The sequence below is a fragment of the Kitasatospora sp. NPDC048194 genome, assembly GCF_043202455.1.
Classification (GTDB): domain Bacteria; phylum Actinomycetota; class Actinomycetes; order Streptomycetales; family Streptomycetaceae; genus Kitasatospora.
Genome location: NZ_JBIDAK010000007.1, coordinates 190,566 through 247,332 on the forward strand (window position 1 = coordinate 190,566; position 56,767 = coordinate 247,332).

The following is a 56,767-nucleotide window of genomic DNA, read 5'->3' on the forward strand; positions in this document are numbered from 1 at the left end:
AAGCCGTGTCGCCCGCGGCGGACGCCTCCGCGACCAGCCGGGTCAGCAGCCCTTCCAGGTCCGCGTAGCCGTCCCGCAGGCCGGCCGCCAAGGCCGGGTCGACGGCCGCGGCGGCGAGGAAGGCGAGCCAGGTCCGGGCCTGCGCCCGGTGCTCCTCCCGCAGCAGCGCGACCTCGCCGACGACGTGTCCGACGGTGCTCGCCGCCGACTGCGCCGGAGCGGCGAGCAGCCGCGCGCGGGCCCGCTCGGTGACCTGCTCGCCGATGTGGGCGAGCGCGAAGCGGAGCATCTCGTCCTTGCTGCGGAAGCAGCGCTGGACGGCCCCCATCGAGACCTCGGCCCGGGCGGCGACGTCCCGCAGGGTGACGCCTTCCAGCCCCTGGGCGTCGATCAGCGCGCACACCGCCTCGGCGATGTGGCGACGGCGTTCCTCGTGGTCCACCTGCCTGGGCACCCGCGCCCACCCCCTCCTCTTCCTCGGCGGATCCGCCGCCCGCTTAATCCGATGCAAGCGTATCGGACCCGGACTATCGTTCCGATGCAACCGCATCAGAACCCTGGAGGCCCCCCGTGTGGAAGCTCCCCGCCACCGCCATCGCCGCCGCCGTCCGCGCCGGCGAACTGTCCGCCCTGGAGGTGGTGGACGGCCACCTCGCCCGGATCGCCGAGGTCAACCCGCACGCCAACGCCGTCACCCAGCTGCTCGCCGACCGCGCCCGCGCCGCCGCCCGCGACCTCGACCGCCGGCGCGCCGCGGGAGAGGCCCTCGGCCCGCTCGCCGGCGTGCCGTTCACCGTCAAGGAGTGCACCCGCATCGAGGGCGTCCCGACCACCTTCGGCACCCCGCGCTTCCGCGGCCTGACCGCCCCGGCCGACGCCGTCCCGGTGGCCAGGCTGCGCGCCGCCGGGGCGGTCCCGATCGGCCACAGCAACATGCCGACCCTGGTCCTGGCGGGCATGCACACCCGCAGCGAGCTGTACGGGGACACCCGCAACCCCTGGGATCCGACCCGCACCCCCGGCGGCACCAGCGGCGGCGACGCCGTGGCGGTGGCCACCGGCATGGCCGCGCTCGGGCTGGGCAACGACTCCGGCGGCTCGGTCCGCATCCCCGCCGCCTTCTGCGGCGTCGCCGCGCTCAAGCCCACCACCGGGCGGTTCGCCGCCGACCAGCGCGCGTTGGGCCCGGACGACCCCGGCCCCGCCTCCCAACTCCTCGTCACCGACGGACCGTTGGCGCGCACCGTGGCCGACCTCCGGCTCGCCTACGAGACCCTGGCCGGCCCCGACCCCCGGGATCCGCGCGCCGTCCCCGCGCCGTTGTACGGCGACCCGCTCGACGGCCCGCTCACCGTCGCCGTCGTCGCCGACCCGGGCGGCCACGGCGTCCACCCCACCGTCCGCCGCGTCGTCGAGGCCGCCGCCGAAGCGCTGCACGAGGCCGGGTACGACGTCCGCGAGGTTCCCGACGTGCCCCGGCTGGACGAGGCCCTGGACGCCTACCACCGGCTCGCCGTCACCGAGTTCGCGCCCACCTGGCCCGCCGTCCGGCAGCTGCTGGGCGAGGGCGGCGACCGCTACATCGAGCTGACCATGCGCAGCGCCCCGCCCGCCGACGCCGCCGGGCTGATCGCCCTGATGGGCACCTGGATGAACATCCGCCGCTCCTGGACGGAGTTCCTCGACCGGTACCCGCTGCTCCTCGGCCCGGTCTTCACCGAACCGCCCGTCGAACCCGGCCTGGAGTCGCGGGACCAGGCGGGCCGCGACCGCGTCGCCTCCGCCATGCGGCTCTGCTCGGTCACCAGCTTCGTCGGCGTCCCCGCCGTGGCCGTCCCCACGGGCCCGGCCGAGGACGGCCTGCCCACCGGCGTCCAACTGGTCGGGCGCCCCTTCCGCGAGGACCTCTGCCTGGCCGCCGCCCAGCACCTCGAGGACCGCCTGGGCACCCTGACCCCGATCGACCCGCGGCCGTAGCCCTCCCGGCTGGCCCGCTGCGCTGGTCGCCGCCGGTCCGCAGGCGGACTCCTCGGCGCGCTGCCGGAGTCGACCGCGCCGACCGTCCGGTCCGCAGGCGACTCCTCGGTCCGCAGGCGGACTCCTCGGCCCGGCCGCCGACGTCGGCAGCGCCGGCCGCGCCCGCCACCCGGACGTCGCGCCGAGGGCCCGCCCGGGGACGGACGAGCCCTCGGTCACCGGGTCAGCGCAGGACGCCGAGGTCCTTCGGGTCGGTGACGCCGCTGAAGGTCAGCAGGTGCCGGTCGGCGGTGACGGCGTACAGGTCGGGCTTCCCGTCGCCGTCGCCGTCGCCCGAGCTGCCGAGCGTCGGGTACTCGGCGACCGGGAAGGTGCCGATCACCGTGCCCGCCGCCGGGTCGGCCAGGGCGGCGAAGTCGTACGTGCCGTCGGCGCGCTTGGCGATCGGGTACGTGCGCAGCTCTCCGGTGGCCCGGTTGCGCGACCAGAGCGCGAGCGAGCCGTCGGCCGCCTTGCCCGGGGCGACGAGGTCGTACCCGGCCCAGGCACCCGAGGTGGAGAGCCGCACGAAGGTGTTGTAGTCGTACAGGGGAGCCGGATCGGTGAACAGCCAGAGGTTGCCGTCCTCGACCGTGAGGATCGAGGTCCGCTGGTCCGCGCCGAGCGCGCCCAGCGGCACCAGCTGGGTGGCCTTCGACCAGTCGGCGTTGAAGCCCTCCGGGAGCACCGGCGGGTCGAACGGGTTCACGTCCCGTCCGAACGAGATCACGCCGCGGGCGAAGCCGCCCATGTCGAAGTTGCGGTAGAGGCTGAGGTTCGCGCCGCCGGGCTGGTGGGCGATCAGGTCGTCCACGGGTGCGTGGGCCCGGTCCCAGCCGCGGTGCAGCAGCTGCACGCCGTTCCACCCCGCGCCACCCGGCGCCCGGACGGCGGCGACGGTCGAGGTCGGCGCGGTGGTGGTGGCGTCCGCGCTGATGATCTGGAGGTTGCCGGCGGCGTCGGGCAGCAGGATGTCCGGGACGCCGTCGCCGTTGACGTCGCCGGGGGCGACCGGCGGGTTGGGGTTCGAGGGTGCGAAGAAGGTGTAGCTGACCGGCGGGGTGGTGTTGCCCGCCTTGTCGACGGCCTGCACGGTGAGGACGTTGGTGCCCCACTGGGTCGGCCTCAGCCGGAGCGTCGCGGTGCCGTCGGCGCCGGCAGCCACGGTGCCCGCGCCCTGGCACGGCGAGCCGACGCTCATCGTGCCGTTCAGGACGTACTGGTAGCAGGCCACGCCCGAGCCCTGGTCGGTGCCCTTGAGGGTGAAGGTTCCGGTCTGGCCGGCGTACTTCAGCGGGGTCGCCCCGCTGCCGGACGCCGGGAAGTCGGTGGACTCGACGGTGAACTGCGGAGCGGTGGCGTCGATCCCGAAGTGGCAGGCCGCCGTCGGCTTCCCGCCGCCCGGGCCGTAGTCGGGCCAGACCTGCCAGGAGTAGCCGGCACCCTCGGCGAGGCCCGTGGGCCGGACCTGGACGGTGCCGTCGCCGGCCGTCTGCGCGGTGTGGTCGAAGACCTTGTCGCCGGCTGCGTTCCACACCTTGAAGCGCGCGCCCGGCGCGGTGGTGCGCGCGGTGAGCGTGGGCTCGCCGGTGGTGATCCAGCCCGGCGCCGTGGTGTCGTCGCAGGCGTCGGTGGACCCGCCGGTGGCGAGCGAGCCCGGGCTCGGGACGGCCTTGGGGTCGGTCACGGCCGACTGCCCGCCGTCGGCGGTGGCCGTGGGCACACCGATGGTCATCAGGACGACGGCGGCGGCGCCGAGCGTGGCGGCCAGACGCCCGCCCATGGTCGCTGACATGCAGTTTCCCCCCGTGTTCGAACGCGTTCGGTCTTGTGGCGGGAGCACTCTGTCAGTGGGCAGCACCGGCGTCAAACGCATTGCGGGAGGGGTACCGGGCGGGCAGCGGTTACCCTCGGCCCAGGTCGCCGCCAGGCCCCCCGGCCGCCCTCAGGAGTCACAGGAGTCCCCATGGCACAGTCCACCACCGCACGCGCCGGAGACCGGGCGGCCGCATGAAGCTGCTCGTCACCGGGGGTGCCGGGTTCATCGGCTCGCACTTCGTCCGCACCCTCCTCGACGGGGGCTACCCGGGGCACGAGGAGTCCCGGGTGACCGTCCTCGACAAGCTCACCTACGCCGGGAACCGCGCCAACCTGCCCGCGGCGCACCCCCGGCTGGAGTTCGTCCGCGGCGACGTGTGCGACGGCAGGCTGCTGGCCGGGCTGCTGCCCGGACACGACGCGGTGGTGCACCTGGCCGCGGAGTCGCACGTGGACCGCTCCGTGCTCTCCGCGGCCGAGTTCGTCCGCACCAACGTGCTGGGCACCCAGACCCTGCTGGACGCCTGCCTCGCGGCGGCCGTGCCGCGCTTCGTCCACGTCTCCACCGACGAGGTCTACGGTTCGATCGCGGAGGGCGCGTGGACCGAGGAGTGGCCGCTGCTGCCGAACTCCCCGTACGCCGCCTCCAAGGCCTCCTCCGACCTGATCGTCCGCTCGTACCACCGCACCCACGGCCTGGACGTGTCGATCACCCGCTGCGCCAACAACTACGGCCCGTACCAGCACCCGGAGAAGCTGATCCCGCTGTTCGTCACCAACCTGCTGGAGGGCCGGAGCGTCCCGCTGTACGGCGACGGCCGCAACGTCCGCGAGTGGCTGCACGTCGACGACCACTGCCGGGCGATCGCCCTGGTGCTCGACCGGGGCCGGGCGGGCGAGGTCTACAACGTCGGCGGCGGCGACGAGCGGACCAACCTGGCCGTCACGGAGCGGCTGCTCGACCTGTGCGGCGCCGACCGGTCGAGCGTGCGGCGGGTGGCCGACCGCAAGGGCCACGACCTGCGCTACGCCCTGGACGGGACGAAGATCCGCGAGGAGCTGGGCTACTCCCCGCGGATCCCGTTCGAGCAGGGCCTCGCCGACACCGTCGCCTGGTACCGCGACAACCCCGGCTGGTGGAAGCCCGCCAAGGCCGGCCGCCCCGCCGAGTCGGCCCGCCCCGGGCCCGGCAGCGGCAGGACCGGCAGCGACAGGACCGGCAGCGGTCGAACCGGCAACGGCCGAACCGGCAGCGGGGCCGCTCAGCCGTCGTAGGGGCGGGCGGCGCGCCCCTCGCGCAGGGTCAGGCCCCACCAGGCCAGCTGGTCGAGCAGGACGGTGGCGGCCTTGGCGACGCCGTCGGCGTCGTCGGGGCGGCCCTGCTCGTCGAACTTCTCCCAGGCCATGTGGAAGCTGACGGTGTCCCGCAGGGTGACGGCGTGCAGCTCGGCGAAGACCTGGCGCAGCTGCTCGACGGCCCGCTGGCCGCCGACCATGCCGCCGTAGGAGACGAAGCCGACCGGCTTGGCCCGCCACTCGCTGTAGACGTAGTCGATGGCGAGCTTGAGGGAGGCCGGGTAGCCGTGGTTGTACTCGGGGGTGATGACGACGAACCCGTCGAGGCCCGCGATCCGCTGGGCGAGGGTCAGCGCACCCGGCTGCGGCTCGTGGGCGTCCAGGGTGAGCTTCAGCTCCTCGACCAGCGCGGGCTCTGACAGGTCGATGACGTGGACCTCCATGTCGTCCCGCCCACCGATCTGGGAGAGGAACCACCGGGCGACCTTGTCCGCGAAGCGGCCGGTGCGGACGCTGCCGATGATGACGCCGATCTTCAGTGGGGCGGCGGTGGCGGCAGAAGTGGCGGTGCTGGTCATGTGTACTCCGTGAGGTGTCGGTCGACTGGACGTGCGGACAACGGGGGTGGCTCAGCCGGTGATCAGGACGATCTTTCCGCGGCCGTGGCCGGTCTCCAGCTCGCGGTGGGCCTCGGCGGCCCGGGCGAGCGGGAGGGTCCTGCGGATGTGGATGGTGAGCTTGCCGGCGGCGGCCAGGGCGGCCAGCTCGGCGAGCCGCTGCGGGGAGCGCCGGCTGCCGATCCACCGGACGCCCAGCTCCTGGTAGACGTCGAAGGCGAAGATGGTGCCGACCCGGTCCTTGTCCTTGACCAGCTCGGCGGCGACCCGGAGGCCGTCGGCGCTGGCGGTGTCCAGGGCGGCGTCCACGCCGTCGGGGGCCGCGGCGCGGACCCGGTCGATCAGGCCCTCCCCGTAGGTGACGGGGACGGCGCCGAGCTCCCGCAGGTAGGCGTGGTTCTCCTCACGGGCGGTCGCGATCACCTTGGCACCGCGGGCGACCGCGAGCTGGACGGCGACGGTGCCGACGCCGCCGGCGGCGCCGTTGATCAGCACGGTCTCGCCCGGGGCGACGCCCAGGAGCTCGATCGCGGTGTGAGCGGTCTGACCGGAGGCGGACAGGCAGCCGGCGACCTCCCACGGCAGCGCTCCGGGCTTGGGCACGATCTGGTCGGCGGGGGCGACGACGTACTCCGCGTAGGTGAGCTGGGTGCGGTAGCCGAGCACCTCATCGCCGACCGCGAGGCCGGTGACGCCCTCGCCGAGCGCGTCCACCACGCCGGCGAAGTCGCCGCCGGTGACGTGCGGGAAGGTGATGGTGAACCCGGGCGGGTTCCAGCCCTGGCGGACGGCGCAGTCGGTCGGCTGGGCCCCGGCCGCCTTCACCTTGACCCGCACCTCGCCCGGGCCCGGCCGGGGTGTCGGCAGCTCCATCAGCTCCAGGACCTCGGGCCCGCCGAACGCGCGGAACGCGACGGCCTTCATGGTGGATCCCCCTCCGTGTCGATGCAGTTGGCCCCGGGCGTCCCCTTCGCCCGGGTGCAGAGCGACGATAGAGTCTCAAGTCGACTTGAGGTCAAGGAGGCCTGGCCGGGGCCGTTCCCGGCGCCGTCCCGCCGGCCACCCGGTGCGTGTTTGCGCAGGTCAGTGCCGGATACTGCTGCCATGGCCCGGGCACTGGTGATCGATGACGACTCCGAACGCGGTTTCGGCTACCGTTGCGGACCGCTGTGACGATCGCCCCCGCTCCCCCGACCGAGCGCCCCGCTCCCCAGCCGGACCCGCACCCGCCCCGCCTGGTCCGGCTGCGCCGCGCCGTCGGCGGGCTGCGCCCCCGGCTGGTGGTCGCGTTCGTCGCCGTCGCCGCCCTGAGCGCGCTGGCCACGGCCGTGCTCACCTACCGGGCCGCGACCACCTCCACGCTCGACCTGACCAAGGACACCGCCCTCGACGAGCTGCGCCGCCGCATCGACGTCCTGGCCCCGGCGCTGCCCTTCCCGCCGACCAGGAGTGAACTGGACCGCCTGGCAGGCCAGTTGTCCGGCACCGACGGGTTCCGCGACTGGCACGTGCTGGCCTCGTACGACACCGGCGCCGGCAGCGGCACCGGCACCGGCACCGGCACCGAGCGTTCCCAGTGGACCCAGCCGGTGGCCGTCCCGCCCACCCTGGAGGCGACCGTCGGCCGGGGCCGGGCCGCCTTCCAGCGCTTCACCTCACCGGACGGCCACCCCTGGCTCGCCGTCGGCGTCCCCGTGACCTACGCCGCCACCGCCCCCGCCGGCCAGGCCGGCACGCCCTCCGGGCTGACCGTCTACGCCGCCCTGCCGCTCGACCGCGAGCAGAGCGCCGCCGACGCGCTGCTCGCCGGCGCCGCCGGGGCCGGCGTGCTCGTCGCCGTCCTCGCCGCCGGGCTGGGCCTGCTGGCCGCCCGCCAGGTGCTGCGGCCGGTCCGGGCCCTGGGCGACGCCGCCCACGCCCTCGCCCGGGGCCGGCTGGACACCCGGCTCACCGTCACCGGGCACGACGAACTCGCCCAGCTCTCCAAGACCTTCAACCACACCGCGCGCACCCTCCAGGGCACCATCGAGGAACTGCGCGCCGTCGAGTCCCAGGGCCGCCGCTTCGCCGCGGACGTCTCCCACGAGCTGCGCACCCCGCTGGCCGCGATGCTCGCCGTCACCGACATCCTCGACGAGGACGCCGAGCACCTCCCCGCCGACACCGCCACCGCCCTGCGCATGATCAGCAACGAGACCACCCGCCTCAGCCGCCTCGTCAACGACCTGATCGAGATCTCCCGCCTGGACGCCGGCGCCGCCCCGCTGCGCGCCGAGCCCGTCGACGCCGCCACCGCCGTCCGCGAGACCCTCGACCTGCGCGGCTGGAACGACCGGGTCGAGCTGGACCTGCCCGCCGCGCTGCCCGTCCGGCTGGACCCGCGCCGCTTCGACGTCATCGTGGCCAACCTGGCCGGCAACGCCCTGCGGCACGGCCGGCCGCCCGTCCGGGTCGCCCTGCGGGGCTCCCGGGACGGCCTCGTGCTCACCGTCACGGACCACGGGCCTGGCATTCCGCCCGCCGAACTGCCGCACCTCTTCGACCGGTTCTACAAGGCCGACCGGGCCCGGGCCCGCTCCGAGGGCAGCGGCCTCGGCCTGGCCATCGCCCAGGAGAACGCCCGGCTGCACGGCGGCCTGATCGAGGCCGCCAACTCCCCGGACGGCGGCGCGGTGTTCACCCTCGTCCTGCCCCGCGGCCTCGACCCGGAGGAGGACCGGTGAACATCCCCGGGCGCCTGGCCGCCGTCGTCGCCGCCCTGCTGCTGGCCTGCGGCTGCTCGATCTCCACCACCGGCCCGGTGCGCAGCGGGCAGCCGGCCACCGGCATCGAGCCGGGCATCCGGCTGTACTTCCTGGACCAGCACGGCATCCGCCTGGCCATCCGCCCCGGCACCCGCCGCGAGGACCTCCAGCAGACCCTGAACACCCTGGTCAGCGGGCCGGACCAGGGCGAGAAGCGCTCCGGCCTGTACAGCGACCTGCCGGCGGGCGGCCGCGTCCAGGCCACCGTCACGCCCGGCGCGGTGACCCTGCGCCTGTCCTGGTCCGCCGCCTCGCTGTCCTCCCCCGCCGTCCAGCAGCTCGTCTGCACCGCCGAGGACGCCCCGACGACCGGCCCCGTGCCGAGGATCGCGATCGTCAGCAGTGACGCCCCCTCCGCCATCCAGCAGGAGTGCGACCTCCACCGCACCGGCTGAACGCCGGCCGGAGGACGACCGGAGGCCGCCCGAGGCCCCGGGGAGGGAGGAGGAACGAAAAGAAGCGGCCGGCCGACCCGAAGGTCGACCGGCCGCTCTCTGTGCGCGAGGGGGGAGTTGAACCCCCACGCCCTTTCGGGCACTGGAACCTGAATCCAGCGCGTCTGCCTATTCCGCCACCCGCGCATCTGGGTGATGGGTTAAGCATAGACCATCCCCAGGGGTGCCTCTGACCACCGCCTGGTGGCGACGAGACGCCCCGGAGGAAGCCGGCACGGCAGGACGGCGCCAGGACACCGGGACACCGGGGCACCGGGACGCCGGGGCACCAGGGCACCAGGGCACCAGGGCACCAGGGCACCGACGACGCTGCCACCCGCGCCCGCCCCCGGGCCAGCGCTGCTGACCGATTGGAGTGACCGGCCCCGCGCCGGGCCCCGGCCCTGCTCGTTTCGGGCGTAGCTCGCCGCGCCGCCCGCCGCAGCCCTGTGCACGCTTGACCGGGGTCCGGAAGCCGAGCCCGGCGTCGGCTCCAGCGGTCCACCGCCCCAGGGCCCACCACCGCACCGACGGGAGCGCAGCATGACCAGGACCCCCGAACCCTTCGACGACGCCGCCGGGCCGCCGCCCCTGCCGGGCTGTGCCGAGGACCCGGCCGGTGCCCTGAAGCGGATGTTCGTGGACCTGACCCAGGGCGCCCGGACGGCCCGCGGCCAGGACCCGGTCAAGCGGCCGGTGTTCCTCAAGCCGCACGGCGTCGCCCGAGGCACGCTCACCGGCGCCGAGGACCTGCCGGCGGACCTGCGCGTCGGCTTCCTGGAAGCCGCCCGCACCCGGCCGGGCGGCCTGGACGCGTGGGTGCGGTTCTCCAGCGACACGGTGCCGGGCAGCCCCGACCTGAGGACCACCCTCGGCATCGGCGTCAAGCTGTTCGGCGTGCCCGGCCAAAAGCTGCTGGAGGGGTACGCCGAGGCCGGCACCCAGGACCTGCTGCTGCAGAACCACGACGTCTTCTTCGTCGACACCGCCCAGGACATGTGCGAGTTCACCCGGGCCGGTGTCGTCGACGGCGATGTCGACCGGTACCTGGCGGCCCACCCCGTCACCGCCGAGATCCTGGCCGCGATGGCCGCGTTCGAGGCGAGCGCGCTGACCGCCGCGTACTGGAGCGTGCTGCCGTACGCCTTCGGGCCGGACCGCTTCGTCAAGTACAAGCTGGTTCCCGCCGGTTGTGAGCCCGCCGACCCGGGCGCGACCCCGCCCGACGAGGACCCGGGCTACCTCGCCGCCGACCTCGCCCACCGGCTCGCGGCCGGCCCGGCCGCGTTCGACCTGATGCTCCAGTTCCGCACCGACGACGAGGCGATGCCGCTGGACCGGGCGACGGTGCGGTGGGAGGAGTCCGCGAGCCCGCCCGTCCGGGTCGCCCGGCTGACCCTCCCGCAGCAGGACGTCTCCGCCCGGGGCCAGGCCGCGTACGGCGAGAACCTCGCCTTCAACCCCTGGCACTGCCTGGCCGAACACCGCCCGGTCGGCAGCATCTCCGACGCCCGCCGCACGGTCTACCTGGCCTCGGCCGAGCAGCGCCGCGACGTCAACGGCGTTCCCACGGCCGAGCCCGGCCCGGCCCGCCCGCAGCTCACCCCGCCGCCGGCCCGCGACACCCGGATCGTCCGGGCCGCCGTGCACCCGGCGATCGGCATCGCCCGGGTCGGCGACAGCACCATGGACGACTTCGTGCTCGCCCCCGAGGTCGACGACCCGCCGCCGCTGCCCGTCGGCAGCTACAAGGACGTCACCGGCGCCCTGAGGCGGCAGGCCGTGCGGTTCCGGGTGTACGGCTACAACGCCGCCGGCGAGCCGGTCGCCGAACTGACCGCCGACAACGCCGACCTGCGCTGGAAGGTGCACGTCGTCAACTCCAAGGCCGCCTGGTACCAGTTCCAGATCGCCCTGGACATCCCGGAGGCGGCCCAGGCCGACCCCAGCAACCTACGCAACCCCACCGTCCCCGCCGACCGGCGCAAGGACCTCCTGGTCATCGACCCCGGCCCCCGCTGGGTGCGCGGCCGCAACCGCTCCGGCCGGCCCGAGTACGCCTTCGACACCGGAACCTTCATGGGCGAGCCGGTCTACCTCGGCGAGCTGCGCACCGACGACAGCGGCCGGCTGGTCTTCCTCGGCGGCCGTGGCGCCTCCGCCTCGGCGGACGGCAAGCCCGCCGACACCTTCGCCAACAACGACGGCTGGCACGACGACGTCTCGGACGGCCCCGTCACCGCCGAAGTGAGCATCGGCGGACGCCCGATCCCGGTCGAACCCGCCTGGGTGGTCACCGCCCCGCCCAGCTACGCGCCCGAACTCACCTCCGTGCGCACCATGTACGACCTCGTCCGGGACGCCTTCGTCACCGAAGGCCGCCTCCCCGAGCCCGCCAAGGTGTCGTTCACCAGGGACGTCCTGCCGGTGCTACGTGCACTGTGCGAGCTGCAGTGGGTCAACAAGGGCCTGGCCGTCCAGTTCGGATTCGACGGGCGCGAGGACCTGCTCGCCCGACTCGACGACCTGTCGGATCCGTCCCCGGCGCGGCGGGAGTTGCGCCGCCAGGCCTGGCTGGCCGTCCGCGACTACGACCGCGACGGCATGTCCCCCGTGCCCTGGCCGGCGGTGTACGGCGACGCGATGAACATCCCGCCCCAGTCCGTGCGGCAGCACGTGACGCTCTCCGCACTCCAGCGCCGGCTGCTCCAGCGGTGGGCCGACGGGGACTTCACCGACGACTACGACCCGCACGCGACGCCACCCGCCACCCTGGACGACGTCCCGTTCGCCGACCGGCCCGCGACCCTCGACCGGGCGGCCCTGTCGTTCTGCCTCGCCGACGCCTTCCACCCCGGCTGCGAACTCACCTGGCCGATGCGGCACACCACGATGTACAGCGCCCCCTTCCGGATCCGCCCCCGCGACCCGGACAAGCCCGACCCCTCCTACGGCCCGACGCTCACCCCGGAACTGGCGCTCTCCTTCGACGGCCCGCTGTACGGCCAGGCGCCCGGCGACCTGACCCGGTGGATGGCGGTGCCGTGGCAGACCGACACCGCCAGCTGCCGGGCCGGTTACGAGTACGGCTCCGGTCTCGGCCCGTACGACCCGTACCTGCCCACCTTCTGGCCCGCGCGGGTGCCCAACCACGTGCTCGCGGAGGAGGACTACGAAGTGGTGCTGGACACCGCGCGGCCGCTCGCGGACCGCCTGGTGGCGTTCGGGAGGCGTCGGACCTGGCTGCGCTGGCTGCCCGCGCCGTACCTGGAGAACATCAACGCGATGGTGCGGGACTTCGGCAAGCTCGGCGTGGTCGAGCGCCGTCCGGGCCCCACGGACGATCCCCGGCTCCCGTCGGAGGTCCTGGTGGAGTCGGAGGTGACGTTCCCGCGCGAGCCCGCCCCGCCCGCCGGGCGCAGCCTGGTCACCGTGCACGTGGACGCCGGAGCCGACCCCGCCCTCGGAGCCGCTGCGCTGGCGAGCGCGGCCACCTTGGCGGAGGCCCCGGACGAGGAGGTCTCGGTCGGGTTCATCGACAAGGTCAAGCGCCTGCGGCCGCCCGGTCGGTAGAACGGGTGTCGGCCGTCAGTCGAGCGGGAACTCGCCGGCCTGCACACCGGAGAGGAAGGACTCCCAGGCCGAGGCGGGGAAGACCAGGACCGGGCCGTGGGGGTCCTTGGAGTCACGCACCGGGACGGCGCCGGGCAGGGATTCGAGGGCTACCTCGATGCAGTTGCCGCCGTTGGTGCCGCTGTAGCTGCTCTTCCACCAGACGGCTGTGCCGAGCTCGTTGCTCATCATCTTTGAACCCCTCCAATGCCTCGGCAATCAGCCGTAGCGACTCACCCTCTGACAGGCATTCGCCACGAAGCCGATCATAGCGACGCTGATGCCTGACGACGGTGGTGGAATCATCGCTCAAGTGACCTCGGTCGAGGCTCTCCGAGTACACCAATCGCTGCCCGTCCGGCAGCTCCAGCAACACCATAGCCGTGTCAATGACAGTGCGCCGAGTCGAAAACGGCGCCACGTGGATGACGATGTTCCGGAGCTGGGCCACCTTCAGGAGGTGTTCCATCTGGCACCGCATCACGCTCGGTCCGCCCACCACCGTCCGGATCGCACTTTCGTCGAGGATGACGAGCAGCAACGGCCCGTCAGGCACGAGGAAGCGGCTCTGTCGACTGATTCGGGCTCTGGTGAGTTCCTCGACTTCCTTCGAGTCGCCCGCCGCATCGCCGGCCGCGAAGACTGCACGCGCGTACTGCGGGCACTGCAACAGGCCGTACATCACGCTGTCCTGGTACGCCCGCACCCCGATGGCGATCGCTTCCTGGTCCACGTACTCCTCGAACCAGTCCGGGTGCTCGATCGACGCGTTCCAGTCGACCCGGCCGTACAACCGCTTCAACAGGTCGCCGGTGTTGAACAGCCGGTCGAGCGCCTCGACTTCCTCGAGGGACGGCTTGCGCCGACCGCTCTCGATCCGCGAGATCACCGTCCGGTCGCAGTGGAAGAGCTTGCCCACCTCTCCCTGCGTGAAGCCCGCCGCCTCACGCGCGTAGCGAATCTCCTCGCCGAACATGATCGCGGAGCTCGCCGTGGTCCCCCGCTTGCTCTTCCGGTGTGCCATCACTGCCCCCAGTTGTGCGCCACGCGTCCCGCACGCCGATTTGGCGTCACGCTACCTCTCCAGCCCCGATGATTGACGCCAGAACGCAATCATCTGCATGCACAGCGTGATTGCGCGCGCCTGTCGCGCTCCCTTATCCGCCCCCCGAGGAACTACGCCATGCTCACAACCCACCGCCCCCGCACGTTCGCCGCGCGCCTCGACTCCCGCACCGAGTCCACCCCCCCTCGCCCGGCACCTCCTGCGCGCCTACCTCTCCGCCCTCCCCGCCGGCCACCGCTACGCGGACATCGCCGAACTCCTCCTCGGCGAACTCTTCGCCAACGCCGTCCAGCACTCCGACGCCCCCACGGACCGCCTCATCGAAATCCGCTTCGCCCTCGTCGACGACCGCCTCCGACTCGAAGTCCACGACGCCGGCACCGGCCGCCCCGCCCTCCGCCCCACCACCCCCACCGACGAGCACGGCCGCGGCCTTCTCCTCGTCAACGAACTCGCCGAACGCTGGGGCTGCTGCCCCCGCGCCGGTGGCGTCGGCAAGTTCGTCTGGGCCCTCGTCGCCCCCGCCCACCCCCTCCTCGCCGCGTGAAAGCACCCCCGATGAACCCGCACCTCGACACCCTCGCCCGCCGCGCACTCGCCCACGGCTCCACCCCCGCCCAGGCCTACACCCTCCTCGCCCGCCGCACCGGCCGCCCGCTGCCCGCCGCCCGCGCCGTCTGCCTCGCCCTCGGCATCCCCCTCACCGAAGCCACCCGCCGGCTCAACGACTGCCACCGCGCGCTCCTCGCCCGCCCCCGCCCCGGCTCCGAAGCCGACACCGGCGAACTCCTCGAAGCCCTCGGCGTCTTCGACGTCCCCGCCACCCTCACCCCCACCGAACAGACCGTCGTCGAGCTCCTCCTCACCGCCGTCGACGCCATGGGCGGCATCCGCGCCGGCCACCAGCACGGCCTCGCCCGCTGGTTCACCACCGGCAACCTCACCACCGCCTACCTCTCCCTCACCGCCGCCCGCCCCCTCCCCCGCACCGGCGACCCCGCCCGCTACTGGACCACCCTCGTCACCGTCGGCGAGCTCCTCACCACCACCCCCGCCCCCGACCCCCGCATCAAGCCCGCGCTCACCCACTGCCGCGCCCAGGCCGCCTCCCACACCCCGCCCTGCGCTCTGGAAGTCGACCCCGCCGACGCCCCGCGCACCTCCCGACCGTCCGGCCGATCGACCTGAGGATGCGGCGGCCAACCCGGTGGTGGGTGGTAGAGACACCGCCGCCCGGGCGCTCAGGGCCCGGGCGGCGGCTCATGGGGTGGCCCCGCCCGCGAGGGGCGCGGCTGGGACGGCGGTCCTCAGGGCCGGGTCACTGCGCGTTGCAGTCGGTGACCTGGCGGAAGCCGTCGTAGTGGTTGGGGCTGAAGTAGACCGCGCCGGTCTGCTGGACGCGGACGAGGCGGGCCGTGCCGCGCTGGGCGGGCTTGGGCCTGGTCGCGTAGCCCCGGGCGTCGTACTCCTGGTAGGTGCCCTGGGGGAGGCCGGCCCACTTCCCCTTGTCGGTGTAGCCGTTGTACCGGCCCCCGGTGTAGATCTCTCCGGCCGCCGGGAAGAGGTCGGTGGGCGGGTGCTTGTCGTCGTACGCGTGCCAGCCCGCGGCCTGGTTCCAGCCGATGAGGTTCCAGGTGTGGCAGCCGGTCTGGATCAGGACGCGCTCGCCGGCCGGGAACTTCGAGGTGTCCCAACCCGGGGTGAACACGGTGGCCGGTACCGCGGAGGCCGGTGGCGCCGTTGCGGCGACTCCGGCGGCCGCGAGCAGGAGCGCGGCGGCCGTACCGGCGGTCCGGCGGGTGATGGGGGTGAGCCTGGGGTTCATGCGCGTGCCTCCTTCGGTCGGCGCACGGACTGCAGCCTCGAAAGGGGCCTCGGAAGGGCCCGGCCTGGGGCGAAGGCGTTCGGCTGCTGCCCCCCATCGAGTGTCCACGGGCCGGTGGGAGGCGCCCGGCGTACGGGGCATTCGGGTGAAGTCCGGGTCGCGGGCGTATCCGCTCCCGCCGGGGGGTGCCGGCTCATGCGCCGATGCCCAAGGAGCGGATCGGTCCAGCGGCGCTTCACTGTCGGGTACTGAGCCTGAGCCGGCACCGCGCGGAAAGTCGGCCCGGCCCAGCAGAGTCGGCCCGGCCGACTTCCTGTGCGGCCGACCGGTCCGCCGCCATGGCCGCCGCCCGGTTCACCGCCCGTGGGCGCCGCACACCCCGGCAATCGCGACGCTCAACTCCGCTACGTACAGGGGAAGGTGGGGCTACTCTGGTTGGTATGGTTGCAAACTACAAAGAAGAAGTGGCCATGAACGACGCGGAGTTCGTCAGCGCCCCCGCCCTGATCCTCCGGTCCCTCTCCTGCGACCCCGCCCGACCGGCCCTCACCACCCCCGACGGTCTCCGCATCACCGCCGGCGAGTTCGCCGCCGCCACCTACCGGCTCGCGCACGAGCTGATCGCCCGGGGCGTCACCCGCGGCACGACCGTGTCGCTGCTCACCGGCAACACCGCCGAAGCGCTCAGCGCCCGCTACGCCGCCGGACTCGCGGGCGCCCGCGTGGTCAACCTCTACGACGGCATGAGCGCCCCGGTGCTCGCCGAGATCGTCACCAGTGTCGACACCGCCGTGCTCCTCGTGGACGCCGAACGGTACGCCGGCGCACCCGAGTTGCTCGCCCTGACCGATGTGCCCACGGTCCTCACGCTGGGGCCGGGACCGGAGGCCGTCAGCGCGGGCCCGAGCGGCACGGACGGGAGCGGCGCGGACGGGAGCGGCGCGGACGGAAACGGCACGGACGGAAACGGCACGGACGCGATCGGCGAAGACGTGATCGCCGCCTCCGCCCACCGCCCCGCGGAAGCCCCGGCCGTCCGGATCGGCCCCTACGACGACCTGAGCATCCGGCACACCGGCGGCACCACCGGCATCCCCAAGGGCATCCTCAGCCTGCACGGCCCCTACCGCAGCGCCTTCGACCTCCCCTACGGCCCGGAGAACGGCGGCGCGCCCCGCCTCCTCGCCGCCACCTCGCTCGCCCACCTCGCCGGCGTGATGTCCGACCTGACGCTGTACCACGGCGGCTCGGTGGTCCTCCAGCGCTCCTTCGACCCCGGCGAGGTGCTGGCCGCCATCGAGCGCGAACGCATCACCGACCTCTGGGTCCTGCCGCCGCTGCTCTACCAGCTCCTGGACCACCCCGCGATCGCCCGCACCGACCTGTCCAGCCTGCGCCGGATCATGTACGGCGGCTGCGCCTCCTCCCCCACCCGCATCCGCGAGGCGCTCAAGGTCTTCGGGCCCGTCCTGGTCGCCGCCTACGGCATGTCGGAGGCGCAGAACATCTCCGTCCTCACCCCGCAGGAGCACGACCGCGTCGGACGGGGCGGCCAGTTCTCCGTGGGCCGCCCGTTCCCCGGCATCGACGTGGTGATCCGCGCCGCCGACGGCAGCGAACTGCCCACCGGCGAACCCGGCGAGATCCACGTCCGCTCGGCGAACCTGATGGCCGGCTACTGGAAGCGCCCCGACCTCACCGCCGAGGTGCTGCGCGACGGCTGGCTGAACACCGGCGACATCGGCTACTTCGACGAGGACGGCTACCTCTACCTGGCCGACCGCCTCAAGGACAAGATCATCGTCGTCGGCGGGCACGTCTACCCCTCCGAACTGGAAGACCTCCTCCTCACCCACCCGGCGATCGCCCAGTGCGCCGTCTTCGGCGTCCGCGACGCCCAGGAGGCCGAGCACGTCCACGTCGCCGTCGTCCCGGCCCCGGGGCACCACCCCGAGCTGGAGGACCTCCGCACCTTCGTCACCACCGAGAAGGGCCGGATCTACGCCCCGGCGGCCCTCCACCTGCTGCCGGAGATCCCCCTCACCTCCGTCGGCAAGCCCGACAAGAAGAAGCTCCGCGACACCCTCGCGGCTGCCTGACTCCACCCGCGGCGCTCCCCTCACGGGCGGAAACACCCCGCCCAGGGCCCTCGATCCACAGGAAAGCCGCAGAATCCCGCCGGGATCACCACCGGACTTCACCCCACCGTGGGGTTTGGCTCAACGAACCCCGACCCGGCTGCCGAGAACGCAACGGGGGGTGGCGGCGCTGAGGGCCGCCACCCCACCCCTCACCGGGCCGCCGCGACCGGGCACGGGCCCCGCGCGGGCGAGGCCCGGACACGACGCCGGTGCGACGCGCCCTCAGCACGCGTGCAGCCGTCGCCCCCGTGTACGACCCGGCCCGAACGGTGTGGAGCCGCAGGTCGAACCACATGCCGACCTGCCCGCACCCGCACTTCTGTGATGCGCTTCAGCCCTCCGCCCGGCCGCGGAAGGTCCGACGGTACTCCCGGGGCGCCACCCCCACCCGTGCCGTGAAGACCGGCCGCAGCGACACCGCCGAGGTGAAGCCGCACTGCACCGCCACCGCGTCGACCGGCAGGTCGGTCTCCTCCAGCAGGCGTTGGGCCGTGAGGATCCGCTGGTCCAGCAGCCAGCGCAGCGGGGTGGTGCCGGTGGTGGCGCCGAAGTGGCGGGCGAAGGAACGCTCGGACATCAGGGCAGCGTCCGCCATCCGGCGGACGGTCCACGGGGTGTCGAGCGAGGCCAGCACCTCCGCGCGCAGCCGGGCGAGCGGATCGTCCTCGGCGGGCGCGGGCACCGGCGTCGGGATGAACTGCGCCTGGCCGCCGGTCCGGAACGGGGCGGTGACCATCGCCCGGGCGATGGCGGCGGCGGCCCGCTGCCCGTGGGCGCTGCGGACGAGGTGCAGGCACAGGTCGATCCCCGCCGCGACCCCGGCCGACGTCCACAGGCCCTCGCCACCGGTGAACAGCACCTCGGGCCGGACGGTCACCGCGGGGAAGCGGCGGGCCAGTTCGGAGGCGAGCGCCCAGTGGGTGGTCGCCTCCCGGCCGTCGAGCAGTCCAGCCTCGGCGAGGACGAAGGCCCCGGCGCAGAGCGAGGCGATCGGCACGCCGCGACCACGCGCCTCCCGCAGGGCGGCGAGGACCTCCGGGGCACGCTCCGCACCCGGCTCCTCCACGCCGGGCACCACCACCAGGTCGCAGTCGGCCAGCACGGCCAGGCCCTCGTCCGGCACCCGCTCCAGCCCGCCGCCCAGCCGCACCCGGGCCCCGGCGGGCCCGCAGACCCGCAGATCGAAGTCGGGCGGACCCGGCCGGGAGGCCCGGTTCGCCCAGACCTCGCCGACCACCGCGTAGTCGAAGGCGCGTACGCCGTCGAAGATCAGACACCCCACCGTTCGCATGGCTGAAGCATGGCGGATGCCGGCCGGACGCACCGGGGGGCGGGTGGCGGACGCCGGCCGCACGCACGGGGGTGGGCGGACGGCGGACGCGCGGGCGACGGTAGACGGCGGGTGGGCGGCGGTGGCAGAAACCTATCGATGGGTGGCATTCCCGCCCCTCACCCCCTCCCGGCCCCGCGCAGCACCATGGACGGCATGACGAACACCGACGCCTTCGACGCCCCGCTCACCCTCGACAGCGACGCCGTCCTCCTCCTCATCGACGTCCAGCAGGGCTTCGAGGACCAGGACTTCTGGGGCCCCCGCGACAACCCCGACGCCGAGCAGCGGATCGCCGAGCTGATCACCGCCTGGCAGGCCACCGGCCGCCCGATCGTCACCGTCCAGCACGCCTCCCGGGTGGGGCCGCTGGTCGAGGGCACGCCCGGCTACCGGCTCAAGCACCTCGCCGCCGCCCTCACTCCCGACCTGCACGTCACCAAGACGGTGAACAGCGCCTTCTACGGCACACCCGACCTGCACGCCTGGCTCCAGGAGCGCGGCGCCCGGCAGCTGGTGATCACCGGGATCATGACCAACGTCTGCAACGAGACCACGACCCGGATGGCAGGGAACCTCGGCTACGACGCGATCTTCCCGACCGACGCCATGCACACCTTCGACATGACCGGCCCCGACGGCGTCACCGTCCCCGCCGCCGAGCTCGCCCGGGCCACCGCGACGACCCTGCACGCCATGCGCTTCGCCAAGGTGGTCACCACGGAGACCGTCCTGCGGGCCGCCAAGGCCTGACCCGGCCACCGCCCCCGGCCGCACGCCGTTACGGGCGGAACAGCGGCGCGTAGGCGCTGCCGTCAGCCGCGTCCGGCAGCACGTACCGCTCCCCGAGGCCGGACGCGACCTTCCGCAGGCGTCCCAACGCCTCGGCCACCGCGGTGACTTCGGGACTCAGCGCAGTCGCTGCCGCATCCCGGTGACCGAACAGGCCTGGCTCGTCCTCCAGGTACTGCTCGGCCGCCTCGGCGCCCGCGCCGAACGTGACCACCACTTCCAGGGCCTCCCCGGAGGTCGGCACGACCTCCTCCCCGTGCGGGTAGGCGTCGAGCGAGAAGTCCCCCGGCCGGAGCAGGTAGTCGAACGCGTGGGGGTGGGGCGCACACATATGCGAGGAACGACACGGCGGTCACCCGACGACCGGACGCCGCGTCCGGGCCGGTGATCGATCCGCCGATGGGCCCGGCCGGCCAGGACGGCCGACCGGGCCCCCTGCCGGGTCGTCCCGCCGACCGGGGCGGCCGGTCGAGACGCTGATCGGTCCGCCGCCGATCGGTCCCGCCGGGTCGGACCGCCGTTGCCCACGGCCGATCGAGCTGCCGGGTCAGGCCGCCAGCCGTTCGGCCAGGAACTCCTCCCAGGTGCGCCGCCCGTGCTCGGCGCCGGCCAGGGTGAGGTTCGCGCCCGACCGGTAGGCGCGGCCGACCTTGCCGGGCACCCGGACCGGCAGCATCCTGCGGCTGCGCCCCCGGGCCGCAAGGTAGCGGCGGGTCAGCTCGTCCATCCCGTACACCGCCGGCCCGGCCAGGTCCGGCACCGGGCCGGCGGGCTCGCCGAGCGCCAACTCGACCAGCCGGGCGGCGACCTCGCGTACGTCCACCGGCTGCCAGCGGACCCCGCCCGGGGCCGGGACGAGCGGCAGCTTCGCCATCTTCTCCACCACGGTGAACGCCAGGTCGTGGAACTGCGCGGCCCGCAGGACGGTGTACGGCAGACCCGAGCCGGCCACCGCCTCCTCGGCGGCGAGCTTCGCCCGGAAGTAGCCGAGCGGCACCTTGTCCGCGCCGATCACCGAGATGTGGACCAGGTGCCGCACCCCGGCCCGCCGTGCTGCCGCGACCAGCCGGCGGGTCGCCTCGTCGTCGCCCTTGGGCCCGCCGGCGAGGTGCAGCACCGTGTGGACGCCCGCCAGCGCCTCGTCGAGCCGGGCGTCCGCCTCGGCGGCGTCACCGAGCAGGTCACCGCGCACGTACGCCACACCGTCCTCCGCCGGGCGCTCCCGCCGGCTCAGCACCCGCACCGGCCGGCCGGCCGCCCGCAGCAGCGGTACGACCTGCCGGCCGAGGGTGCCGGTGCCTCCGGTGACCAGGACCAGGTTGTTCGTCACGATCGTCTCCGTTCCGTCCCGGGCCGGGAGTTGATCTCCCCGCCGCAGCCGTTGTTGGGTGGCTCCTGCTGCCCTGACCCGAGGCGACGAAGGAATGTGACACGGTGGACGAGAAAACCTCCCGGACGGCGGCGTTCGAGGAGCACCGACCGCACCTGCGGGCGGTCGCGTACCGGATGCTCGGCTCGCTCAGCGAGTCCGAGGACGCGCTCCAGGAGGCCTGGCTGCGGTACGACCGCTCCGACACCTCGGGGGTGGAGAACCTCGGCGGCTGGCTGACCACGGTGGTCTCCCGGGTCTGCCTGAACCTGCTGCGCGACTGCGCCCGGCGCCGCGAGGAGCCGCTGCAACCGGCCGGGCCGGACGGGGAGACCGGCCCCGAGCGCATCCCGGACCCGCTGCTGGGCCGCGAGGGCGTGGTCGACCCGGAGCAGGAGGTGGTGCTCGCGGACTCCGTCGGCCTGGCGCTGATGGTGGTGATGGAGTCGCTGTCGCCCGCCGAACGGGTCGCCTTCGTGCTGCACGACCTCTTCGCGGTGCCGTTCGAGGAGATCGCCCCGCTGATCGAGAAGACCGCGGCCGCCACCCGCCAGCTCGCCAGCCGGGCCCGCCGCAAGGTGCAGGGGCAGGCGCCCGCCCCCGATCCCGACCTCGGCCGCCAGCGGGCCGCCGTGGACGCCTTCTTCGCCGCCGCCCGCGACGGGGACCTGGGGGCCCTCGTCGCGGTGCTCGACCCGGACGTGGTGCTGCGCTCGGACGGCGGAGCCGCGCTGGCCCGGCACACCGTGGTGCTCACCGGCGCCGCGACGGTCGCCGGACAGGCCGCCCTGTGGGGCAGCCTGTCGCCGTTCGCCCGCCCCGCGCTGGTCAACGGCACCGCGGGCGCCGTGGTCATCGGCGACAACGGCCGCGCGCTGTCGGTCATGGCGTTCACCGTCGTGGCCGGCAGGATCGCCGCGATCGACGTGATCGCCGATCCCCAGCGGCTGGCCGCCTTCGACCTCTCGGCCTTCCGCGACTAGGAACTCCCGCGTCCGTTCCCGGATGACGCGGCCGGCGACGGCGACGAGGAAGCGGAATGGATCCGCGCGACGAAGGCCCCCTCCCGTGGGTGGCGGTTTCCAGGGGGCCTTCGCGCCACCTCTTGCCGTCGCCCTTCCTACCGCTCCGGAGCGCGCACGGTGTCGTTCATCGGCTCTCCAGGTCCCACCCGGCCACGTGGTCGGCCAGCACCGACGCCGCGTCAGGGGTGGTCGCCCGCAGTGCGACCATCGCCGCCGCGATCACGTCGCACAGTTCGGCCTGGAGATCCGCCATGGTGTGGCTCACCCCCTTGCGCGGGTTCGCGCCGAGGACACCGAGCAGCGCCTGCGCCGCCTCGCCCGCCTCCTCCTGGACCTTCAGCACCTGGAGCGCGAGGAAGTCCGTCCGCTGCCCGGCCGTCGCCTCCTTCAGCGTCCGATGGAGGCGGTCGATCTGCGCCCAGACGCGGGGCTTGCCCACCAGCAGGTGCCCTCGGAGCTGCCGGACGTACTCCACCAGCGTCGACGGGATCTTCTCGGGCAGGGCGTCCATCGGCCAGAACCGCAGATCCTGTCCTTCCCCGCACACCAGCTCGCTCTCGTCGCCGTCCCACACCATGTGGAACCAGCGGCTCCGCGCGAACTGCGCATCGTCCGCGAGCGGGACCAGGTCGAGGGGGAGGAGCGCGACCGCCTTGAGGCCGGTCTCCTCCTCCAGCTCGCGCGCCGCCGTCTCGTACGGCGTCTCGCCGTCCTCCCTGCCGCCTCCGGGCTGCATCCAGTACCCGGGCCAGCAGATCCCCTCGATGTCGTCGCGCAGCTGGAGCAGGATCTCGCCGCGGCTGTTGGTCACCATGATTTCGGCGCTCTGGAAGTCGCTGGTCATCGAACCAGTGTGGCGCTTCCGGGAGTTGATCGGCAGGGGTGCCACCCGGACGAGCGACGGCCCCTCGAGTCCGTTCGACGGCGCCGGCTCCGACCCCCGCCGCCGGTTCGGGCAACCGAGGGTGTTGCGCCGTCAGCCGTCTCGTCTAGGGTCGCCCGCATGGCCGAGCCCTCCTTCCTGACCGCCGTCCGCGAGTCGTACGACACGGTCGCCGCCGACTACGTCGAACGCGTCCCGGCTCCCGCCCGGATGGACCCGCTGTCCCGCGCGATGCTGGCGGCCTTCGCCGAACTGGTGCGGACGGCCGGTCTCGGGCCGGTCGCCGACCTGGGGTGCGGCCCGGGACGCGTGACGGCGCACCTGGCCGGGCTGGGCGTGCCCGCCTTCGGCGTCGACCTGTCGCCGGCGATGGTCGCGCTGGCCCGACAGGCCCACCCCGAACTGCGGTTCGGGGTGGGCTCGATGACCGCGCTGGAGACGGGCGACGACGAGCTCGGCGGCATCCTCGCCTGGTACTCCACCCATCACACGCCCCCGCAGTGGCTGCCCGCGGTGTTCGCCGAGTTCCACCGCACGCTCGCGCCCGGCGGCCACCTGCTCTGGGGGGACTACGTCGGCGACGAACGGCTGCAGCCGACGCAGGGCTACGGCCGGCCGGTGTCGTACGAGTCGTACCTGCTGCCCCTGGACCGCGTGGCCGACCTGCTGGAACAGGCCGGACTCGTCGTCACCGCGCGGCTGGAGCAGGCACCCGGCGGACTGGCGAACAGGCCGCACGCCTGCCTGCTGGCCCGCAAGCCCGAACAGCCCCTGAGCCGCTGAGTCCCTGAGCCCCTGACCGGGGCTCAGCGCCCGACCGCGCCGTCCAGCTGCTCGCGGATGATGTCCGCGTGCCCGGCGTGCCGACCGGTCTCCTCGATCATGTGCACCAGCACCCAGCGCAGCGACGGCCCCTCGGTGGCGTCCGGGCGCAGCGACCGCACACCCGGGCGGTCCAGGTCGGGGGCGGCCGCGGCCACCGCGTTGGAACGGGCGATCGCGTCCCGGTAGGCGTCGACGGCCTCGGCCGTGCCGAGGCTCTCCAGGGGGAGGTCGTCCGACTCCGACGGCGCCTCCCCCAGCCCGGCGTAGGCCCACTCGAACCAGTTGCGTTCGACGACGGTCAGGTGTCGCACCAGCCACAGCAGGCTGGTGCCGGAGGCGACGCCGGGGCGCCGGGCGTCCTCGTCGGAGACGCCGGCCACCTTGCCGATCACGGCCTCGCGCAGGTAGTCGAGGAAGGCCAGCAGGGTGGTCCGCTCGTCGGCGTTGACCGACGGCGGCCGGACGTCGGAGAGCTTGCTCGGTGCGGTGTTCGGTGCGGTGTTCGGTGCGGCAGTGTTCTGATTCACCGTGCCACTCTAGGGCCCGGGCCGGACCCGACCGACCGTCACCAGCCCTGGGCGTTCACCCAGTCCGCGAGGTGCCGGGCGCAGCCGTCCACCGACTCCCGCCAGGTCTGCGCCGCACCCTCCCCGGCCTCGTCGCTGACGTACTTCACCAGCCGGACCGGCACCCCGGCCCGGTGGGCGGCGGTGGCGACGGCGTAGCCCTCCATGTCGACCAGGTCGGCGTGCTCGGCCAGCCGCTCGCGGGCCGCCGGGGAGTCGACGAACAGGTCGCCGGTGGCCAGGACCGGCCCGTCACCCTTGCCGACGATCAGCGGGGCGCCGTAGACGTGGCCGGTCAGGGACTCCAGGACCTCGGTGTCGAGGTCGTGCTGGATCACCTGGACCACGTGGTGGATGCCCTCCCAGCCGGGGCGCAGCGCGCCGGCCGTCCCGAGGTTGATCACCTCGGAGGGCTTCTCGCCCTGGGCGAGCGCGGTGGCCAGGGCCACGGCGGCGTTGACCTTCCCCATCCCGGTGAGCAGCACCGGCAGTCGCTCGTCGAGGTGGGCGGCCTCCTCGCGGACGGCGACGACGAGCAGCGGGCGGTCGGGCGAGATCGTTCCAAGCAGTCGCATGCGGCCATGGTACGGAGCGGGCGGCCCCGGAACCCGGGAACCGGCATCCGGGAACGCGCGGCGCGGAACAGCGCGGGACGGAACCGCGCGAAGCGAACTCCGCGAAGCGAACTCCGCGGGTCGAACTCCGCGGGTCGAACTCCGCGCGGCGCAACGCCCGGGGCGGACCCCGGGCGGAACCGCGTGGGCCACCGCCCGCGTCGCACGGATCGCCACCTCCCGTGCGTGCCGCACAAGACGTACCGAGCCGTACGGAGCCGTGGCGAGCCGGACCGAGCCGGACCGAGCCGGACCGAGTCGGACAAGTCGTACCCAGCCGTACGGGGTGGTGCGGAAACCGTGCACGACATGCTCAAGATCAGCGCAAGTCAGGTGTGGCCGGAGGGAGTCACGGCCATACTGCTGCCATCGGTCGGGCCCCGGGTGTCGGGTCCGCCCCCAGGGGAGGATGAGGCGGGTGGCAACACCAGTAGGCAACGGCGCACCGGGCGCCGCGTTCCCGGCGCAGCCGGGTACGCCGCCGGGCGTGCCGGGGACGCCGCCGGGCGCAGCCCCGGGGTCGGTCCTGACGGTGGCGGCCGGAGCGGCTGGCGGCGTGCCTGGTGCCCCGGCGCCGTCGCCCGGGGCGGCACCGCCCGCGAAGCGGCCCCGGGCGGGAGCCCCCGGACGCGGCGTGCGCGCCCGGCTCGCCCGGGCCACCCGTACCGCCCCGGGCCGGCTGCGGCTGGCCGGCGCCCTGCTCGCCGTGCTCACCGTGGCCTTCGGCGGGCTGACCGCCTGGCAGTTGGAGACCAGGGCGTCGGCCGCCGACCGGGTCGTCTCCTACAGCCAGCCGCTGAGCCGGGACGCGGCGGAGATCCACCGCTCGCTGGCGGACGCCGCCACCACCGCCGCGACCGGCTTCCTGCTGGCCGGCACCGAGCCCAAGGACGTCCGGGACCGCTACGAGCAGGACCTCGCCCAGGCCGCCAAGTTGATCGCCCAGGCCGCCGCCCGGACCACCTCGACCTCGCCGGCCCAGGACTCACTCTCCCGGCTGAACCAGCAACTTCCGGTGTACGCCGGTCTGGTGGAAACCGCGCGGGCCGACAACCGGCAGGGCATCCCGCTCGGCGGCGCCTACCTGCGGTACGCCTCCGAGCAGATGCAGGGCGTCCTGCTGCCGGCCGCCGCCGAGCTGAAGGGCGTCGAGGACAAGGAGCTGGCGGCCGACTACGCCCAGGCCAAGGCGGTGCCGTGGGGGGCGTACGGCCTGGCGGTGCTCACCCTGGCCGCGCTGGGCTGGGTGCAGCTGACGCTGTTCCGCCGCACCAACCGGGTGTTCAACATCGGCCTGCTGGGCGCCACCGCCGCCGTCCTCGCGGGCACGCTCTGGCTCACCGTCACCGGGTTGACCACCAGTTCGGCGCTGGAGCGGAGCGACCACGACGGCGCCGGCCCGCTGCGGGCGCTCGACAACGCCCGGGTGGACGTGCTGACCGCCCGGCTGGCGGAGAACCTGCACCTGGTCGCGCGCGGCTCCACCACCACGTACGCCGACCAGTGGACGAGCGCCACCAAGCACCTGGCGGGCGACGCCGGCGGGGACGTCCCGCTGGAGCGGCGCGACGGCTCGCTCCCCGAGGCCGTCCGGCTCGCTCCGGCGGCCGCCGCCCAGCCCGTCCGCGAGGCCGCGCAGCAGTACGACGAGTGGCGCCGACGGCACGACGCGGCGCGGTCGTCGGAGGTCGACGACGCCGACTACCAGGCCGCGTTGAACGCCACCGTGTCGACCACCGACACCACCGGCACGGCCGACGCCGCCTTCAACGCCACCGACAGGGCCCTCGGCCGGGCCGCCGACGCCGAGCAGGCGCAGTTCACCGACGCCGCCGAGGGCACCGCCGCGGACCTGCGCCTGGCGGCCGGCGCGGCCGCGGTGCTCGCCCTGGGGGCCGCGACCGCGGCGCTGCGCGGCCTCGGCCGGCGACTGGCCGAGTACCGGTAGAGGGGGAACGGACACCATGCGCACCAGAACCGTACGGACCAGGAGCGCCGCCGTGCTGGCGGCGCTCGCCGCCTGCGCGACCGTGCTCGGCGGGGGCGCCGCACCGGCCACCGCGAACGGCGCGAACGCGGCCACCACGGCCGCCGCACCGCAGGCCGTCCAGCAGCCCCAACAGGGCCAACAGGGCCAACAGTCGCAGGACGACGCGTGCGACGTCTACAAGAGCGTGCCGCCGAGCACCGAGGACGGCCGGGCGGTGAAGGCCATCAAGGCCAAGCACAGCCTGGTGATCGGCGTGGACCAGAACAGCTACCGCTGGGGCTCCCGCAACCCGAACACCGGTCAGATCGAGGGCTTCGACATCGATCTGGCCCGGGCGATCGGCACCGCCATCATGGGCAACCAGGGCCAGGTGGTGCTCAAGCCGGTGGCCACCGCCGACCGGGTCGACGCGGTGAAGAACGGCCGGGTCGACCTGATCGTCCGCACCATGACGGTCACCTGCGACCGGATGAAGGACGTCGCCTTCTCCACGCCGTACTTCAGCATCTCCCAGCGCGTGCTGGTCCCCAAGGCCAGCCCCGCGACCAACCTCGACGACGCGATCAACGGCCACCGGGCGTGCGCCGCCAAGGGCTCCACCGCCGCGAGCGTGCTGGACGCCAAGAAGACCGCCAAGCAGGTCGTCACGGTCGAGAACCAGCTGGACTGCCTGGTCCTGATGCAGCTCGGCAAGGTCGACGCCACCATGACCGACGACGGCCTGGCGGCCGGTCAGGCGGCGCAGGACCAGACCGTGCGGATCGTGGACGGCGACACCCAGCCGGCGGTGATCGGCATCGCCATGCTCAAGACCAGCCCCGACCTGACCGCCCGGGTCAACCAGGTGCTGGCCGACTACCACGCCGGCGGAGAATGGGGGCGCTCGTACGACCGTTGGCTCAAGCCGTACATGCAGAACGACGCCGAGCACTACTGGCCCGTCCCGCACTGAGCACCTCGCGCGGCGGCGCCCCGCTCGCACCGCTCGCGCTGCGGCGCGCCAAGCGGGCGGCGGAGCGCCGGACGGCGGCGCACCGGGCGGAGGACGTCGACGCGGCCTTGACGCCGTCCTGACGCCCCGCGCCCGTACCGCCCGGAGGGCCACCGGCTAGGGTTCGGGACGATCACCACGGGGAGACCGGTGGTGGACGGGGGCTGTCGTGGGATCGCGCGTCACGGACGCCGGGATCGCACGCGAGGGAAGAAGGAAGGACACCGTGGTGGCGGCATCGGCTGGCCCGGTACTGAACCGGGAGGAGGTGGACCGCGCGCTGGCGCGCCTCGGCGCGGAGCGGGACGCGGTCGAATCGGCGCTGCTCGCCCTGCAGGACCACCCGGGGCTGCGGCTGCTGGACGGCGCCGAGCTGTCCGGCCGCACCCTGGAGCGCTGGTCCGTCGCCGGCAAGGGCCTGCCGCTGCTCTGGGCACTGTTCGACCGCTACTCGGAGGCGCTGGCCTCGGCACGCGCCGTACGGGCCCGCAAGGCCAAGCCCGGTGCGCCCGAACTCGCCGAGCTGAGCGAACTGCTGACCGGTGACGCGGTCACCGTCCCGGGCGGCGCGCTGCCGGACGGACCGCACCTGCTCGGTGCGCCCGCCAAGCTGGTCGAGCGGATCAGCCTGGACGCGTTGATGGCCCGGATGAACTCCTGGTACGCGGCCGTGCTGGAGGTGGTCAGCGCCGCCGACGCGGTCTGGTCCGCCCTGCCCGCCCGGATCGACCTGCTGCTGGCCGAACTCCACCGGGTGCGCACCCTGGCCGCCTCGCTCGGCGTGCGGACCGGCGGCCACCCGCTGGGCGACGACCTCGCCGGGCTGGAACGGGACCTCACCGAACTGCGCGCCGAGGTCCGCGAGGACCCGCTCGCGCTGTGGCGCCCGGCCCGGGTGCCCGCCCAGCGCGGCACGGTGCCCGAGGGCACGGCCTTCGCCACCCCCGCCGGGGTGGTGGACACCGAGCGCTTCGACCGGGCCGGGCGGGCGCTGGACGGCGTCCGGCTGGAGCTGGAGGACCTGCTGCGGCTGCGCGACGACGCCGAGGAGCGCCTCCAGGGCGTCGGCGACCTGCTCCAGCGAGCCGACGCCACCCTGGCCGAGGCCCGCCGGGCCCGCGGCGAGGTGCTGGCGAAGATAGCGGCCAGCGACGTCCCGGCGGTGCCCGGCCCGGCCTCGGCGCTGCGCGAACGGATCGTCACCGCCCTGGAACTGCGCCAGGGCGGGCAGTGGGGCCGGCTGGCGCCGCTGCTGGACGCACTGGAGGACGCCGCCGCCAAGGAGCTGGCCCGGGCCCGGCAGTCCCTCACCGAGGTGACCCAGCCGCTGGCCGTCCGGGCGGAGCTGCGCGGCCGGCTGGACGCCTACAAGGCGATGGCCTCCCGGATGCGGGTCGCCGAGGACCCGGAAGTGGTCGAGCGGTACGAGAAGGCGCGCTGGCTGCTCTGGAGCGCGCCCTGCGACCTGCGGGCGGCGGCGGTCGCGGTGGCCCGCTTCCAGCAGTCGCTGCGCCCGGCCCGGGCCGAGCAGCAGGACGCACCGGACGGGGTGCCGGACGGGGTGCCGGACGGGACGGCGGCGGGGACACCGGCGGGGACGGCCGGGACACCGACCGGAACGCCCACCGGGGCAGCGGACGAGGCGGTCGGCCGGACGCCGGCCGACGGACAGGTACAGGGGGGCTGAGGTTGATGGGCGAGGTGTGCGTACGGCCGGAGTGCTCCGGCAGCGGAAGGATCGACCCGGACGGCTACTGCGACGAGTGCGGCCTGACCCCGGCGGGCCCGGGCGGAACCGCGACCGGCGCCGGCACCGCCGCGCCACCGGCGGCACCCGCCGCCGGCCCCGGCTCCCCGTGCCCGCGCGACTGCCCGGGCACCGTCGACCCGGACGGCTACTGCGACGAGTGCGGCCTGACCCCGCCCGGCGCCGACACCGGTGTCACCCAGCCCTACGTCCCGTCCGCGCGGGTCGCCCCGGACTCCGCCCGCAGCGGCTCCGTCCGCTCGATGTCGGCCCGCACCGGCTCCGCCCGTTCGATGTCCGGCCGCTCCCGCTCGCACCGCTCGACGCGGACCGGCTCCAGCCGCTCCGTCTCGGTGCGCTCCACCCGCGGCAGCGTCAGCGCGGGCACCCGCAACCGGCTGGGCGCCGGGCTGGTGACCGTGCCGACCGTGGCCACGGCCGACCCGTCGCTGGCGGTGCTCGCCGATCCGCAGGTGCCCGAGCGCAAGCGCTACTGCGCCAAGTGCGAGGCCCCGGTGGGCCGGGAGAAGAACGGCCGGCCCGGCCGGCCGGAGGGCTTCTGCACCAAGTGCGGCACGCCGTACTCCTTCACGCCCAAGCTGCGCCGCGGCGACCTGGTCGGCGGGCAGTACGAGGTGGTGGGCTGCCTGGCGCACGGCGGGCTCGGCTGGATCTACCTGGCGGTGGACCGCCGGGTCAACGACAAGTGGGTCGTGCTCAAGGGCCTGTTGAACACCGGCGACGAGGACGCGCTCGCCGCGGCCGTGGCCGAGCGGCGCTTCCTGGCCGAGGTGGACCACCCGAACATCGTCCGGATCATCAACTTCGCCGAGCACCCGGACCTGCGGTCCGGCTCCACCGACGGCTACATCGTCATGGAGTACGTCGGCGGCAAGTCGCTCAAGGACATCGCCAACGACCGCCGCACCCCGGACGGCCGGCGCGAGCCGCTCCCGGTGGAGGTCGCGATCGCGTACGCCCTGGAGGCGCTGCCCGCGCTCGGGTACCTGCACAGCCGGGGCCTGATCTACTGCGACTTCAAGATCGACAACGCGATCCAGAGCGGCGACACGCTCAAGATCATCGACATGGGCGCGGTCTGCCGCCTCGACCACGACGGCCCGATCTACGGCACCATCGGCTACCAGGCCCCCGAGATCGCCACCCACGGGCCGTCGCCCGCCTCCGACCTGTACACCGTGGCCCGCACCCTCGCCGTGCTCACCTTCGACTTCCAGGGCTACAGCACCACCTACCGCGACTCGCTCCCCGGGCCCGAGGACGTCGAGGTCTTCGCCAGGTACGAGTCGTACTACCGCTTCCTGGTCCGCGCCACCGACCCGGACCCGGCCCGCCGCTTCTCCTCCGCCGAGGAGATGGCCGACCAGCTCACCGGCGTGCTGCGCGAGGTCCTGGCCCTCCAGGACGACCGGCCCCGGCCCGCGCTCTCCACCCTGTTCGGCCCCGAACTGCGCGTCGTGGACACCGAGTTGGTGCAGCCCGCCGACCTGCCGGGCCGGCTGGGCGTGACCGCGCTGGACCCTGCGGCCGCCGCCCTCGCCCTGCCCGTCCCCCGGGTCGACCCGGGTGACCCCAACGCCGGATTCCTCGCCACCCTGCTCGCCACCGACCCCGCGGAGGCCCTCGCCGCGCTGGCCGGCGCGCCCGCCGTCTCGGTCGAGAGCCGACTGCGCGACCTGCGCGCCCGGCTCGAACTCGGCCGCCACCGCGAGGCGGTCGCCGCGCTCGCCGAACTGGAGGCGGACCACCCCGACGACTGGCGGGTCGTCTGGTACCGCGGCCTGACCGCCCTGGTCGGCGCCGCCGAGGCCGCCGCGGCGGGCGCGGACGGCGAAGCGGACCTACGGGCCGCCGCCGAGGCCTTCGACGCCGTCTACGACGCCTTCCCCGGCGAGGCCGCGCCCAAGCTGGCCCTGGCCGTCTGCGCCGAACTGCTCGGCGACCGCGGCGACGCCGCCGAGTTCTACCGGCTGGTGTGGGCCACCGACCGGGCCTATCTCGGCGCCGGCTTCGGCCTCGCCCGGGTCCGCCTCGCCGAGGGCGACCGGCCCGGCGCGGTGCAGGTGCTCGAGTCCGTCCCGGCCACCTCCAGCCAGTACACCGCCGCCCGGATCGCCGCCGTCCGCGCCCGGCTGCGCGAGCGCCCCGCCACCGACCCGCTCGCCGCCGACCTCCGCGCGAGCTCCGACCAGCTGACGGCACTTCGGCTCGACGACCGCCGCCGCGAGGAGCTCTCCGTCGAGGTGCTCGGCGCCGCCCTCGGCTGGGTCACCGCGGGGGCGGCCGGCGCCGAGCAGGCCGGCACCCCCGTGGTGCTGGGACGACCCGCCGCGGAGCGGGAACTGCGCTTCGCCTTGGAACAGTCATACCGGGTACTCGCCCGGTTGGCCGACCGGGCCGAGACCAGGATCGAGATGGTGGAACGGGCCAACCGGGCCCGCCCCAGGACGTGGGTGTAGCCGATGCCGCAGCAGACCGAATGCCCGAGCTGTACCGAGCCGATGGACCCGGAGGACGCCTACTGCGGGCGCTGCGGGGTCGGCCGGGACGGCCGGGCGGCCCCGGGCGCGATGCCCGCCACCTGGGCCGCCGCCCACGGTGAGGCCGTCCCGCCGCAGCGCGGGCCGGTCTGCGCGACCTGCGGCCAGGCACAGGTCGGCGCGGACGGCTACTGCGAGGGCTGCGGCAGCGCCCAGCCGCGGCCGCGCGACCACATGGAGAAGGCCCTCGCGGGCGTCGCCGGCGTCAGCGACCGCGGCGTGCGCCACCACCGCAACGAGGACTGCTTCACCGTCGCCGCCACCTCCCTGCCCGGCGGCGAGCCGGTCGTGGTCGCCGTGGTGTGCGACGGCGTCTCCTCCTCCGACCGCCCCGACGAGGCCTCCGAGACGGCCGTCGACGCCGCCTCGGAGTCCCTGCTCACCTCCCTGGAGGCCGGCCGGGACCCGAACGAGGCGATGCGCGCCGCGATCGCCGACGCCGCCAAGGCCGTCGCCGCCCTCGCCGCCGACGGTGCCGGCCCGGCCCGGCCCGACCTCAACGCACCCGCCTGCACCTACGTCAGCGCCATCGCGGCCGGCGGCCGGGTCACCATCGGCTGGGTCGGCGACACCCGGGCCTACTGGATCCCGGACGACCGCGCCGCCGCCGAGCCCTTCCGGCTCACCCAGGACGACTCCTGGGCGGCCCGGATGGTCGAGGCCGGGCTGATGGCGGAGGCCGAGGCCTACGCCGACCCGCGCGCCCACGCGATCACCGGCTGGCTCGGCGCCGACGCCGAGGAGGTCGTGCCGCACACCCTCGACTTCACCCCGCACGTCCCCGGGGTGCTGCTGATCTGCACCGACGGCCTGTGGAACTACGCCGAGGCGGCCACCGACCTGGCGTACTACGTCCGTCCGGACGCCCGTACCGAACCGCTCGCGGCGGCACAGACCCTGGTGAAGTTCGCGGTCGCGGCCGGCGGGCACGACAACATCACCGTCGCGGTGCTGCCGATCGACCCGCCCGCCGTTCCGGTGGAGGAGTTCGAGGAGACGCCCACCGCGCTGGACCTCCCCGTGATCACGCCGGCCGCCTCCCGGGCAGCCGCGGCGGCCGGGGGCCAGGAGAGCCACCGGAGCCAGGAGAACGACGAGGACCACGAGCCGACGCTGCCGGACCTCCCGGTGATCGGCTCCCCGGCCGCCCCGCTGCCCCCGACCCCTGTCCCTGCGCCTGCCACCCCGCCCGCGCCGGCCGCGCCGCCCGCACCCGTCGCACCGGCGACGGCGCCCCCGGTCGTGCCTCCGGCGCCCCCGGCACCTCCGGCAGCCCCGCCCGTCCCGCCGCAGCCCCCGCACCCGCCGACGGCCTGACCGGCCGTCCGTGAGCGGTCCGCCGACCCCCGGCCGCCGGACCGCCCCACCGACCCGCTCGCATCCACCCCTCACCGACGGGAGCCGACCGCCCCATGGCAACACTGGCCAAACCGAACCTGCCCAGGTTCGACGTCGAGATCTTCCAGAACGAGTACCTGGCCGACGGTGCCCGCGAGGTCAACGCCATCGTCACCGTCACCGCCACCGGCGGCGGCACCTCCGGCGGCCGCCCGCTCGGCCTCGCCGACGCGGCCGGCCGCGGCGCCGACGCCACCGCGGCCGTGGTGATCCTGGTCGACTGCTCGGGTTCGATGGACTACCCCAAGACCAAGATCAACGGCGCCCGGGAGGCCACCGCCGCCGCCGTCGACGCCCTGCGCGACGGCACCGCCTTCGCCGTGGTGGCCGGCACCCACGAGGCCCGCGACATCTACCCCGGCGACGGCACCCTGGCCACCGCCTCGCCGAGCACCCGCGACCAGGCCAAGCAGGCGCTGCGCCGCCTCACCGCGGCCGGCGGCACCGCGATGGGCACCTGGCTGGCCAAGGCCGACCAGCTCTTCCTCACCCGCCGCGACATCGCCATCCGGCACGCCGTCCTGCTCACCGACGGCAACAACGAGCACGAGTCCGCCGAGGACCTGGCCCGCAACATCGAACGGGTCACCGGCCACTTCACCGCCGACTGCCGGGGCGTCGGCACCGACTGGCGGATCGACGAGCTGCGCACGATCTCCTCGGCGCTGCTCGGCACCGTCGACATCGTCGCCGAACCCTCCGGGCTGGCCGAGGACTTCCGCTCGATGATGGCCGGCGCGATGGGCAAGCAGGTCGCCGACGTCGCGCTGCGGATCTGGACCCCGGCCAACGCCACCGTGAAGTTCGTCAAGCAGGTCGCCCCCTCGGTCGAGGACCTGACCGGCCGCCGCTCCGAGGCCGGCCCCCGGGCCGGCGACTACCCGACCGGGTCGTGGGGTGACGAGAGCCGCGACTACCACGTCTGCGTGGAGGTCCCGGCGGCCGGGGTCGGCAACGAGATGCTCGCCGCCCGGGTCAGCCTGGTGCTGCCCCCGCAGGTCGGCGGCGGCACCCCGGAGGTGCTGTCCCAGGGTCTGGTCAAGGCGGTCTGGACCGACGACCTGGCCTCCTCGACCCGGATCAGCCCGCAGGTCGCCCACTACACCGGGCAGGCCGAGCTCGCCTCCTCCATCCAGGAGGGCCTGGAGGCCCACCGCGCGGGGGACGTCGACACCGCCACCGCCAAGCTCGGCGCCGCCGTCCGGATCGCGCACGCGACCGGGAACGAGGGCACCTACAAGCTGCTGCAGAAGGTGGTGGACGTGGTCGACCCGAAGGAGGGTACGGTTCGGTTCCGTAAGAACGTGAGCGAGGCCGACTCGATGACCCTTGAGACCCGGTCGACCAAGACGGTACGTGTGAAGAAGTGACCGCTGAAGACGTGATCGGGCCGGCCGCCCGGCGCGACGCCGCGCCAGCAAGCCGGCCCGGAACGAGGGGGACCTGATGCCGATCTGCCCGAGGGGCCACGAGTCGCAGGCCGAGGACTGGTGCGACTTCTGCGGCTTCCCGATGACTCCGCCGGCCCCGCAGCCCGGAGCCCACGGGGGCTACCCGGGTGCGCCCGGCGCCGACCCCGCGCCCGGTGCACCCGCCGGGCACCCGCAGCACGGCGGTGCCTCCTTCGGCGCTCCGCCGCCTCCGCCGCCCCCGCCCGGCGGTGCCTCCTTCGGCGCGCCGCCCGCGCCGCCGGGAGCCGTCCCGCCGCCCCCGCCCGGGGCCTACCCGCCGCCGGGGGCCTACCCGCCGCCGGGGCAGCAGGGCCTCACCGAGGGCCTGACCGTCTGCCCGATCTGCCGCAGCCCGCAGACCGGACGGTTCTGCGAGGAGTGCGGTTACGACTACGAGCTGTCCACCCCCTCGCGCCGGCAGGCCCCGGCCGCCGGCGTGCCCTCGCCCGGCCCGGCCCAGCCGCCGCCGCTGAACATCCCTGCGGCCTACGGCGGCACCGCCCAGCCGCCGCATGCCCCGGCCGCCCCGCAGCCGCAGTCCCAGCCGCAGCAGCCCGGGAACGCCCCGCAGCCGGAGTACCCGCACACCTACGGCTACCCGCCCGCCCTGCCCTCCGACGGGCCGGAGGGGTCCGCGGCGGAGAGCGCCTTCCCCGAGGCCCCGGCCCGCGAGGACTCCGGACCGGTGTACGCCCGGCCCGCCGGACCGGGCCCGAACAACCGCGGCGGCGACTTCGGCACCTCCTTCCACCTCGCCCCGCCGGTGCAGCAGCCCGAGCCGGAGCCCGTCGCGGAGGAGCCGGTCCGGGCCAACTGGATCGCGGTCGTCTCGGCGGACCGCGACTACTTCACCGAGATGATGGCCCGCAGCGGCCCGGAGGCGGCGGGCCTGTTCTTCCCGCCGTACTGCCCCGAGCGCCGCATCCCGCTGACCGGCCGCGGCCAGCTGCGGATCGGCCGGCGCAGCCAGCACCGGGGCACCGTCCCGGAGATCGACCTGTCGGTGCCGCCGGAGGACCCGGGCGCCTCGCACCAGCACGCGCTGCTCGCCGAACAGGCGGACGGCAGCTGGGTCCTGGTGGACCAGGACTCCACCAACGGCACCACCGTGAACGGCGGCGGCGAGCCGATCGCCCCGCACACCGCGGTACCGCTGAACGACGGCGACCGGATCCACATCGGCGCCTGGACGACGATCACCGTGCACCGCGCCTGAAGCGCAGTTGAGCGCACGTCAGCCGCAACTGCGGCCGGGCCGGGCGGAATTCGAGATTTCGCCCGGCCCGGCCCATTTCCGCGGCTACCTCAGGAAATCCGCAAATTCACGTCCCGGGTGTGCACAGGACGCGTCGAAACCCCTATTCTCAGGGCACATGACTGCAGCTATATCCGCTGACGGCATCCGTCAGCGGTACGGGGATGTGCAGGCCGTCGACGGGGTGTCCCTCACCGTCGAGGCCGGCGAGTTCTACGGGATCCTGGGCCCCAACGGCGCCGGGAAGACCACCACCATGGAGATCCTGGAAGGGGTCCGCGAACCCGACGAGGGCCGGGTCCAACTGCTGGGGATGGCTCCCTGGCCGCGGAATCCGAAACTGCTGCCGCGCATCGGCGTGCAGTTCCAGGCGTCCGCCTTCTTCCGGAAACTGACGGCCCGGGAGACCATCCGCACCTTCGCGTCGTTCTACGGGGTCGGCCCCAAGCGGGCCGATGCGATGCTGGAGCGGGTCGGCCTCGCCGACAAGTCCGAGACGCTGACCGACCAGATGTCCGGCGGCCAGGCCCAGCGCCTGTCGATCGCCTGCGCCCTGGCGCACGACCCGGAGCTCGTCTTCCTGGACGAGCCCACCACCGGCCTCGACCCGCAGGCCCGCCGCAACCTCTGGGACCTCCTGCGGGACATCAACCGCGAGGGCCGCACCGTCGTCCTGACCACCCACTACCTGGACGAGGCCGAGGTGCTCTGCGACCGGGTCTCGATCATGGACCACGGCCGGATCCTGCACACCGGCGCCCCGGCGGCGCTGATCCGCGAGATCGACGACACCGTCCGGATCAGCGTGGCCTCCGGCCAGCTGCCGGTCGAGCGGGCCCGCGAATTGCTGGCCGCGGCCGGCGCCGAGATCGCCGCCCTGGAGGACGACACCGTCTCGCTCTCCGTCTCGACCCGGCTCCCGGCCCCGGTGCTCAGCGTGCTGGCCGAGCAGAACGCGCTGCGCGGCCTCGAGGTGCGCGGCGCCACCCTGGAGGACGTCTTCCTCCAGCTGACCGGACGGGAGTTCCGCGCATGACCGCCCCCACCTCCACCGAGCCGACGGCCCCCGTCCGGCGCGGCGGCCCGGCCGGCCCCGACGGCGGGCCGGAGCGGGTCAGCGCCTTCTGGAGCCTGTCCCGCGCCATGCTCCTCGGCATGAAGCGCGACCGCACCGCGACGTTCTTCATCCTGCTCTTCCCGCTGGTCTTCCTGGTCTTCTTCGGCAGCGTGACCAAAGGCTCCAGCACCCCGCACGCCAAGGTCGCCCAGGTCGGCGCGGTGGCGCTGTTCGACTCCATCCAGGGCGACGAACGGGCCGGGCTGGACAAGGTCCTCACGATCACCAGGACCGACGACGAGGCCGCCACGCTGGAGAAGGTCCGCAAGGGCGACTTCGACGCGCTGATCAAGCAGGGCCCGGACGGCAAGGTCGAGCTGCGCTACACCGCCGCCGACCAGGTCCGGGCCGGCGCGCTCCAGGGCATCATCAACTCGGTGGTCCAGGAGGCCAACCAGCGGGCCACCCACCAGCCGCCGGCCTACGTCGTGGACGCCCAGCAGGTCGAGGACAAGGCGCTCAAGCCGATCCAGTTCCTCACCCCCGGCCTGCTCGGCTGGGCCGTCGCCACCGGCGCCGTCTTCGGTGCCGCGCTGACCCTGGTCAACTGGCGCAAGTCCAAGGTGCTGCGCCGGCTGCGGCTGGCCCCGATCAGCGCCGGCACGGTCGTCAGCTCCCGCATCCTGGTCTCGCTGCTGACCGCCTTCCTCCAGACCGCCGTCTTCCTGGTCGTCGCCACGAGCTTCTTCGGGCTCAAGCTCACCGGCGACTGGTGGCTGGTTCTGCCGCTGGTGGCCTGTGCGACGCTCGCCTTCATGTCGATCGGCCTGCTGGCCGGCTCCGTCGCCAAGACGGAGGAGGCGGCCAACGGCATCTCGCAGGTCATCGTGCTGCCGATGTCCTTCCTGTCCGGCTCGTTCTTCCCGATGGACGGCGCTCCGGGCTGGCTCCAGACCGTCTCCAAGGTCATGCCGCTGCACTACCTGGTCGACACCGCGCAGTCGGTGCTCACCCGCGGCGGCGGCGTCATGGACGCCCTGCCCACCATGGGCGGCCTGCTGCTCTTCGCGGCCGTGCTGACCGGTGTCGCCTGGAGGCTGTTCAAGTGGGAGGACGCCTGAGTGCGGCGGGCGTGAGCGGCCCGCGCTGACCGCTCCGCCCCACTCCGCCGCCTCCCCGCGGCCCGCGCGGCCCGACGGGGTCGTACGCCGATGGTCCCGGTGTACGGCCCCGTCGGCGTCTGCGACCATGGTCGGGTGACAGAGATCCGGCGAGGCACGTTCAGCGAGGAGACCTTCTTCGACCAGGTCGGCGGCGAGCCGACCTTCCGGCGTCTGGCCCGGCGCTTCTACGAGGGCATCGCCGAGGACCCGTTGCTGCGGCCGATGTACCCCGAGGAGGACCTCGGGCCGGCCGAGGAGCGGATGGCGCTGTTCCTGATGCAGTACTGGGGCGGCCCGCGCACCTACAGCGACCACCGCGGCCACCCGCGGCTGCGGATGCGGCACGCGCCGTTCAAGGTCGACAAGGCGGCGCACGACGCCTGGCTGACGCACATGCGGGCCGCCGTGCACAGCCTGGAACTGCCCGCCGAGCACGAGCGGCAACTGCTCGACTACCTGACGTACGCCGCCGCCTCGATGATCAACACCCCGGGCTGAACCGCTGCACGCTCCGGCGCGCCGCGCCCGCCGCACCCGTCGGGCCCGACGGCGCGATCACCGGACCGGGCTGAGCCCCAGCCCCGCGCCCGGCGCGGCCGCGGTCCGCACCACCACCGAACCCGCCGGGGCGCTCAACCGCAGCCAACCACCCGCCCGGTGCACCGTCAGCGGGGCGCCGGGCTTCAGGAAGCCGATCACGTACGCGGCGTGCACCGCGCGCAGCGGCAACTCGGGCAGCGCGGCGACCGGGCGCGACCAGATCTCGTCTGCCAGCCGGTCCAGCACGTCACGGGTGCGGTGGTGGGCCGGAACGGCCTCGCTGCGCTCGCGGAACTCCCGCACCCCCGCCATCAGTTCGGGGTACACCTCGGCCACCGGCGGGGCGCCGACCGGCCGCCAGCCGGCCCGCGGCGGCAGCAACCCGGCCCAGGCCGGGCCGGTCACCGGCGCGGGCAGCGCCACCGCACCCGCCTCCGCGTCCACGCCCTCCAGCAGTTGCCCGGCCGAGACCGTCAGGTCGACCGGATCCCCCGGGCCGCTCAGCCGGGCGGTGCGGATCGCCAACGCGCCCGAGCCGCCCAGCGGCAACCGTCCGAAGACCGCCAGCACGCCGTCGTCCCCGGCGTCCCCACCGTCCCCGCCGGGCGCCACGGCCCGCAGCCGCACGGCCGCCGCCTTGTCGAAGCGCAGCAGGCGCAGCAGGAAGGCGGAGAGGTCGGCAGCCTCACCGGTGTCGGTCAGGGCGAGGCGGGCGGTGACGGTCAACGTGGCTCAGCTCGAATCGTCGTGGGGTTCGATCATCGTGCGGTCCGGTCGAAGGGTCCGGTCGGGGCAGGTGTCCGGTCGGCCCGGGGCCGGTCGGCGCGGGCCTGGGCCGGGGCCCGGTCGGCGCAGGCGTCCGGTCGCGGCGGGCGTCCGGTCGCGGCGGTCCGGACTTTCAGACTGCCGCGACGGCCGGGGCCTCGTCCATGAAACGGGAGAGGAACTCCCGCTCGACCGGCGAGATCCGGCGCGGCCGGCCCTCCGCCAGGTCGTAGGGGACGACCACGGTGGAGGCGCGGACGTACACCGTCTCGCTGCCGTCCTCGTGGACGTCCTTGATGTCGTAGGAGACCGTCAGCGAGGCGCTGCCGATGTGCGTCACCCGCGTCTCGACGATGACCGGCTCGGGCCGGTGCACCAGCGGGCGCTTGTAGTCGATCTCGTGGCGGGCCACCACCGAGCCGCCCGCGAACTCCCCGGCGCCGGCCTCGGCGGCCTGGGTGAACATGAAGTCGATCCGGGCCTCCTCCAGGTAGCGCAGGAAGACCACGTTGTTGACGTGCCCGAAGGCGTCCATGTCGGACCAGCGCAGCGGGCAGGCGTAGATGTGGCGAGCCACGGGTGTTCTCCTCGGTGTCCGGTGGCCCGTCGTCACGGACCGGCGACGGGCCGCGGCCCGGCAGGCCGCCCCGGAGGGCAGTCTGCCGGGCCGTCGTGACAGTCGGATGTCAGCCTCGGGTCAGCTTCTTGTACGTGGCCCGGTGCGGACGGGCCGCGTCGGCGCCCAGCCGCTCGATCTTGTTCTTCTCGTACGACTCGAAGTTGCCCTCGAACCAGAACCACTTGCTGTCGCCCTCGTAGGCGAGGATGTGGGTGGCCACTCGGTCCAGGAACCAGCGGTCGTGGGAGATGACCACGGCGCAGCCGGGGAACTCCAGCAGGGCGTTCTCCAGCGAGGAGAGGGTCTCCACGTCCAGGTCGTTGGTGGGCTCGTCGAGGAGCAGCAGGTTGCCGCCCTGCTTGAGGGTGAGCGCCAGGTTCAGGCGGTTGCGCTCACCACCGGAGAGCACGCCGGCCGGCTTCTGCTGGTCCGGGCCCTTGAAGCCGAAGGCCGACACGTAGGCGCGGGACGGCATCTCCACCTGGCCGACGTTGATCCAGTCCAGACCGTCGGAGACGACCTCCCAGAGGGTCTTCTTCGGGTCGATGTTGGAGCGGGTCTGGTCGACGTAGCTGATCTTGACGGTCTCGCCGACCTTGACCGTGCCGCTGTCCGGGGTCTCCAGGTCCTGGAGCATCTTGAACAGGGTGGTCTTGCCGGCGCCGTTCGGGCCGATGATGCCCACGATGCCGTTGCGCGGCAGCGTGAAGCTCAGGTCGTCGATCAGGACCTTCTCGCCGAAGGCCTTGTTGAGGTTCTGCACCTCGATGACGACGTTGCCCAGGCGCGGGCCCGGCGGGATCTGGATCTCCTCGAAGTCCAGCTTCCGCATCTTGTCGGCCTCGGCCGCCATCTCCTCGTAGCGGGCCAGACGGGCCTTGGACTTCGCCTGGCGGCCCTTGGCGTTGGAGCGGACCCACTCCAGCTCTTCCTTGAGGCGCTTGGCGCGCTTGGCGTCCTTCTGGCCCTCGACCTTGAGGCGCGACTGCTTGGTCTCCAGGTAGGTGGAGTAGTTGCCCTCGTACGGGTAGGCGCGGCCGCGGTCGAGCTCCAGGATCCACTCGGCGACGTTGTCGAGGAAGTACCGGTCGTGGGTGACGGCCACGACGGTGCCCTTGTACTTCTCCAGGTGCTGCTCCAGCCAGTTCACCGACTCGGCGTCCAGGTGGTTGGTGGGCTCGTCGAGCAGCAGCAGGTCGGGGGCCTCGAGCAGCAGCTTGCAGAGCGCGACGCGGCGCTTCTCACCACCGGAGAGCTTGGTGACCGGCCAGTCACCGGGCGGGCAGCCCAGGGCGTCCATGGCCTGCTCCAGCTGGGCGTCCAGGTCCCAGGCCTCGGCGTGGTCCAGCTCCTCCTGGAGCTTGCCCATCTCCTCGAGCAGCGCGTCCGAGTAGTCGGTCGCCATCAGCTCGGCGATCTCGTTGAAGCGGTCGAGCTTCCCCTTGATCTCCTTGACGCCGTCCTCGACGTTCTCCAGGACCGTCTTGGAGTCGTCGAGCGGCGGCTCCTGGAGGAGCATGCCGACGGTGAAGCCGGGCGAGAGGAAGGCGTCGCCGTTGGAGGGCTGCTCCAGGCCGGCCATCATCTTCAGCACGGTCGACTTACCGGCGCCGTTGGGGCCCACGACGCCGATCTTCGCTCCCGGGAGGAAGCTGAGCGTCACGTCGTCAAGGATGACCTTGTCTCCGTGAGCCTTGCGCACCTTGCGCATCGTGTAGATGTATTCCGCCACGTGAGATCGCTCCGGCGTCGTCGGGAGTAATTCGGCTTGCAGCCTTCCATTGTGCCGCACCCGACCGGAACCCCCGAACCGCCCGGGGCGGCTCCCTCCGGGGTGGACGAACGCGAAGGCCCGGCCCCCGCATCGACTGCGGGGAACCGGGCCGGTTCCGCTGCTCAGGACCTCAGGGAGTGGACTCCCCCGGCCCGTTCGGGCCATTTGGGCCGTTGTGGCCGGTCGGGCCCTTGTGGCCGGTCGGGCCGTTGTGGCCGTTGAGGCCGGTCGGGCCGTTGGGGCCGGTCAGGCCTTTCAGGCGGTGGTGCGACCGTGGCGGCCGCGACGGCGCAGGACGAAGACGGCGGCGCCACCGGCCACGACCAGGCCACCGGCGACGGCGGCGATGATCGGGGTCGAGTCACTGGCACCGGTCTGGGCCAGGCCACCGGTGCCCGGGGCGGCGCTGGTGGTCGCCGGGGCCGGCTGGCCGGCGCCGGTGCTAGGGGTGCCCGAGGGGGTGCCCGACGGGGCGGCGGTCGGCGTGCCGGTCGCGCCCGGGGTGGTCGGGGCGCCGGTCGGGGTCACACCGGTCTTGCAGTCGAGGACGCCCGTGAACTTCTTGGAGTAGCCGTTCGGACCGGCCACGGTGATGGCGTACTCGGTCTTCTCGGCGACCTTGACGAGCACGCTCTCGGTCTTGCCCGGCTGGACGGTCAGCTGCTGGGAGCCGACCGTGACGGCGCCGGCCTCGTCACCGCTGTTGGTCACGGAGACGCGCACGCCGTTGTTGGCGCACTCGACCTTGGCGGAGGAGTCGATGATCGCGCCCTTGCCCTGCTTCCAGGTGGCGTTGGCCGCGGCCGCGACGCTGACCTTGGTGGAGCCGGCCAGGATCATGGTCTGGCTGTGACGGCCCCGGTTGTCCACGTCGCTCATGAACACCCGGCCGCTGAGCACGTTGGCGTCGGCGCTGGCGTTGACGGCGGCCTTGCCGTCCGGGGTCCCGGCCGGAACGTCCAGGAACAGCTGGGTGTCCTTGGCGATCGGACCGGCCAGGGTGCCGTTGACCGGCTTGCCGTCCTTGTCCACCAGCTTGGCCTTGTCGGCGGCGTCACCGGAGACGGTCAGCTTGACCTCGTTGGCGCTGGAGTTCAGCGTGAACGGGCCGAGCTTGCTGCCGGACTTGCCGGACACGGAGTCCGGGGCCAGCGTCAGCGAGGGCTTGGGCTCGGCCGCGACGCCCTTGTTGACGTCGCTGACCAGGTAGTCGCGCAGCTTCTTGGCGTTGTCGTGCTGCGGGACGGCGTTCTTGTTGTCCGAGAACTTCCAGATCGCGGCTTGGGTCCCGGCGGCGGCGTCCTCGTCGCTCAGGCTGTCGACGTGGATGGCCGCGGCCAGGGACTTCAGGTTCGCCTGCGGGTACGAGTTCTCCAGGATCCAGCGGATCTTGGGGGCGTTGGCGTTGCTGTTGAGGGAGCTCGACGCCCAGTCCGACTCGTGGTACTTGGCGTTGCTGTCCAAGTAGACCGGGTTGTCGAAGTCGATGCAGTAGGTCTGGAGCTTCTCGCCCGCGGCCGTCTTCAGGGTGAAGAGACCGCCCTCGACGGTGCCCTTGCCCTGGACGTCGATCTTCTCGCCGAGCATGGTGTTCTGGACCACGGCGGTCACGCCCGATGCCGGGGTGTCGGCCGCCGCGGCCGCACCGGCTGCGAAGAGGCCTCCGCCCAGCGCAACGCTGGTCGTGAGCATGACAGTGGTTATACGGGACAGACTCCGCCCCTGCCTCTGGAACATCTGGGATCCCTCCGAGCAGGCCACGCCGAGTGGGCAGCCCGCGACTTGCCGTGCCCGCGCGTGCCGCCGGTGTGGGGCCGCTGCGGGTGTGAACCAGACGAATCCTATTGAGCCCCAGGGGCCCCGAAACCTCCATGCGAAATCAGGACGATTCCGTATCTGGATCGTTATCAACCCTCTCAGGTTCCACACAAGCTGACGATCTGCCAGAATCCATCCGCCACTTTCCGTTATCCGGAGTGGATTGCGACGTCGGGACAATCGGCTTCTCGATCAACGTATTTGTCGACAGAGAAGGTCACCGACCGGTCAGTGCGGCGCCGCCCGGACTTCACCGGTCCTCTCCCTCTCGGACACGTCACCCCCCTCCTCCGTCACCGACGGCACACCCGACGGCGCCTCAGCTGACCGCGGGTCCGCCGGCACCGCCGAGGCCCTGCGCGCCTCCAGCGCGCTGACGATCCACCCCGGCACCGGCGCGTCCGCCGCCCGCGCCGCCTCCGCCGCGCCGGGCCCCGGACCGCCGGGCGGCTGCCCGCGAACCCCGGAGGCTCGACGAAAGGCCGAGGTACCGCGGGTGAGATCGTGCCCGACCGACCGGGCGTCGATCTCGGCCCGACTCCGCTTCACCTCGCCGTCCGTCCACTCGCGCACCCGCAGCCGACCCGTCACCAGCACCGGGTCCCCCTTGGCCACGGAGCCGATCAGGTTCACCGCCAGCGCCCGCCAGGCCGTCACCCTCAGCCACTGCGTCTCGCCGTCCACCCAGCACGCCCGCTCGCGGTCGTAGCGCCGCTCCGTGCAGCCGAGCCCGAAGTTCGCCATCGGCACCCCGTTGGCGGTTTCCCCGTAGCTCACCTCCGTCGCCACATTGCCGAGCACCGTCACATGAGTCTCGTTCACAGCACACTCTCCGCTCTCGCCGATGCACCGTACGGAATCGAGCGGTGCGAGTTGAGAGTGCATCCGGAAGGAAATCCAGGGCCACCGACTTCGAAATCCTGTGGATAACTCGGCACAAGAGAATGCCGCCGTCACCCGCAGGGGTGAATTTCGGCCTTCCCGCAGCTCTCGGCCGGCCATCTCTTCGAGTCCATGACAACAAACCCCCAGATCGCCGCCCCCTCCGGCGGACGGCGGAACGCGGGTCGGCCGCCGTCCGTGCACGTCATCCGACCGGAGCAAGCCGAATACGGCCCCCCACCCGCACCCGCGGCGGGACATTCTCCGTGTCGAATCCATAACGGGTGGGGAGCCAGCCCCGTAACGACTGCACAACGTCCGGCACGGAACAGTCGCATACCGCTGCACTCACGGCCTTTACCTGCGATTATCGGACCGCTCCACCGAACCGACACACCAACGACGGTGTCGTCACAGCCGGCCGAGGAACTGGACACCCTTATCCTGTCCCCGACAGGGCGAGGGCCCACCAACCCCCACCCCCACCCTCTGGTACCGGTCGGACAGCGTGCGCCCCGGCGCTCGCCGCCCGATCCCGGCCGCGGTCACGCCCACCCCGGGCGCCGTCCGTCCCGCCCCCATAGCTCAGCGGATAGAGCACCCGCCTTCTAAGCGGTAGGTCGCAGGTTCGAATCCTGCTGGGGGCGCCACCTGCAATTTCCGCAGGCTGTCGCGCCACCGGATACTCACCGTGGTCACTCCGGACCTCGCAGTGATAACGACTCCGCGCACACGGCCCGTGACGATCCGTGCCGAACCCGCGACGAGAACACCGGAATTCCGGGCGAATCCCCACCGCCCCGGAAAACCGACCGGGGAAACCGGCCGCCGGCCTCCCCGGTTCAGTCCGCCAATCCCGCCAGATAGGCGTCGAGCAGGGCGATCTGCCGCTCCGCCGGGAACTCCTCCGGGGCGAACAGCGCCTGCACCACCAGCCCCAGCACGAAGGCCTGCGCCCCCGCCGCGATCCCGGCGGGGTCCGCCCCGGCCGGGAGCTCACCGAGCCGCTGGGCGTCCGCCACGATCGCCGTGAGCGCCACCCGCGAGCGGGCGTACCGGCCCGCGTGCGCGGCCGCCAGCTCCGGGTCCGCCAGGGCGACGTCCCACGAGCCGACCCAGATCCGGTTGCCCGCCACGGCCCCCTCGTCCAGCGGGAGCACGTCGAGCAGTGCGGCCCGCAGCCGGGCCAGTCCGACCGGCGGAGGAGTCCCGTCGACGGGAGCGGTGCGCCGCGGCCGGGCCGCCGAGCGGCGGTCGAGCTCCTCCAGCGCATGGCTCAGCAGCGCCCGCTTGTTCGGGAAGTAGTGCGTCAACAGCCCGGTGGAAGCGCCCAGTTCAGCCGCCACCGCGCGCAGCGTCAACCCCTCGAAGCCCTTGCTGGAGAGCACCCGCCACACCCCCTCGGAGACTTCCGAGCGGCGGGCGTCATGGTCTCCACGGGCTGGCGTCATGGCGGCTATCCTACATACCAAACGTTTGTTATGAATGACTGCCGACCGCCCGCACCCCACCCGTGAAAGGCCGCCCGTGTTTTCCGTACCGCTCACCGAGAACGCCGAACTGCGCCCGCTGGAGCCGTGGCAGGCCCCCGAGTTCCTGGCCCACATCGACCGCGCCCGGAGCCACACCGACCCGTGGATCCCGTGGGCCACCTTCTCCACCGACCTGGACTCGGCCCGCGCCACCCTCCAGCGCTACGCCGACGGCCAGGCGGTCGACGAGCGCCGGATCTACGGCATCTGGCGGGACGGCACGCTGGTCGGCGGGGTGATGTTCGTGAACTTCAGCGTCAAGACCGGCAACTGCGAGATCGGCGCCTGGACCGAGCCGGCCGGCGAGGGCGGCGGGCTGATCAGCGCCGCCGTGCGGCAACTGCTCGACTACGCCTTCGTCACCCGCGGCCTGCACCGCGCGGAGTGGTGGTGCTCGGCCGCCAACACCCGCAGCCGGGCGGTGGCCGAGCGCCTCGGCATGCGGCGGGACGGCGTACTGCGCGAGTGGTACCTGCACAACGGGGTCCGCCACGACAAGGAGATCTGGGCGATCCTGGCCCCGGAGTGGGCCGCCACGAAGGCCTGATGCGGAACCGGACCCCGCGCGGTCGGCCGTTGCCCGGAGCGCACCGCGCGTCCGGACCCGGGAACGCGGGAAGCGCGAACGCGAGAAGGGCGAACGCAAAGGGCAACGCGAAAGGCGCGAACGCGACAACGCGACGACGCGAGAAGCGGGGCCGGGTGGACACCCCCGTCGTCCACCCGGCCCCGGCTCCCAGCCCGGCCCCACTCAGGCCGCCAGCACCGGCTTCCCGGCCGTTTCCGCAGGCCCCGCAGCCCCCGCGGCTTCCGCCGACCGGAGCCGCAGCGCCAGCAGCAGCACCAGCGCCATCACCCCGCCCGCCGACAGGAAGACCACGTCCACCGCGTCGGTGAAGCTGCGCACCGCGTGCTCCCGGGCGGCACCGGTCAGCATCCGCACCGCGCCGAGCGATCGTCCGGGCTCGCCGTCCTCGAAGACCCGGGCCAGCACCGTGCCGAAGAGCGCCGCGCCCAGCGCTCCGCCGAGGGTCTGGAAGAACCGGATGCCGGTGGTCGCCACGCCGAGCTGGTGGTGCGGAGCTGTGTCCTGCACCAGCGTGACCAGCTGCCCGATCATCTGGCCGAAACCGGCGCCCAGCAGGGCGAGTTCGGCGCCCACCGCCCACAGCGGGGTGTCCGGCCCGCTGAACCCGAGCAGCGCCAGGGCCAGCGTCCCGCAGACGGCGCCGGCCGCCAGGAAGGTCCGCGGCGCGTGGCCGCGGGCGAGCAGTCGGGTGACCAGCAGGCCGATTCCGGTCATCCCTGCCGCCATCGGCATCAGGTACAGGCTGGCCGTGGTCGGGGCGATCCCCCGGGCGATCTGCAGGTAGATCATCACGTACACGATCGAGCCGGTCATCCCCATTCCGACCAGACCCTGGACGGCGAAACCGATCCGCACGACCGGGATCCGGAACAGCGACAGCGGCAGCACCGGTTCGGCGGCGGTGGCCTGGCGCCACAGGAACAGGCCGAGCGCGGCCAGGGTGGCGGCGGCCAGGCCGGTGATCTGCGGGGAGGTCCAAGCGTAGTCCTTGCCGCCCCACTCGGTGACCAGCAGGAGCCCGGTGGCGAAGGCGGCGGCCAGCGCGGCGCCCAGGAAGTCCAGGCCGCGTCGGCGGACGGTCCGCGGCAGCTCGATCACCAGGGCGACGCCGACCACCACGAGCAGGCCGAGCGGCAGGTTGACGTAGAAGATCCAGCGCCAGCCGAGGTGGTCGGTGAACAGCGCCCCGACCAGTGGTCCGACGGCCATGCCGAGGCCCGCGACGATGCCGCCCATGGCACCGCCCCTGCCGCTGCCTCGTTCCTCCGGCTTCTGGAGGTGGGCCATGACCACCATGGTGACGCTCATCAGCCCGCCGCCGCCGACGCCCTGGACGGCCCGGAAGGCGATCAGCTCGCCCATCGACTGCGCCGCCCCGCACAGCGCCGAGCCGAGCAGGAAGGTGCCGAGCGCGCCCAGCAGCACCCGCTTGGCCCCATGGACGTCGCAGAGCTTGCCGTAGAGCGGGAGCAGCGCGGTGGCGGCCAGGGCGAACGCGCTGACCAGCCAGGGGAGTCGGTCGACGCCGTGAACCGGGTCGAGGTCCCGGACGATCGGCACCGTGGCCGCCGAGACGATGTTCGAGTCGAGCACGGCCAGCACGATCGTGACCAGGCAGAGCAGCATGCCCAGCCGGCGTCGAGCGTCCTTCGTCGGACCGGCGCCGAGGCCGGGACTTGATGCGCGCGGAGCGGCGGATGCCATCGGTGAGTCCCCCCGATTCGGTGGAGTTCGGCCCGGACCGGCGGGCTCCGGCGGGCTCGCCACCACCATGGCAGCAATCTTGGACCGGGTCAATTCTTCATCCCTACCAATCTTTCTGCCGAGCACATGCTTCATCTCGGTCAAGGTTTGTCCCTGGTACAGTCGGCCCATGGCGATCCACTCCGGCCTGGACCTCGGCCCCCACCGCGACCTCGGCGCGCTTCCGCTGCGCGAGCGCAAGAAGATCCAGACCGGCCTCCGGATCTTCCGCACGGCCATCGGGCTGTTCGCCGAACGCGGCTTCGACCAGGTGTCGGTGGCCGAGATCGCGGCCGCGGCCGAGGTGTCCAAGATGACCGTCTTCAATTACTTCCCCACCAAGGAAGACCTGGTCATGGGCCCGATGGAGCAGCACCTCGACGAGCCGGTGCGGGTGGTGCGCGACCGCGCCCCGGGCGCCTCGGCGGTCGCGGCGCTGCGCGAGCACTTCCTCGCCGCGCTGGCGAGGCACGATCCGGCCACCGGCCTGAACGACGACCAGGTGGTGCTGGACGTGATCAGGCTGATCCACGCGACCCCCGCGCTCGCGATGCGGGCCGGCGCCGCCTTCGACCAGCGCGCCCAGTCCCTGCTCGCCGCCGAACTTCTCACCCAGGACCCGGCCCACGACGAGCTGACCGCCCGGGTCGCTGCCGCCCAACTGCTGGCCGTCCGACTCACCCTGATCGGCGGCAACCACGAGCGGATGCTGGCCGGCGAAAGCGCCGCCGACGCCCTGCCCGCCGCGCTCGACAGGGCCCGCCGTGCCTTCGCCCTGGTCGAACAGGGCCTCGGCGACTACTGCACCCGCCCCGCCTGAGAGAGTGGGCGCACCACGACCGACCGGAGGTGCGCATGGACCAGCCACTGCTCACACGGGACCGCTCCACCCTGCCCGCCCAGACCGACGGCCTGAACGCCTACGTCGGCGAGGACGGTGTCGCGGTGCTGGAGATCGCGCGCCCGCACCGTCGCAACGCGGTGACCCTGGCCATCTGGCGGGCACTGCCCGAGGCCCTGGCGCGGATCGCCGAGCAGGAGGGCGTGCGCGCCCTGCTGCTGACCGGCGCCGGGAACACCTTCAGCGCCGGCGCGGACATCACCGAACTGGCCGAGGTCTACGCCGATCCCCGGCGCGCGGACGCCTACCACGCGATCAACGTGGCCGCCGAGGAGGCGCTCGCGGCCTTCCCCCACCCGACGATCGCGGTGGTGCACGGCGCCTGTGTGGGGGGCGGCTGCCAGCTGGCCGTCGCCTGCGACCTGCGCTTCGTCGCCGAGAACGCCCGGTTGGGGATCACCCCGGCCAAGCTCGGCGTGGTCTACCCGGCGGTGCCGGCGGTGCGGCTGGCCCGGCTGGTCGGCCCTGCCCGGGCCAAGTACCTGCTGTTCTCCGGCGAGTTGGTGTCCGGCCGGGACGCACTGCCGCTCGGCCTCGCGGAGAAGGTCCTGCCGGTCTCCGAACTGGACGCCGCCGCCCTGGAGTTCGCCCGGCTGCTGACCACCCGCTCGACCCAGACCATCGGCGCGGTCAAGGCCGCGCTCGCCGTCCCGCCGGAGCTGGCGGCCGAGGCTCTGGAGCCGTGGGAGCGGCGCTCCCGGGAGGCCTCGGACGTGCACGAGGGCCTGGCCGCCTTCCTGGAGGGCCGCCCGCCCCGCTTCTGACGCCGCCCCGCTGCTGGCCCCGCTGCGTTACCGGACCCCGTCCCGCCGCCGCCCCGACCGCGCTGTCGGCCCCCGTCGAGCCGGCCGGGCGGTGGCACCGGCGACTCGCGTACGATCATCCGACCGACGCCGAGCCGCCGACCGCCGCCCCCTTCCGCACCGGAGCACCCACCCCGATGACCGCCGAGGCCACGACCGCCCCCGCCAGCCGGACGACCTGGGCCCGGCGGGTCACCGACGGCGTCGAGCCGAAGAACGTGATCATCGTGGTCTGCCTGCTGATCGGCGGCCTGCGCTACGGCCTGACCGGTCTCGGCTGGGGTGCCTTCGCGGCGCTGTTCGCGGCCGTCATCCCCACCCTGTTCATCCAGCGCGGCATCCGCAAGGGCACCCTGGAGGACCGCCACGTCGGACACCGCCGGCGCCGGCTGACAGTCATCCCGTTCATCATGGGCTCGGTGCTGACCAGCTTCGCGGTGATGATCGGCCTGGACGCCCCCGCCGACCTGACCGCCATGGTGGCGGCGATGTTCGCCTCGCTGGTCCCGATCCTGGTGATCACCGTCTGGTGGAAGGTCTCCGTGCACACCGCCGTGGCCTCCGGCGCGGTGGTCTGCCTCGGCATCGCGCTCGGCCCGCTGTGGCTGCTGCTCTACCCGCTGGTCGCGGTGATCGGCTGGTCCCGGGTGGTCCTGCGGGACCACACCACCGCGCAGACGGTCGTCGGCGCGGTGGTGGGCGCGGTCACCGCCGGGCTCACCTTCTGGCTGGCCCGGTAACCGCTCGGGCGGGGCACCGGCGCAGCCCGGTAACCGCTCGGGCGGGGCACCGGCGCAGCCCGGTAGCCGACCGGGCGGGGCACCGCCGGCGCAGCCCGGTAGCCGACCGGGCGGGGCACCGCCGGCGCAGCCCGGTAGCCCGGGCCACCGGTCCGTGGAGCCCGCCCCACCCGGCGCCGGTCAGCGGATCGGCATCCCGGAGATCGCCCGGGCGATGACCAGCCGCTGGATCTCGCTGGTCCCCTCGAAGATCGAGTAGATCGCGCTGTCCCGGTGCATCCGCTCCACCGGGTACTCCCGGGTGAAGCCGTTGCCGCCCAGGATCTGCATCGCCTGCGCGGTGACGTACTTGGCCGTCTCGCCCGCGTACAGCTTGGACATCGAGCCCTCGGCCGCCGTGAACGGCTGGTTGTTGGCCGCCATCCAGGACGCCCGCCACACCAGCAGCCGGGCCGCGTCGATCCGGGTCTTCATGTCGGCGAGCTGGAAGGCCACGCCCTGGTTGTCGATGATCGGACGGCCGAACTGCTCCCGGGTCTTCGCGTAGTCCAGCGCCACCTCGTACGCGGCCCGGGCGATGCCGATCGCCTGCGCGCCGACGGCCGGCCGGGAGGCCTCGAAGGTGGCCATCGCCGCGTTGCCCTTGCCGCCGGAGCGCTTGGCTCCCTCGCGGGCCCGGGCCAGCCGCTCGTCCAGCTTCTCCTTGCCGCCGAGCAGGCAGCTGCCGGGCACCCGGACGCCGTCGAGCACCACCTCGGCGGTGTGCGAGGCGCGGATGCCGTGCTTCTTGAACTTCTGGCCCTGGCTCAGCCCGGGGGTGCCCGGCGGGACGACGAAGGAGGCGTGCCCGCGCGTGCCGAGCTCCGGGTCGACGCTCGCGACCACGACGTGCACGGCGGCGATCCCGCCGTTGGTGGCCCAGGTCTTGGTGCCGTTCAGCACCCACTCGTCCTTGGCCTGGTCGTAGACGGCCCGGGTGCGCAGCGCGCCCACGTCGGAGCCGGCGTCCGGCTCGGAGGAGCAGAACGCGGCCACCTTGACGTCGTCCGGGGTGCCGAACATCTGCGGCGTCCAGGTGCCGATCTGCTCGTCGGTGCCGTTGGCCAGCACCGCGACGGCGGCGAGCGTCGTGCCGACGATGGACAACCCGATGCCCGCGTCCCCCCAGAAGAGCTCCTCCATGGCGATCGGGATGCCGACGCCGGAGGGGTCGAAGTACTGCTGGGCGTAGAAGTCCAGCGAGTAGATGCCCAGTTTGGCGGCCTCCTGGATGATCGGCCAGGGGGTCTCCTCGCGCTCGTCCCACTCGGCGGCGGCCGGGCGCATCACGTCGGCGGCGAAGCCGTGCAGCCAGTCGCGTACGGCGAGCTGGTCCGCGCCCGGGTCCAGCGAGAACGTGCTGCTCATGGTGCATTCCTCCGAAGAAGGGGTACGGCCGACCGGGGTGTTACCTCGGGTAACATCGTCGGAGTCTGCTACTGATTGGTAACCGGTGTCAACGGCCGACACCCCCAGCATCCGAGGAGCAGCGCATGTCCCGAGAGCCCCGCCGCGAGCAGCTGCTCAACGCCGCCGACCGGGTCATCCAGCGCGAGGGGCCGGGCGCCAGCATGAACGCCATCGCCGCCGAGGCCGGCATCACCAAGCCGATCCTCTACCGGCACTTCGGCGACCGGAACGGCCTGATCGGAGCCCTCACCGAGCGGCACACCAGCGGCCTGCTGGCCGCGATCCGGGCCGCCCTGGCCGAACCGCTGGAGCGCCGCGACCGGGTCGAGCACGTCCTGGACACCTACCTCGCCGGGATCGAGGCCCGCCCGCAGGTCTACCGGCTGCTCACCCACCCCGAACCGGGCGACCCGAGCGGCGCCGGCAACGCGCTCGCCCCCGCCCTGCGGCAGATCGCCGAGGAGATCACCCGGGCCGTCCAGAGCCAGGTCGACCTCGGCGCCGACCGCGACCTCCTCGCCGAGGCCTGGGGCCGCGGCATCACCGGCATGGTGCTGGCCGCCGGGGACTGGTGGCTGGAGACGAAGCCCTGCACGCGCACCCGCATGGTGCAGGCCCTGGCCGACCTGCTCTGGGGCCGACTGGCCGCCGCCGCGGACCTGCCCACGGCCGTCCTGCCCAGCCCCGTCCCGCCCGGCGGCCCGGCCGAGCCCACCACGGACTGAGCCGCCCCGGACCGCCCCGCCCCGGAGCGCTCCGCCGTGAACCGCCCCGCCGTGAACCGCCCCGGCGTCGACCGCCCCGCCCCGGAGCGCTCCGCCCCGAACCGCCCCGCCGTGGACCGACCCGGCGTCGACCGACCCCTGCGATCCGAACTTCCCCTCGGCGCAGGGCCCTTGTGCCGCGCACCGCGTCACGGGCATCATCGGGCCCCCACCCCCCGCCGTGCGAGGTCCCGATGCGCCTGCGCCGCACCGCCGTTGCCCTGCTGCTCGCCCTCACCGCCGTCCTGACCGCCGGGGCCGCCGCCACCGCGCCCCCGGCCGCCGCCCACGGCGCGCCCCGGGACCGCTTCCCCACCGGCACGGCCACCGCCCCGGACGGCCGCACCGCGCTCACCGACGCCCAGGGCCGCCACCTCCGGCTGCGCGGCTTCAACCTCGACAAGTACGGCGAGGCGACCGGGGCCGACCTCGACTCCGTCGCCGCCCAGGGCTTCACGCTCGTCCGGCTGCCGGTCTCCTGGACCAGGCTGGAGCCCGAGCGCGGCCGCCTCGCCCCCGCCGAACTCCACCGCCTCCAGCAACTCCTCACCCGGGCCGACCAGCTGGGCCTGCTCGTCCTGGTCGACTTCCACCAGGACGTCTACGGGCCGAAGTTCGGCGGCGGCACCAACGGCATCCCGCTCTGGGCCACCCGCGACGACGGCCTGCCCTTCACCCCCGACCCGCACGACTGGTTCGCCGGCTACTTCCAGCCCGCCGTCCAGGCCGCCTTCCGCCACCTCTACGACGACCCCGACCTGCGCGCCTGGCAGGCCGACTTCTACACCCGGCTGGCGCGCGAACTGCGCGTTCACCGTTCCCTGCTGGGCTACGACCTGTTCAACGAACCGTTCGGCCCGGTGGACGGCGACCCGAGCGATCCGGCCGTCCTGGCCGCCGCCTCCGCCGCCCTGGAACAGGGCCGGCTCGCCGAGATGTACCGCCGGCTGATCACCGCCGTGCGCCGGGTCGACGCCCGCGCCTGGCTGTTCGTCGAACCGACCGTCCTGGTCGGCCAGGGCGTGCCGACCAGGCTGCCCGGCTTCACCGACCCCCGGCCGGGTGCGCCCAGGCTCGGCTACGCCCCGCACTTCTACGACACCGCGGTGGAGAACGGCGCCGACTGGGACCCCGCCGACGGCTTCGTCGAGCAGTACACCGCCGCGATCACCGGCTACCCCGCCGCGAACCACCTGCCGGTCCTGGTCGGCGAGTGGGGCCCGCCGGACGCGCGCACCCCGGGCAACACCCTCCTGGTCCGCCGGCAGGTCGCCGCGATGGACGGCTTCGCCGAGGGCTGGACCATGTGGTACTGGTGCCGCGGCACCGGCGGCTACTGCGCGCTCGATCCGGCCGGGCGCCCCGCCCCCGGCGACGGGCCCGCCTTCGGCCCGTACCCGGTGGCCGTCGCCGGCACCGACGTCCGCACCGACGTCCGCACCGGCACCGCCACCGATCCCGCCGCTCCCGGAGCCTCCGCCACCGGAACCGCTGCCACCACCGTCCGCTGGTACGCCGACGGCACCGGACACAGCACCGAACTCGTGCTGCCGGCCGCCGCGTTCCCGCACGGAGCCCGGGTCGCCGTCTCCCCCGCCGACGCCCGCACCGAGGTCGGGCAGCCCGCGGACGGACGAGCGGGAACGGTCCGGATCCGTCTCCCGCACGCCCGCCCGGGCACCCCGGTGACGGTCGTGCTCACCCCCCGGTGACGATCAGGCCAGCCCCCGGCGGGCCAGCAGCGGCCCGGTCTCCGGCGCCCGGCCGACCACCGCGCGGAAGGACTCCAGCGGGTCGCGGCTGAACCCGCGCGCCAGCAGCTCCCGCCGGAACAGCTCACCGCTGTCCCGCACCGGCTTCCCGTTGGTCTCGAACCACTGCACGGTGTCCGCGTCCAGCACCTCCGACCAGATGTACGCGTAGTACCCGGCGCTGTAGCCGCTGGAGAAGATGTGCTGGAAGTAGGGCGTGCGGTAGCGCGGCGGAATCGCCGGGACGACGATCCCCGCCTCCGCCAGCGCCCGCGCCTCGAACTCCTCGGCGTCCGCGACCTCGGCGCCCTCCGGCAGGGTGTGCCACGCCCAGTCCAGCAGCGTGGCGGCCAGGTACTCCACCGTCCGGAAGCCCTGCCCGAAGCCCTCGGCGGCCCTCATCCGCTCGACCAGCCCGGCCGGCAGCGGCTCCCCGGTCTCGTGGTGGCGGGCGTAGTTGGCCAGCACCTCCGGCCGGACCATCCACATCTCGTTGACCTGGGAGGGGAACTCCACGAAGTCCCGCGGCACCGCCGTGCCGGCGAACAGCGGGTAGGTGACGTCCGAGAACAGCCCGTGCAGCGCGTGCCCGAACTCGTGGAAGAGCGTGCGCACCTCGTCCCAGCCGAGCAGGGCCGGCTCACCGGGCGCCGGGCGCGGGATGTTGAGGTTGTTCAGGACCACCGGCCGCCGTCCGGTCAGTCCGCACTGGCCGACCAGCTCGTCCATCCACGCTCCGCCGCGCTTGGACGCCCGGGCGTGGAAGTCGCCGATGAACAGGCCCAGCGAGGCGCCGTCCTCCTCGAACACCTCGAAGACCCGGGCATCGGGGTGGTGCGCCGTCAGCTCCGGCCGCTCGGTGAAGGTCAGCCCGTACGCGAGCCCCGCGGCGAAGAACACGCCGTCCTTCAGCACCCGCTCCAGCTCGAAGTACGGGCGCAGCGCCGCCGCGTCCACCTGGTAGGAGGTCTGCCGGACCTTCTCCGAGTAGTACGCCCAGTCGTGCGCGGCGATCTCGTCGATGCCGTCCGCGGCCGCCACCTTGGCCAGCTCGGCGGCCTCCCGGCGGGCGTTGGCCACGGCCGGCTCGACCAGCCGGGCCAGCAGGCCGGAGACCGCCTCCACCGTCCCGGCCGTCTCGTCCGCCACCACGTAGGCGGCGTGGCTCGGGTACCCCAGCAGCGCGACCCGCTCGGCGCGCAGCGCGGCCATCCGGATCGCCAGCGGGCCGTTGGCCTCGCCGCCGCGGGCGAGCGAGGCGGCGAGCAGCCGCTCGCGCACGGACCGGTCGCTGAGCTGGGCCAGTTCGGGCTGGCCGGAGGTGCTCTTGAGGCTGAGCACGTACTTGCCCTCGTGGCCGAGCACCCGGGCGTTCTCCGCGGCGGCGGCGATCGCTCCCGAGGAGAGGCCGGCCAGTTCCTCGGCGGAGTCCACCACGAGCGCGGCGGCGC

At 73.8% G+C, this 56,767-nt stretch carries 49 protein-coding genes and 2 tRNA genes (2 of these 51 only partly in view); 28 read left to right on the forward strand and 23 right to left on the reverse strand.

What is annotated here, in order from left to right:
* Positions 1 to 454, reverse strand: partial view of a TetR/AcrR family transcriptional regulator gene (locus tag ACGF07_RS12240; protein ID WP_392897629.1) — the 5' portion only. The gene continues 188 nt to the left of window position 1, outside the view; 454 of the gene's 642 nt are visible here — the first part of the coding sequence; its start codon is at positions 452 to 454; the stop codon falls past the left edge of the window.
* Between the two features lie 116 nt (positions 455 to 570).
* Here ACGF07_RS12240 and ACGF07_RS12245 point away from each other — a divergent pair, with 116 nt between their 5' ends.
* Entirely contained in the window at positions 571 to 1,977 is a 1,407-nt protein-coding gene (locus ACGF07_RS12245) for an amidase (RefSeq protein WP_392897631.1), read from the forward strand.
* 223 nt (positions 1,978 to 2,200) lie between these two features.
* On the opposite strand, the gene ACGF07_RS12250 is transcribed toward ACGF07_RS12245, so the two are convergent.
* Positions 2,201 to 3,811, reverse strand: coding sequence for a hypothetical protein (locus ACGF07_RS12250; protein ID WP_392897633.1), 1,611 nt, complete (start codon positions 3,809 to 3,811; stop codon positions 2,201 to 2,203).
* Between the two features lie 215 nt (positions 3,812 to 4,026).
* On the opposite strand from ACGF07_RS12250, the gene rfbB reads away from it, so the two are divergent.
* Positions 4,027 to 5,109, forward strand: coding sequence for a dTDP-glucose 4,6-dehydratase (rfbB, locus tag ACGF07_RS12255; protein WP_392897635.1), 1,083 nt, complete (start codon positions 4,027 to 4,029; stop codon positions 5,107 to 5,109).
* On the opposite strand, the gene ACGF07_RS12260 is transcribed toward rfbB, so the two are convergent.
* Both ACGF07_RS12260 and ACGF07_RS12265 read right to left on the reverse strand, forming a co-directional pair.
* Positions 5,097 to 5,708, reverse strand: a complete 612-nt coding sequence (locus ACGF07_RS12260; RefSeq protein ID WP_392897636.1) for an NADPH-dependent FMN reductase — start codon at positions 5,706 to 5,708, stop codon at positions 5,097 to 5,099. The genes rfbB and ACGF07_RS12260 overlap by 13 nt on opposite strands.
* A 51-nt stretch (positions 5,709 to 5,759) precedes the next feature.
* Entirely contained in the window at positions 5,760 to 6,671 is a 912-nt protein-coding gene (locus ACGF07_RS12265; protein ID WP_392897638.1) for an NADP-dependent oxidoreductase, read from the reverse strand.
* Between the two features lie 245 nt (positions 6,672 to 6,916).
* Between ACGF07_RS12265 and ACGF07_RS12270 the strand changes: the two genes are divergently transcribed.
* Both ACGF07_RS12270 and ACGF07_RS12275 read left to right on the forward strand, forming a co-directional pair.
* Complete coding sequence (locus tag ACGF07_RS12270) at positions 6,917 to 8,470, forward strand: sensor histidine kinase (RefSeq protein WP_392897640.1); 1,554 nt, start codon at positions 6,917 to 6,919, stop codon at positions 8,468 to 8,470.
* The gene (locus ACGF07_RS12275; RefSeq protein WP_392897642.1) at positions 8,467 to 8,946 is read left to right on the forward strand and encodes a GerMN domain-containing protein; all 480 of its coding nucleotides are present in this window, start codon (positions 8,467 to 8,469) and stop codon (positions 8,944 to 8,946) included. Before ACGF07_RS12270 ends, ACGF07_RS12275 begins: the two co-directional genes overlap by 4 nt.
* Before the next feature lie 102 nt (positions 8,947 to 9,048).
* Here the strand turns inward: ACGF07_RS12275 and ACGF07_RS12280 are convergent.
* Positions 9,049 to 9,132, reverse strand: a tRNA-Leu gene (locus ACGF07_RS12280).
* A gap of 396 nt (positions 9,133 to 9,528) precedes the next feature.
* On the opposite strand from ACGF07_RS12280, the gene ACGF07_RS12285 reads away from it, so the two are divergent.
* Positions 9,529 to 12,558 (forward strand): LodA/GoxA family CTQ-dependent oxidase, encoded by a 3,030-nt coding sequence (locus tag ACGF07_RS12285; RefSeq protein WP_392897644.1) that lies wholly within the window; start codon positions 9,529 to 9,531, stop codon positions 12,556 to 12,558.
* Between the two features lie 15 nt (positions 12,559 to 12,573).
* Here the strand turns inward: ACGF07_RS12285 and ACGF07_RS12290 are convergent, their stop codons facing one another.
* Both ACGF07_RS12290 and ACGF07_RS12295 read right to left on the reverse strand, forming a co-directional pair.
* Entirely contained in the window at positions 12,574 to 12,717 is a 144-nt protein-coding gene (locus ACGF07_RS12290; protein ID WP_392897777.1) for a DUF397 domain-containing protein, read from the reverse strand.
* Entirely contained in the window at positions 12,671 to 13,573 is a 903-nt protein-coding gene (locus tag ACGF07_RS12295; protein WP_392897646.1) for a Scr1 family TA system antitoxin-like transcriptional regulator, read from the reverse strand. The genes ACGF07_RS12290 and ACGF07_RS12295 overlap by 47 nt, the downstream gene beginning before the upstream one ends.
* Positions 13,574 to 13,718: 145 nt before the next feature.
* On the opposite strand from ACGF07_RS12295, the gene ACGF07_RS12300 reads away from it, so the two are divergent.
* Both ACGF07_RS12300 and ACGF07_RS12305 read left to right on the forward strand, forming a co-directional pair.
* A complete protein-coding gene (locus ACGF07_RS12300) occupies positions 13,719 to 14,210 on the forward strand; it encodes an ATP-binding protein (protein ID WP_392897648.1) in 492 nt (163 codons plus the stop codon).
* Positions 14,207 to 14,851: a hypothetical protein gene (locus tag ACGF07_RS12305; protein ID WP_392897650.1), complete on the forward strand. Its 645-nt coding sequence runs from the start codon at positions 14,207 to 14,209 to the stop codon at positions 14,849 to 14,851. The genes ACGF07_RS12300 and ACGF07_RS12305 overlap by 4 nt, the downstream gene beginning before the upstream one ends.
* A 130-nt stretch (positions 14,852 to 14,981) precedes the next feature.
* Here the strand turns inward: ACGF07_RS12305 and ACGF07_RS12310 are convergent, their stop codons facing one another.
* Positions 14,982 to 15,488, reverse strand: a complete 507-nt coding sequence (locus tag ACGF07_RS12310) for a hypothetical protein (protein WP_392897651.1) — start codon at positions 15,486 to 15,488, stop codon at positions 14,982 to 14,984.
* Between the two features lie 440 nt (positions 15,489 to 15,928).
* Here ACGF07_RS12310 and ACGF07_RS12315 point away from each other — a divergent pair, with 440 nt between their 5' ends.
* Positions 15,929 to 17,587: an AMP-binding protein gene (locus tag ACGF07_RS12315; protein WP_392897653.1), complete on the forward strand. Its 1,659-nt coding sequence runs from the start codon at positions 15,929 to 15,931 to the stop codon at positions 17,585 to 17,587.
* Positions 17,588 to 17,960: 373 nt separating this feature from the next.
* On the opposite strand, the gene ACGF07_RS12320 is transcribed toward ACGF07_RS12315, so the two are convergent.
* Positions 17,961 to 18,920 carry a GlxA family transcriptional regulator gene (locus ACGF07_RS12320; RefSeq protein ID WP_392897656.1) on the reverse strand — a complete coding sequence of 320 codons (960 nt, stop codon included), beginning with the start codon at positions 18,918 to 18,920 and terminating at the stop codon, positions 17,961 to 17,963.
* Between the two features lie 195 nt (positions 18,921 to 19,115).
* On the opposite strand from ACGF07_RS12320, the gene ACGF07_RS12325 reads away from it, so the two are divergent.
* On the forward strand, positions 19,116 to 19,712 hold the full coding sequence (locus tag ACGF07_RS12325; RefSeq protein WP_392897659.1) for a cysteine hydrolase family protein: 597 nt from the start codon (positions 19,116 to 19,118) through the stop codon (positions 19,710 to 19,712).
* A gap of 28 nt (positions 19,713 to 19,740) precedes the next feature.
* On the opposite strand, the gene ACGF07_RS12330 is transcribed toward ACGF07_RS12325, so the two are convergent.
* Together ACGF07_RS12330 and ACGF07_RS12335 are read right to left on the reverse strand one after the other, a co-directional pair.
* On the reverse strand, positions 19,741 to 20,082 hold the full coding sequence (locus ACGF07_RS12330) for a hypothetical protein (RefSeq protein ID WP_392897662.1): 342 nt from the start codon (positions 20,080 to 20,082) through the stop codon (positions 19,741 to 19,743).
* A gap of 216 nt (positions 20,083 to 20,298) precedes the next feature.
* Positions 20,299 to 21,081: an SDR family oxidoreductase gene (locus ACGF07_RS12335; protein WP_392897665.1), complete on the reverse strand. Its 783-nt coding sequence runs from the start codon at positions 21,079 to 21,081 to the stop codon at positions 20,299 to 20,301.
* A gap of 104 nt (positions 21,082 to 21,185) precedes the next feature.
* Between ACGF07_RS12335 and ACGF07_RS12340 the strand changes: the two genes are divergently transcribed.
* A complete protein-coding gene (locus ACGF07_RS12340) occupies positions 21,186 to 22,103 on the forward strand; it encodes a sigma-70 family RNA polymerase sigma factor (protein WP_392897667.1) in 918 nt (305 codons plus the stop codon).
* Positions 22,104 to 22,269: 166 nt separating this feature from the next.
* Here the strand turns inward: ACGF07_RS12340 and ACGF07_RS12345 are convergent, their stop codons facing one another.
* Entirely contained in the window at positions 22,270 to 22,989 is a 720-nt protein-coding gene (locus ACGF07_RS12345; protein WP_392897670.1) for an NUDIX domain-containing protein, read from the reverse strand.
* Positions 22,990 to 23,148: 159 nt separating this feature from the next.
* Here ACGF07_RS12345 and ACGF07_RS12350 point away from each other — a divergent pair, with 159 nt between their 5' ends.
* Positions 23,149 to 23,811, forward strand: coding sequence for a class I SAM-dependent methyltransferase (locus ACGF07_RS12350; RefSeq protein ID WP_392897672.1), 663 nt, complete (start codon positions 23,149 to 23,151; stop codon positions 23,809 to 23,811).
* Positions 23,812 to 23,834: 23 nt separating this feature from the next.
* On the opposite strand, the gene ACGF07_RS12355 is transcribed toward ACGF07_RS12350, so the two are convergent.
* Together ACGF07_RS12355 and ACGF07_RS12360 are read right to left on the reverse strand one after the other, a co-directional pair.
* Positions 23,835 to 24,380, reverse strand: coding sequence for a DinB family protein (locus tag ACGF07_RS12355; protein WP_392897675.1), 546 nt, complete (start codon positions 24,378 to 24,380; stop codon positions 23,835 to 23,837).
* A gap of 38 nt (positions 24,381 to 24,418) precedes the next feature.
* Entirely contained in the window at positions 24,419 to 24,994 is a 576-nt protein-coding gene (locus ACGF07_RS12360; RefSeq protein WP_350745058.1) for a nucleosidase, read from the reverse strand.
* A 673-nt stretch (positions 24,995 to 25,667) separates the two neighbouring features.
* Here ACGF07_RS12360 and ACGF07_RS12365 point away from each other — a divergent pair.
* The 10 genes from ACGF07_RS12365 (at position 25,668) to ACGF07_RS12410 (ending at position 39,144) form a co-directional block, all read left to right on the forward strand.
* Complete coding sequence (locus ACGF07_RS12365) at positions 25,668 to 26,981, forward strand: hypothetical protein (RefSeq protein WP_392897678.1); 1,314 nt, start codon at positions 25,668 to 25,670, stop codon at positions 26,979 to 26,981.
* Positions 26,982 to 26,997: 16 nt separating this feature from the next.
* Entirely contained in the window at positions 26,998 to 27,975 is a 978-nt protein-coding gene (locus ACGF07_RS12370; protein WP_392897681.1) for a glutamate ABC transporter substrate-binding protein, read from the forward strand.
* 268 nt (positions 27,976 to 28,243) lie between these two features.
* On the forward strand, positions 28,244 to 29,701 hold the full coding sequence (locus ACGF07_RS12375) for a hypothetical protein (RefSeq protein WP_392897683.1): 1,458 nt from the start codon (positions 28,244 to 28,246) through the stop codon (positions 29,699 to 29,701).
* Between the two features lie 5 nt (positions 29,702 to 29,706).
* Complete coding sequence (locus ACGF07_RS12380) at positions 29,707 to 32,241, forward strand: tetratricopeptide repeat protein (RefSeq protein ID WP_392897686.1); 2,535 nt, start codon at positions 29,707 to 29,709, stop codon at positions 32,239 to 32,241.
* A 3-nt stretch (positions 32,242 to 32,244) separates the two neighbouring features.
* Positions 32,245 to 33,639 (forward strand): PP2C family protein-serine/threonine phosphatase, encoded by a 1,395-nt coding sequence (locus tag ACGF07_RS12385; protein ID WP_392897689.1) that lies wholly within the window; start codon positions 32,245 to 32,247, stop codon positions 33,637 to 33,639.
* A 95-nt stretch (positions 33,640 to 33,734) separates the two neighbouring features.
* Positions 33,735 to 35,090 (forward strand): VWA domain-containing protein, encoded by a 1,356-nt coding sequence (locus tag ACGF07_RS12390; RefSeq protein ID WP_392897692.1) that lies wholly within the window; start codon positions 33,735 to 33,737, stop codon positions 35,088 to 35,090.
* 76 nt (positions 35,091 to 35,166) lie between these two features.
* Positions 35,167 to 36,387 carry an FHA domain-containing protein gene (locus ACGF07_RS12395; protein ID WP_392897695.1) on the forward strand — a complete coding sequence of 407 codons (1,221 nt, stop codon included), beginning with the start codon at positions 35,167 to 35,169 and terminating at the stop codon, positions 36,385 to 36,387.
* A 157-nt stretch (positions 36,388 to 36,544) separates the two neighbouring features.
* Positions 36,545 to 37,462, forward strand: coding sequence for an ABC transporter ATP-binding protein (locus ACGF07_RS12400; RefSeq protein ID WP_392897698.1), 918 nt, complete (start codon positions 36,545 to 36,547; stop codon positions 37,460 to 37,462).
* Complete coding sequence (locus ACGF07_RS12405; protein WP_350741820.1) at positions 37,459 to 38,604, forward strand: ABC transporter permease; 1,146 nt, start codon at positions 37,459 to 37,461, stop codon at positions 38,602 to 38,604. Before ACGF07_RS12400 ends, ACGF07_RS12405 begins: the two co-directional genes overlap by 4 nt.
* 135 nt (positions 38,605 to 38,739) lie before the next feature.
* A complete protein-coding gene (locus ACGF07_RS12410) occupies positions 38,740 to 39,144 on the forward strand; it encodes a globin (RefSeq protein WP_350741822.1) in 405 nt (134 codons plus the stop codon).
* A 57-nt stretch (positions 39,145 to 39,201) separates the two neighbouring features.
* Here the strand turns inward: ACGF07_RS12410 and ACGF07_RS12415 are convergent, their stop codons facing one another.
* The 5 genes from ACGF07_RS12415 to ACGF07_RS12435 form a co-directional block, all read right to left on the reverse strand.
* On the reverse strand, positions 39,202 to 39,912 hold the full coding sequence (locus tag ACGF07_RS12415) for a hypothetical protein (RefSeq protein WP_392897701.1): 711 nt from the start codon (positions 39,910 to 39,912) through the stop codon (positions 39,202 to 39,204).
* 172 nt (positions 39,913 to 40,084) lie between these two features.
* A complete protein-coding gene (locus ACGF07_RS12420) occupies positions 40,085 to 40,528 on the reverse strand; it encodes a thioesterase family protein (protein WP_350741826.1) in 444 nt (147 codons plus the stop codon).
* A 109-nt stretch (positions 40,529 to 40,637) separates the two neighbouring features.
* Complete coding sequence (ettA, locus tag ACGF07_RS12425) at positions 40,638 to 42,302, reverse strand: energy-dependent translational throttle protein EttA (RefSeq protein ID WP_392897704.1); 1,665 nt, start codon at positions 42,300 to 42,302, stop codon at positions 40,638 to 40,640.
* A gap of 297 nt (positions 42,303 to 42,599) precedes the next feature.
* On the reverse strand, positions 42,600 to 44,036 hold the full coding sequence (locus ACGF07_RS12430; RefSeq protein ID WP_350741830.1) for a Cys-Gln thioester bond-forming surface protein: 1,437 nt from the start codon (positions 44,034 to 44,036) through the stop codon (positions 42,600 to 42,602).
* Between the two features lie 354 nt (positions 44,037 to 44,390).
* Entirely contained in the window at positions 44,391 to 44,984 is a 594-nt protein-coding gene (locus ACGF07_RS12435; RefSeq protein WP_392897707.1) for a single-stranded DNA-binding protein, read from the reverse strand.
* A gap of 634 nt (positions 44,985 to 45,618) precedes the next feature.
* Between ACGF07_RS12435 and ACGF07_RS12440 the strand changes: the two genes are divergently transcribed.
* Positions 45,619 to 45,694: transfer RNA gene (locus ACGF07_RS12440), tRNA-Arg, on the forward strand.
* Positions 45,695 to 45,886: 192 nt separating this feature from the next.
* Here the strand turns inward: ACGF07_RS12440 and ACGF07_RS12445 are convergent.
* Positions 45,887 to 46,495 carry a TetR/AcrR family transcriptional regulator gene (locus tag ACGF07_RS12445; protein WP_392897710.1) on the reverse strand — a complete coding sequence of 203 codons (609 nt, stop codon included), beginning with the start codon at positions 46,493 to 46,495 and terminating at the stop codon, positions 45,887 to 45,889.
* Between the two features lie 76 nt (positions 46,496 to 46,571).
* On the opposite strand from ACGF07_RS12445, the gene ACGF07_RS12450 reads away from it, so the two are divergent.
* Positions 46,572 to 47,123, forward strand: coding sequence for a GNAT family N-acetyltransferase (locus ACGF07_RS12450; RefSeq protein ID WP_392897713.1), 552 nt, complete (start codon positions 46,572 to 46,574; stop codon positions 47,121 to 47,123).
* A 204-nt stretch (positions 47,124 to 47,327) separates the two neighbouring features.
* Here the strand turns inward: ACGF07_RS12450 and ACGF07_RS12455 are convergent, their stop codons facing one another.
* On the reverse strand, positions 47,328 to 48,791 hold the full coding sequence (locus tag ACGF07_RS12455) for an MFS transporter (RefSeq protein WP_392897715.1): 1,464 nt from the start codon (positions 48,789 to 48,791) through the stop codon (positions 47,328 to 47,330).
* A 247-nt stretch (positions 48,792 to 49,038) separates the two neighbouring features.
* Here ACGF07_RS12455 and ACGF07_RS12460 point away from each other — a divergent pair, with 247 nt between their 5' ends.
* The 3 genes from ACGF07_RS12460 (at position 49,039) to ACGF07_RS12470 (ending at position 51,352) form a co-directional block, all read left to right on the forward strand.
* Entirely contained in the window at positions 49,039 to 49,728 is a 690-nt protein-coding gene (locus ACGF07_RS12460; protein ID WP_392897718.1) for a TetR/AcrR family transcriptional regulator, read from the forward strand.
* Positions 49,729 to 49,763: 35 nt separating this feature from the next.
* Positions 49,764 to 50,573, forward strand: a complete 810-nt coding sequence (locus ACGF07_RS12465) for an enoyl-CoA hydratase/isomerase family protein (protein WP_392897721.1) — start codon at positions 49,764 to 49,766, stop codon at positions 50,571 to 50,573.
* A gap of 176 nt (positions 50,574 to 50,749) precedes the next feature.
* Positions 50,750 to 51,352 carry a hypothetical protein gene (locus ACGF07_RS12470; RefSeq protein WP_350741842.1) on the forward strand — a complete coding sequence of 201 codons (603 nt, stop codon included), beginning with the start codon at positions 50,750 to 50,752 and terminating at the stop codon, positions 51,350 to 51,352.
* 180 nt (positions 51,353 to 51,532) lie between these two features.
* On the opposite strand, the gene ACGF07_RS12475 is transcribed toward ACGF07_RS12470, so the two are convergent.
* Complete coding sequence (locus tag ACGF07_RS12475; protein ID WP_392897724.1) at positions 51,533 to 52,759, reverse strand: acyl-CoA dehydrogenase family protein; 1,227 nt, start codon at positions 52,757 to 52,759, stop codon at positions 51,533 to 51,535.
* A gap of 125 nt (positions 52,760 to 52,884) precedes the next feature.
* Between ACGF07_RS12475 and ACGF07_RS12480 the strand changes: the two genes are divergently transcribed.
* On the forward strand, positions 52,885 to 53,526 hold the full coding sequence (locus ACGF07_RS12480) for a TetR family transcriptional regulator (RefSeq protein WP_392897727.1): 642 nt from the start codon (positions 52,885 to 52,887) through the stop codon (positions 53,524 to 53,526).
* A gap of 233 nt (positions 53,527 to 53,759) precedes the next feature.
* A complete protein-coding gene (locus ACGF07_RS12485; protein ID WP_392897730.1) occupies positions 53,760 to 55,277 on the forward strand; it encodes a cellulase family glycosylhydrolase in 1,518 nt (505 codons plus the stop codon).
* Positions 55,278 to 55,280: 3 nt separating this feature from the next.
* Here the strand turns inward: ACGF07_RS12485 and ACGF07_RS12490 are convergent, their stop codons facing one another.
* Positions 55,281 to 56,767, reverse strand: the 3' portion of a protein-coding gene (locus ACGF07_RS12490; RefSeq protein ID WP_392897733.1) for a M3 family metallopeptidase. 538 nt of this gene lie beyond the right edge of the window; only the last 1,487 of its 2,025 coding nucleotides appear in the window; the start codon falls outside the window, past its right edge; it ends in the stop codon at positions 55,281 to 55,283.

Coding starts and splice junctions, on each gene's coding strand:
- ACGF07_RS12285 (WP_392897644.1), top strand. CDS start 9,529: ATGACCAGGACCCCCGAACCCTTCGACGACGCCGCCGGGCCGCCGCCC.
- ACGF07_RS12345 (WP_392897670.1), bottom strand. CDS start 22,989: ATGACCAGCGACTTCCAGAGCGCCGAAATCATGGTGACCAACAGCCGC.
- rfbB (WP_392897635.1), top strand. CDS start 4,027: ATGAAGCTGCTCGTCACCGGGGGTGCCGGGTTCATCGGCTCGCACTTC.
- ACGF07_RS12485 (WP_392897730.1), top strand. CDS start 53,760: ATGCGCCTGCGCCGCACCGCCGTTGCCCTGCTGCTCGCCCTCACCGCC.
- ACGF07_RS12470 (WP_350741842.1), top strand. CDS start 50,750: ATGACCGCCGAGGCCACGACCGCCCCCGCCAGCCGGACGACCTGGGCC.
- ACGF07_RS12400 (WP_392897698.1), top strand. CDS start 36,545: ATGACTGCAGCTATATCCGCTGACGGCATCCGTCAGCGGTACGGGGAT.
- ACGF07_RS12465 (WP_392897721.1), top strand. CDS start 49,764: ATGGACCAGCCACTGCTCACACGGGACCGCTCCACCCTGCCCGCCCAG.
- ACGF07_RS12295 (WP_392897646.1), bottom strand. CDS start 13,573: ATGTTCGGCGAGGAGATTCGCTACGCGCGTGAGGCGGCGGGCTTCACG.
- ACGF07_RS12265 (WP_392897638.1), bottom strand. CDS start 6,671: ATGAAGGCCGTCGCGTTCCGCGCGTTCGGCGGGCCCGAGGTCCTGGAG.
- ACGF07_RS12315 (WP_392897653.1), top strand. CDS start 15,929: ATGGTTGCAAACTACAAAGAAGAAGTGGCCATGAACGACGCGGAGTTC.
- ACGF07_RS12430 (WP_350741830.1), bottom strand. CDS start 44,036: ATGCTCACGACCAGCGTTGCGCTGGGCGGAGGCCTCTTCGCAGCCGGT.
- ACGF07_RS12370 (WP_392897681.1), top strand. CDS start 26,998: ATGCGCACCAGAACCGTACGGACCAGGAGCGCCGCCGTGCTGGCGGCG.
- ACGF07_RS12455 (WP_392897715.1), bottom strand. CDS start 48,791: ATGCTGCTCTGCCTGGTCACGATCGTGCTGGCCGTGCTCGACTCGAAC.
- ACGF07_RS12260 (WP_392897636.1), bottom strand. CDS start 5,708: ATGACCAGCACCGCCACTTCTGCCGCCACCGCCGCCCCACTGAAGATC.
- ACGF07_RS12320 (WP_392897656.1), bottom strand. CDS start 18,920: ATGCGAACGGTGGGGTGTCTGATCTTCGACGGCGTACGCGCCTTCGAC.
- ACGF07_RS12360 (WP_350745058.1), bottom strand. CDS start 24,994: ATGCGACTGCTTGGAACGATCTCGCCCGACCGCCCGCTGCTCGTCGTC.
- ACGF07_RS12445 (WP_392897710.1), bottom strand. CDS start 46,495: ATGACGCCAGCCCGTGGAGACCATGACGCCCGCCGCTCGGAAGTCTCC.
- ACGF07_RS12380 (WP_392897686.1), top strand. CDS start 29,707: ATGGGCGAGGTGTGCGTACGGCCGGAGTGCTCCGGCAGCGGAAGGATC.
- ACGF07_RS12460 (WP_392897718.1), top strand. CDS start 49,039: ATGGCGATCCACTCCGGCCTGGACCTCGGCCCCCACCGCGACCTCGGC.
- ACGF07_RS12250 (WP_392897633.1), bottom strand. CDS start 3,811: ATGTCAGCGACCATGGGCGGGCGTCTGGCCGCCACGCTCGGCGCCGCC.
- ACGF07_RS12390 (WP_392897692.1), top strand. CDS start 33,735: ATGGCAACACTGGCCAAACCGAACCTGCCCAGGTTCGACGTCGAGATC.
- ACGF07_RS12310 (WP_392897651.1), bottom strand. CDS start 15,488: ATGAACCCCAGGCTCACCCCCATCACCCGCCGGACCGCCGGTACGGCC.
- ACGF07_RS12325 (WP_392897659.1), top strand. CDS start 19,116: ATGACGAACACCGACGCCTTCGACGCCCCGCTCACCCTCGACAGCGAC.
- ACGF07_RS12330 (WP_392897662.1), bottom strand. CDS start 20,082: ATGTGTGCGCCCCACCCCCACGCGTTCGACTACCTGCTCCGGCCGGGG.
- ACGF07_RS12385 (WP_392897689.1), top strand. CDS start 32,245: ATGCCGCAGCAGACCGAATGCCCGAGCTGTACCGAGCCGATGGACCCG.
- ACGF07_RS12395 (WP_392897695.1), top strand. CDS start 35,167: ATGCCGATCTGCCCGAGGGGCCACGAGTCGCAGGCCGAGGACTGGTGC.
- ACGF07_RS12300 (WP_392897648.1), top strand. CDS start 13,719: ATGCACAGCGTGATTGCGCGCGCCTGTCGCGCTCCCTTATCCGCCCCC.
- ACGF07_RS12350 (WP_392897672.1), top strand. CDS start 23,149: ATGGCCGAGCCCTCCTTCCTGACCGCCGTCCGCGAGTCGTACGACACG.
- ACGF07_RS12475 (WP_392897724.1), bottom strand. CDS start 52,759: ATGAGCAGCACGTTCTCGCTGGACCCGGGCGCGGACCAGCTCGCCGTA.
- ACGF07_RS12480 (WP_392897727.1), top strand. CDS start 52,885: ATGTCCCGAGAGCCCCGCCGCGAGCAGCTGCTCAACGCCGCCGACCGG.
- ACGF07_RS12405 (WP_350741820.1), top strand. CDS start 37,459: ATGACCGCCCCCACCTCCACCGAGCCGACGGCCCCCGTCCGGCGCGGC.